This is a genomic window from Rhizobium sp. CCGE 510 (assembly GCF_000292525.1).
Taxonomy (GTDB): Bacteria; Pseudomonadota; Alphaproteobacteria; order Rhizobiales; family Rhizobiaceae; genus Rhizobium.
Genome location: NZ_AEYF01000035.1, coordinates 57,672 through 113,823, shown reverse-complemented (window position 1 = coordinate 113,823; position 56,152 = coordinate 57,672). Strand labels below are relative to the sequence as shown.

Annotated in this window: 51 protein-coding genes and 1 pseudogene (1 of these 52 running past the window's edge); 26 read left to right on the top strand and 26 right to left on the bottom strand. The window is 61.5% G+C overall.

All coding sequences use genetic code 11. The annotated features are described in order from the left end of the window. Positions 1-180 precede the first annotated feature (180 nt). Complete coding sequence (locus RCCGE510_RS16780) at positions 181-1,554, top strand: GH1 family beta-glucosidase (RefSeq protein ID WP_007631818.1); 1,374 nt, start codon at positions 181-183, stop codon at positions 1,552-1,554. A 231-nt stretch (positions 1,555-1,785) separates the two neighbouring features. Further along, positions 1,786-3,999 carry a bifunctional diguanylate cyclase/phosphodiesterase gene (locus RCCGE510_RS16775; protein WP_007631813.1) on the top strand — a complete coding sequence of 738 codons (2,214 nt, stop codon included), beginning with the start codon at positions 1,786-1,788 and terminating at the stop codon, positions 3,997-3,999. Between the two features lie 46 nt (positions 4,000-4,045). On the opposite strand, the gene RCCGE510_RS16770 is transcribed toward RCCGE510_RS16775, so the two are convergent. From RCCGE510_RS16770 to RCCGE510_RS16755, 4 genes are all read right to left on the bottom strand, one after another. Beyond that, positions 4,046-4,975, bottom strand: coding sequence for a rhodanese-related sulfurtransferase (locus RCCGE510_RS16770; protein ID WP_007631812.1), 930 nt, complete (start codon positions 4,973-4,975; stop codon positions 4,046-4,048). A gap of 71 nt (positions 4,976-5,046) precedes the next feature. Further along, positions 5,047-5,523, bottom strand: coding sequence for a VOC family protein (locus RCCGE510_RS16765; RefSeq protein ID WP_007631811.1), 477 nt, complete (start codon positions 5,521-5,523; stop codon positions 5,047-5,049). A gap of 114 nt (positions 5,524-5,637) precedes the next feature. Beyond that, positions 5,638-6,546 (bottom strand): CHAD domain-containing protein, encoded by a 909-nt coding sequence (locus tag RCCGE510_RS16760; protein ID WP_007631810.1) that lies wholly within the window; start codon positions 6,544-6,546, stop codon positions 5,638-5,640. Then, positions 6,524-7,012: a CYTH domain-containing protein gene (locus RCCGE510_RS16755; protein WP_007631809.1), complete on the bottom strand. Its 489-nt coding sequence runs from the start codon at positions 7,010-7,012 to the stop codon at positions 6,524-6,526. The genes RCCGE510_RS16760 and RCCGE510_RS16755 overlap by 23 nt, the downstream gene beginning before the upstream one ends. 153 nt (positions 7,013-7,165) lie before the next feature. Here RCCGE510_RS16755 and RCCGE510_RS16750 point away from each other — a divergent pair, with 153 nt between their 5' ends. The 4 genes from RCCGE510_RS16750 to RCCGE510_RS16735 all read left to right on the top strand — a co-directional run bounded on the left by RCCGE510_RS16750 (position 7,166) and on the right by RCCGE510_RS16735 (position 9,614). Then, a complete protein-coding gene (locus tag RCCGE510_RS16750; RefSeq protein WP_007631808.1) occupies positions 7,166-7,804 on the top strand; it encodes a 2-dehydro-3-deoxy-phosphogluconate aldolase in 639 nt (212 codons plus the stop codon). Between the two features lie 114 nt (positions 7,805-7,918). Beyond that, positions 7,919-8,638: a tellurite resistance TerB family protein gene (locus tag RCCGE510_RS16745; RefSeq protein ID WP_007631806.1), complete on the top strand. Its 720-nt coding sequence runs from the start codon at positions 7,919-7,921 to the stop codon at positions 8,636-8,638. A gap of 77 nt (positions 8,639-8,715) precedes the next feature. Continuing rightward, on the top strand, positions 8,716-9,411 hold the full coding sequence (locus RCCGE510_RS16740) for a GNAT family protein (RefSeq protein WP_007631804.1): 696 nt from the start codon (positions 8,716-8,718) through the stop codon (positions 9,409-9,411). After that, positions 9,408-9,614: a hypothetical protein gene (locus RCCGE510_RS16735; RefSeq protein ID WP_007631802.1), complete on the top strand. Its 207-nt coding sequence runs from the start codon at positions 9,408-9,410 to the stop codon at positions 9,612-9,614. Before RCCGE510_RS16740 ends, RCCGE510_RS16735 begins: the two co-directional genes overlap by 4 nt. Positions 9,615-9,616: 2 nt before the next feature. Here RCCGE510_RS16735 and RCCGE510_RS16730 read toward each other — a convergent pair whose 3' ends face one another. From RCCGE510_RS16730 to RCCGE510_RS16720, 3 genes are all read right to left on the bottom strand, one after another. Then, on the bottom strand, positions 9,617-10,693 hold the full coding sequence (locus tag RCCGE510_RS16730) for a nickel/cobalt transporter (RefSeq protein WP_007631798.1): 1,077 nt from the start codon (positions 10,691-10,693) through the stop codon (positions 9,617-9,619). Next, complete coding sequence (locus RCCGE510_RS16725) at positions 10,687-11,328, bottom strand: DUF1007 family protein (protein ID WP_037079001.1); 642 nt, start codon at positions 11,326-11,328, stop codon at positions 10,687-10,689. The genes RCCGE510_RS16730 and RCCGE510_RS16725 overlap by 7 nt, the downstream gene beginning before the upstream one ends. A gap of 132 nt (positions 11,329-11,460) precedes the next feature. Then, positions 11,461-12,354 carry a LysR family transcriptional regulator gene (locus RCCGE510_RS16720; protein WP_007631795.1) on the bottom strand — a complete coding sequence of 298 codons (894 nt, stop codon included), beginning with the start codon at positions 12,352-12,354 and terminating at the stop codon, positions 11,461-11,463. 529 nt (positions 12,355-12,883) lie between these two features. Here RCCGE510_RS16720 and odc2 point away from each other — a divergent pair. The 4 genes and pseudogenes from odc2 (at position 12,884) to RCCGE510_RS16705 (ending at position 16,322) form a co-directional block, all read left to right on the top strand. Further along, entirely contained in the window at positions 12,884-14,017 is a 1,134-nt protein-coding gene (odc2, locus tag RCCGE510_RS16715; protein WP_007631794.1) for an ornithine/lysine decarboxylase, read from the top strand. A 94-nt stretch (positions 14,018-14,111) separates the two neighbouring features. Then, positions 14,112-14,702, top strand: coding sequence for an N-acetyltransferase (locus RCCGE510_RS16710; protein ID WP_007631793.1), 591 nt, complete (start codon positions 14,112-14,114; stop codon positions 14,700-14,702). Between the two features lie 123 nt (positions 14,703-14,825). Continuing rightward, positions 14,826-15,064 (top strand): annotated as a pseudogene (locus RCCGE510_RS35610) (6-aminohexanoate hydrolase); the annotation flags it as partial. A 100-nt stretch (positions 15,065-15,164) separates the two neighbouring features. Continuing rightward, complete coding sequence (locus tag RCCGE510_RS16705) at positions 15,165-16,322, top strand: GGDEF domain-containing protein (RefSeq protein ID WP_007631792.1); 1,158 nt, start codon at positions 15,165-15,167, stop codon at positions 16,320-16,322. A gap of 33 nt (positions 16,323-16,355) precedes the next feature. Here the strand turns inward: RCCGE510_RS16705 and cysE are convergent, their stop codons facing one another. The 5 genes from cysE to RCCGE510_RS16680 all read right to left on the bottom strand — a co-directional run bounded on the left by cysE (position 16,356) and on the right by RCCGE510_RS16680 (position 20,801). Beyond that, positions 16,356-17,174, bottom strand: a complete 819-nt coding sequence (cysE, locus tag RCCGE510_RS16700) for a serine O-acetyltransferase (protein ID WP_007631791.1) — start codon at positions 17,172-17,174, stop codon at positions 16,356-16,358. An 86-nt stretch (positions 17,175-17,260) separates the two neighbouring features. Further along, a complete protein-coding gene (locus RCCGE510_RS16695; protein ID WP_007631790.1) occupies positions 17,261-17,758 on the bottom strand; it encodes a GNAT family N-acetyltransferase in 498 nt (165 codons plus the stop codon). A 15-nt stretch (positions 17,759-17,773) separates the two neighbouring features. Further along, positions 17,774-18,763: a WD40 repeat domain-containing protein gene (locus RCCGE510_RS16690; RefSeq protein WP_007631788.1), complete on the bottom strand. Its 990-nt coding sequence runs from the start codon at positions 18,761-18,763 to the stop codon at positions 17,774-17,776. Then, positions 18,763-19,866: a GTP-binding protein gene (locus RCCGE510_RS16685; protein WP_007631786.1), complete on the bottom strand. Its 1,104-nt coding sequence runs from the start codon at positions 19,864-19,866 to the stop codon at positions 18,763-18,765. The genes RCCGE510_RS16690 and RCCGE510_RS16685 overlap by 1 nt, the downstream gene beginning before the upstream one ends. Before the next feature lie 146 nt (positions 19,867-20,012). Continuing rightward, a complete protein-coding gene (locus RCCGE510_RS16680) occupies positions 20,013-20,801 on the bottom strand; it encodes a creatininase family protein (protein ID WP_007631784.1) in 789 nt (262 codons plus the stop codon). An 85-nt stretch (positions 20,802-20,886) separates the two neighbouring features. Here RCCGE510_RS16680 and RCCGE510_RS16675 point away from each other — a divergent pair, with 85 nt between their 5' ends. The 3 genes from RCCGE510_RS16675 (at position 20,887) to RCCGE510_RS16665 (ending at position 23,524) form a co-directional block, all read left to right on the top strand. Then, positions 20,887-21,399 carry a MarR family transcriptional regulator gene (locus tag RCCGE510_RS16675; protein WP_037079015.1) on the top strand — a complete coding sequence of 171 codons (513 nt, stop codon included), beginning with the start codon at positions 20,887-20,889 and terminating at the stop codon, positions 21,397-21,399. Between the two features lie 116 nt (positions 21,400-21,515). Next, positions 21,516-22,538, top strand: coding sequence for a LacI family DNA-binding transcriptional regulator (locus RCCGE510_RS16670; protein ID WP_007631775.1), 1,023 nt, complete (start codon positions 21,516-21,518; stop codon positions 22,536-22,538). 29 nt (positions 22,539-22,567) lie between these two features. Beyond that, a complete protein-coding gene (locus tag RCCGE510_RS16665) occupies positions 22,568-23,524 on the top strand; it encodes a 2-hydroxyacid dehydrogenase (RefSeq protein ID WP_007631773.1) in 957 nt (318 codons plus the stop codon). A gap of 35 nt (positions 23,525-23,559) precedes the next feature. Here RCCGE510_RS16665 and RCCGE510_RS16660 read toward each other — a convergent pair whose 3' ends face one another. Further along, positions 23,560-24,339: a gamma-glutamyl-gamma-aminobutyrate hydrolase family protein gene (locus tag RCCGE510_RS16660; RefSeq protein WP_037079013.1), complete on the bottom strand. Its 780-nt coding sequence runs from the start codon at positions 24,337-24,339 to the stop codon at positions 23,560-23,562. A 289-nt stretch (positions 24,340-24,628) separates the two neighbouring features. On the opposite strand from RCCGE510_RS16660, the gene RCCGE510_RS16655 reads away from it, so the two are divergent. After that, on the top strand, positions 24,629-25,735 hold the full coding sequence (locus tag RCCGE510_RS16655; RefSeq protein WP_007631767.1) for a TRAP transporter substrate-binding protein: 1,107 nt from the start codon (positions 24,629-24,631) through the stop codon (positions 25,733-25,735). A 78-nt stretch (positions 25,736-25,813) separates the two neighbouring features. Here RCCGE510_RS16655 and RCCGE510_RS16650 read toward each other — a convergent pair whose 3' ends face one another. Then, the gene (locus RCCGE510_RS16650; RefSeq protein WP_007631765.1) at positions 25,814-27,301 is read right to left on the bottom strand and encodes a TRAP transporter large permease subunit; all 1,488 of its coding nucleotides are present in this window, start codon (positions 27,299-27,301) and stop codon (positions 25,814-25,816) included. A 21-nt stretch (positions 27,302-27,322) separates the two neighbouring features. After that, the gene (locus RCCGE510_RS16645; RefSeq protein WP_007631763.1) at positions 27,323-27,862 is read right to left on the bottom strand and encodes a TRAP transporter small permease subunit; all 540 of its coding nucleotides are present in this window, start codon (positions 27,860-27,862) and stop codon (positions 27,323-27,325) included. Positions 27,863-28,188: 326 nt separating this feature from the next. Here RCCGE510_RS16645 and RCCGE510_RS16640 point away from each other — a divergent pair, with 326 nt between their 5' ends. The 6 genes from RCCGE510_RS16640 to RCCGE510_RS16615 all read left to right on the top strand — a co-directional run bounded on the left by RCCGE510_RS16640 (position 28,189) and on the right by RCCGE510_RS16615 (position 35,117). Further along, the gene (locus RCCGE510_RS16640; RefSeq protein ID WP_037078998.1) at positions 28,189-30,492 is read left to right on the top strand and encodes an EAL domain-containing protein; all 2,304 of its coding nucleotides are present in this window, start codon (positions 28,189-28,191) and stop codon (positions 30,490-30,492) included. Positions 30,493-30,637: 145 nt separating this feature from the next. Then, positions 30,638-31,390 carry a hypothetical protein gene (locus RCCGE510_RS16635; RefSeq protein ID WP_007631761.1) on the top strand — a complete coding sequence of 251 codons (753 nt, stop codon included), beginning with the start codon at positions 30,638-30,640 and terminating at the stop codon, positions 31,388-31,390. 341 nt (positions 31,391-31,731) lie between these two features. Further along, on the top strand, positions 31,732-31,956 hold the full coding sequence (locus RCCGE510_RS16630) for an aa3-type cytochrome c oxidase subunit IV (RefSeq protein ID WP_007631760.1): 225 nt from the start codon (positions 31,732-31,734) through the stop codon (positions 31,954-31,956). Positions 31,957-32,165: 209 nt separating this feature from the next. Continuing rightward, entirely contained in the window at positions 32,166-33,314 is a 1,149-nt protein-coding gene (locus RCCGE510_RS16625; RefSeq protein WP_007631759.1) for a Re/Si-specific NAD(P)(+) transhydrogenase subunit alpha, read from the top strand. Continuing rightward, positions 33,314-33,712, top strand: a complete 399-nt coding sequence (locus tag RCCGE510_RS16620; protein WP_007631757.1) for a proton-translocating transhydrogenase family protein — start codon at positions 33,314-33,316, stop codon at positions 33,710-33,712. Before RCCGE510_RS16625 ends, RCCGE510_RS16620 begins: the two co-directional genes overlap by 1 nt. Positions 33,713-33,719: 7 nt before the next feature. Then, entirely contained in the window at positions 33,720-35,117 is a 1,398-nt protein-coding gene (locus RCCGE510_RS16615) for an NAD(P)(+) transhydrogenase (Re/Si-specific) subunit beta (protein WP_007631756.1), read from the top strand. A 39-nt stretch (positions 35,118-35,156) separates the two neighbouring features. On the opposite strand, the gene RCCGE510_RS16610 is transcribed toward RCCGE510_RS16615, so the two are convergent. The 4 genes from RCCGE510_RS16610 to rpsU form a co-directional block, all read right to left on the bottom strand. Continuing rightward, positions 35,157-35,639 carry a DUF992 domain-containing protein gene (locus RCCGE510_RS16610; protein WP_007631755.1) on the bottom strand — a complete coding sequence of 161 codons (483 nt, stop codon included), beginning with the start codon at positions 35,637-35,639 and terminating at the stop codon, positions 35,157-35,159. Positions 35,640-35,700: 61 nt separating this feature from the next. Beyond that, entirely contained in the window at positions 35,701-37,353 is a 1,653-nt protein-coding gene (locus RCCGE510_RS16605) for a sensor histidine kinase (RefSeq protein ID WP_007631754.1), read from the bottom strand. A 348-nt stretch (positions 37,354-37,701) separates the two neighbouring features. Then, complete coding sequence (locus RCCGE510_RS16600; protein ID WP_007631753.1) at positions 37,702-38,568, bottom strand: tetratricopeptide repeat protein; 867 nt, start codon at positions 38,566-38,568, stop codon at positions 37,702-37,704. Positions 38,569-38,702: 134 nt separating this feature from the next. Continuing rightward, positions 38,703-38,915 (bottom strand): 30S ribosomal protein S21, encoded by a 213-nt coding sequence (gene rpsU / locus RCCGE510_RS16595; RefSeq protein ID WP_007631752.1) that lies wholly within the window; start codon positions 38,913-38,915, stop codon positions 38,703-38,705. Positions 38,916-39,255: 340 nt separating this feature from the next. Between rpsU and RCCGE510_RS16590 the strand changes: the two genes are divergently transcribed. Beyond that, positions 39,256-41,427, top strand: coding sequence for an adenylate/guanylate cyclase domain-containing protein (locus RCCGE510_RS16590; RefSeq protein WP_007631751.1), 2,172 nt, complete (start codon positions 39,256-39,258; stop codon positions 41,425-41,427). A 4-nt stretch (positions 41,428-41,431) separates the two neighbouring features. On the opposite strand, the gene RCCGE510_RS16585 is transcribed toward RCCGE510_RS16590, so the two are convergent. Further along, complete coding sequence (locus tag RCCGE510_RS16585; RefSeq protein ID WP_037078994.1) at positions 41,432-42,460, bottom strand: FecR domain-containing protein; 1,029 nt, start codon at positions 42,458-42,460, stop codon at positions 41,432-41,434. A gap of 302 nt (positions 42,461-42,762) precedes the next feature. On the opposite strand from RCCGE510_RS16585, the gene RCCGE510_RS16580 reads away from it, so the two are divergent. From RCCGE510_RS16580 to RCCGE510_RS16560, 5 genes are all read left to right on the top strand, one after another. Beyond that, positions 42,763-44,016, top strand: coding sequence for a sarcosine oxidase subunit beta family protein (locus tag RCCGE510_RS16580; protein ID WP_007631748.1), 1,254 nt, complete (start codon positions 42,763-42,765; stop codon positions 44,014-44,016). 118 nt (positions 44,017-44,134) lie between these two features. Next, the gene (locus RCCGE510_RS16575; RefSeq protein ID WP_007631746.1) at positions 44,135-44,476 is read left to right on the top strand and encodes a sarcosine oxidase subunit delta; all 342 of its coding nucleotides are present in this window, start codon (positions 44,135-44,137) and stop codon (positions 44,474-44,476) included. Continuing rightward, positions 44,473-47,466: a sarcosine oxidase subunit alpha gene (locus RCCGE510_RS16570; RefSeq protein ID WP_007631744.1), complete on the top strand. Its 2,994-nt coding sequence runs from the start codon at positions 44,473-44,475 to the stop codon at positions 47,464-47,466. The genes RCCGE510_RS16575 and RCCGE510_RS16570 overlap by 4 nt, the downstream gene beginning before the upstream one ends. Next, positions 47,459-48,007 (top strand): sarcosine oxidase subunit gamma, encoded by a 549-nt coding sequence (locus tag RCCGE510_RS16565; RefSeq protein ID WP_007631743.1) that lies wholly within the window; start codon positions 47,459-47,461, stop codon positions 48,005-48,007. Before RCCGE510_RS16570 ends, RCCGE510_RS16565 begins: the two co-directional genes overlap by 8 nt. Positions 48,008-48,052: 45 nt before the next feature. Then, the gene (locus RCCGE510_RS16560) at positions 48,053-48,451 is read left to right on the top strand and encodes a VOC family protein (RefSeq protein WP_007631740.1); all 399 of its coding nucleotides are present in this window, start codon (positions 48,053-48,055) and stop codon (positions 48,449-48,451) included. Between the two features lie 17 nt (positions 48,452-48,468). Here the strand turns inward: RCCGE510_RS16560 and RCCGE510_RS16555 are convergent, their stop codons facing one another. From RCCGE510_RS16555 to glgB, 6 genes are all read right to left on the bottom strand, one after another. Further along, on the bottom strand, positions 48,469-48,957 hold the full coding sequence (locus tag RCCGE510_RS16555) for a MaoC family dehydratase (RefSeq protein WP_007631738.1): 489 nt from the start codon (positions 48,955-48,957) through the stop codon (positions 48,469-48,471). A 90-nt stretch (positions 48,958-49,047) separates the two neighbouring features. Continuing rightward, complete coding sequence (gene glgX, locus RCCGE510_RS16550; protein ID WP_007631733.1) at positions 49,048-51,027, bottom strand: glycogen debranching protein GlgX; 1,980 nt, start codon at positions 51,025-51,027, stop codon at positions 49,048-49,050. A gap of 12 nt (positions 51,028-51,039) precedes the next feature. Beyond that, entirely contained in the window at positions 51,040-52,671 is a 1,632-nt protein-coding gene (locus RCCGE510_RS16545; RefSeq protein ID WP_007631731.1) for an alpha-D-glucose phosphate-specific phosphoglucomutase, read from the bottom strand. Between the two features lie 6 nt (positions 52,672-52,677). Further along, a complete protein-coding gene (glgA, locus tag RCCGE510_RS16540) occupies positions 52,678-54,120 on the bottom strand; it encodes a glycogen synthase GlgA (RefSeq protein WP_007631730.1) in 1,443 nt (480 codons plus the stop codon). Positions 54,121-54,123: 3 nt separating this feature from the next. Further along, on the bottom strand, positions 54,124-55,386 hold the full coding sequence (gene glgC, locus RCCGE510_RS16535) for a glucose-1-phosphate adenylyltransferase (RefSeq protein WP_007631729.1): 1,263 nt from the start codon (positions 55,384-55,386) through the stop codon (positions 54,124-54,126). A gap of 19 nt (positions 55,387-55,405) precedes the next feature. Then, a protein-coding gene (glgB, locus tag RCCGE510_RS16530; RefSeq protein ID WP_007631728.1) for a 1,4-alpha-glucan branching protein GlgB crosses the window boundary here: on the bottom strand, positions 55,406-56,152 show its final stretch. It continues 1,461 nt past the right edge of the window; only the last 747 of its 2,208 coding nucleotides appear in the window; its start codon lies off the right edge, out of view — the gene reads right to left on this strand; it ends in the stop codon at positions 55,406-55,408.

Sequence of the window (56,152 nt, the reverse complement as noted above, 5' to 3'; positions counted from 1 at the left end):
TGTAAGGATCGTGGCCTCAACAGCAAATCACGCCTGCTGACATTGCCGTTATGAGTGCGGGCAGGCGGGGAGAGGGTACTTCCTGCAACGTTGCAGTTTTTCTCGCCGCCAGCCTGTACTTTGCCGTCACGCTTGGCTAAATCCCGCGCAAACGGCCAACCTAGAGATAGGATTTTATTGATGATCGATCCGAAAAAACTCGCAGCGCGCTTTCCTGGCGACTTCACTTTCGGCGTCGCCACCGCCGCTTTCCAGATCGAAGGCGCCAGCAACGCCGATGGCCGCAAGCCATCGATCTGGGATGCTTTCTGCAACATGCCCGGCCGCGTCTACAATCGCGACAATGGCGACGTCGCCTGCGACCACTATAACCGGCTGGAGCAGGACCTCGATCTCATCAAGGAGATGGGCGTCGAAGCCTATCGCTTCTCCATTGCCTGGCCGCGCATCATCCCCGACGGCACGGGGCCGGTGAACGAGACCGGCCTCGATTTCTACGATCGGCTGGTCGACGGCTGCAAGGCTCGGGGCATCAAGACTTTCGCGACGCTCTACCACTGGGATCTGCCTTTGCTGCTTGCCGGCGACGGCGGCTGGACGGCGCGCTCGACTGCCTATGCTTTTCAGCGCTACGCCAAGACGGTGATGAATCGCCTTGGCGATCGCCTCGATAAGGTCGCGACCTTCAACGAGCCCTGGTGCATCGTCTGGCTCAGCCATCTCTACGGGATCCACGCTCCGGGCGAGCGCAATATGCAGGCCGCCCTTCACGCCATGCATTACATGAACCTTGCCCATGGCCTCGGCGTCGAGGCGATCCGCTCGGAAGCCCCCGATGTGCCCGTCGGGCTTGTGCTCAACGCTGCCTCGATCATCCCGGGCTCCGACAGCCCGGCCGATCTTGCCGCCGCCGAGCGTGCGCACCAGTTCCACAACGGCGCCTTCTTTGATCCGGTCTTCAAGGGCGAATATCCGAAGGAATTCGTCGAGGCGCTCGGCGACCGCATGCCGGTCATCGAGGATGGCGACCTAAAAATCATCAGCCAGAAACTCGACTGGTGGGGGCTGAATTACTATACGCCCGAGCGCGTCGCCGAGGATGCCGAACGCAAGGGCGATTTCCCGTGGACGGTGAAGGCGCCGCCGGCAAGCGACGTCAAGACCGATATCGGCTGGGAAATCTATGCGCCGGCATTGAAGCTCCTGGTCGAGGACCTTTACCGTCGCTACGAACTGCCGGAATGCTACATCACCGAGAACGGCGCTTGCGACAACACCGATGTCGTTGACGGCGAAGTCGACGATAAGATGCGTCTGGATTATCTCGGCGACCATCTCGATGTGGTGGCCGGTCTCATCAAGGACGGCTATCCCATGCGCGGTTATTTCGCCTGGAGCCTGATGGACAATTTCGAATGGGCCGAAGGCTACCGCATGCGCTTCGGTCTCATCCATGTCGACTATCAGACCCAGCTTCGCACAGTGAAGAAAAGCGGCAAGTGGTATCGCGAACTTGCGGCGCAGTTCCCGAAAGGGAATTATAAGGTGCTTTAGGCCGTTGCTGTCAGGCCGTCGGGCGGTTGATGCAGTCGCCTGACGAATGTCTGTTCCACGTCTATTCAGGGTTTCGATATTCTGGCTGGCACGGAGCGGGCTGATGCCGCGTACTCTCCATTTTGCCACGGCCGGCCGCATTCACAGAAATGGAATCGTCAAGAATCTGCTGCGGTTGCTTAAACGTTTTTGAACCCTTGACTGGCAGAGTCCGGCGATCGGGGAACCAGAATGCAGGCAGTCGGAAAGTCGCAGCGCAAGGGATCGGGAATAGGGCGTCACATCACGGTCACTGGTGTGCTTTTTTCCTTCGCAGTCATCGTCGCCGTCGTCACCTTCATGGTGCTGACGGCGCTCGAACGCGTGGCCGAAAATGCCAATCTCCTCGATGACGAGCGCTCGCGCGAAACGACGATCGGGGCGTTGAAGACTTTCGAGGATCAGCTCGGCGCGACACTCGACGATTACGCTGCCTGGGATGACGCCGCCGCCAATGTTTACGCGCCTGACGGTATGGCCTGGACAGTCAGCAACTACGGCGAAATGTCGCTTAACAGCTCGCTCTTCGACGTGGCGATCGTCATCGATGACGAGAAGAAGGCGATCATGGCCTATCGCGACGGCACGCCGATGGAGGAGCCGCTCGCGAACTTCTTCGCGCCGTCGCTCTGGTCTCTGTTCGACACGGTGAAAGCGGCCGGCCCGGCCGAACGTCCTCAGGCGATCGGTTTCGTCACGACCACAAGGGGTATCGCGGCTGTCGGCGTGGCATTGGTGCGGACAAAATCCGGTGCGCTTGATGTGCCCGCCGGCCAGCACCGCTATCTCGTTTTCGCGCGCCATCTCGATGATGCCCGAGTGGCGGCGCTCGGCCAGACCTATGTCATCGGCGGGCTGAAGCTGGCGCCGCCAAGCTTCGAGGCCGATTATCTCGTACCGATTGTCGATCCGACGGGGGCAACGCTCGGCAAGCTCGTCTGGACTTCGCGTTCACCCGGCGATATCGGCTATGCCCAGGTGCGGCCGATGGTCATTCAGGCGCTCGGCCTCGTCGGTCTGTTCTTCGTGGTGCTGCTGGTCATCGGCTGGCTTGCCGGCTGCCGCCTGAAGGCCGAGGAAAGCAGCGCCCGCGAGGAGGCGTTGCGCGACAGGCTGAGCGGTCTTTCCAACCGCGACGGTCTCGGACTTGCCGTCGACCGTTTTGTCGTCGAGGCGCGCCAGACCAAGCGCAACGTGCTGCTCCTCTATCTCGACCTCGATGGCTTCAAGGAAGTCAATGACAGTTATGGCCACGGCACCGGCGACCAGTTGATCCGCGCGGTTGCGGCGGGGCTCGACGTGCTCATTCCGCAAGGTGCCGTTCTCGCTCGCATTGGTGGCGATGAATTTGCCATCGCCTTTCTCTCCGACAGCGAGAATGCCGCCGCACTGCAACTTGCCGAGCAGATCCTCGATTTTCTTGTCGAGCCGCTGGAGATCGGTCGCCGCGTCGTCGTCGTCGGCGCAAGCATCGGCATTGCGATGTCGCCTTGCGGCACGGTTGAGCGCGAAGAACTGGTGCGCCGTTCCGATCTCGCCATGTACAAGGCGAAGGAGGCCGGCCGCGCGCGCATGATGCTCTACGATCCGTCGATGGATGCGGATCGAGAGCAGCGCAATGCGCTGGAACTCGATCTCCGCATCGCCATCGAGAGCGGCGACCTGACGCTCGCCTACCAGCCACTGATCGATGCGGCCACACATGCGCCGACCGGTGTCGAGGCACTGGTGCGCTGGAACCGTCCGGGCCACGGGCCTGTTTCACCCGAGGTCTTCATCCCGATCGCCGAGACCAGCGGTCTCATCGAATCGCTCGGCCTGTTCGTGCTGCGCAAGGCCTGCGAGACAGCCAAGCTATGGCCGGAACTCAACGTCTCGGTCAATGTCTCGCCCGGCCAGTTCCGCAATCCTGCCTTCGCCGATTATGTGCGCTACGTGCTGAAACAAACGGAAATCGAGGCCGGCCGTATTACGCTTGAGATCACCGAAGGCTACATGATCCAGAATCCGCAGCGTACCCGCCAGTCGATCGAGCGGCTGAAGGCGCTGGGGGTAAAGGTGGCACTCGACGACTTCGGTTCGGGTTTCTCTTCGATCGGCTATCTCAGGCAGTTCGGCTTTGACCGCATCAAGATCGACCGCTCGCTGGTCATGGGTGTCAACGAGGACAAACGCCAGCGCGAGATGCTGCAAGCGACGGTGGCGCTCGCCCGCTCGCTTGATATTCCGGTGACGGCCGAAGGCATCGAGACCGAACAGCAGGCAGTCGCCATGCGCCTCTTCGGCTGCGATTGCCTGCAGGGCTATCTGTTCGGAAAGCCGGTAACGGCCGACCTCATCACCGAGATGCTGAACGAGCGACGCGCAGCGGGGCCAGCGGCCCGGCGCCGCATCGGCGCAGCCTGACGGGCGGCCTGATCCTCAGACAGCGAGGCTGATCACTGATCCCGGCTCAGCTGCCGATATGCCGCTGGCCGCGCTTTTTTGCGAGGGCGATCTGGTGCTGCCGCTGTCGATAACGCAGCCGGTCTTCTTCCGTCCGCGTGTGGTAACAGTGGCTGCAGGAAACGCCTTCCTCGTAGTGCGGCGAGGTGATTTCCTCTGAAGTGATCGGGTTGCGGCAGGCGTGGCATAGCCTGTGTTCGCCTTGCTGTAGCCCATGCTCGACGGAGACGCGCTCGTCGAAGACGAAGCAGGCGCCATCCCAGAGACTTTCTTCCTGTGGCACTTCCTCGAGATATTTCAGGATTCCGCCCTTCAGGTGATAGACCTCGTCGAAGCCCTCAGCCTTCATGAAGGCGGTGGCCTTCTCGCAGCGTATGCCGCCGGTGCAGTACATGGCGACTTTCGGCTTGTTGTGCAGGCCTGGATTGCCGCGCACCCAATCGGGAAATTCGCGGAAAGTCTTGGTTTTCGGGTCCAGTGCGCCGCGAAAGGTGCCGATCGCCGTTTCGTAATCGTTGCGGGTGTCGATGACGATCGTATCGGGATCGGAAATCAGCGCGTTCCAATCTTGAGGCGCCACATAGGTGCCGACCACCTTGTTGGGGTCGATGTCCTCGACGCCCATGGTGACAATTTCCTTTTTCAGCTTCACCTTCATGCGCAGGAAGGGCATTTTCGAGGCGCGGCTTTCCTTATGCTCCAGGCTTGAAAACTCCGGCTGGGCGCGCAGGAAGGAAAGCACGGCGTAAATCCCGGCATCCGGGCCGGCGATCGTGCCGTTGATGCCCTCGTGCGCCACAAGTAGCGTCCCCTTGACGCCGTTCTCCTCGCAAAGCGTCTGCAACGGGCCCTGCAGGCTGGCAAAGCGCGGCACGGAAACGAAATGGTAGAGTGCGGCCACGAGGAACGGGCTGGTGCGTGTGAGGCTGTCGGTCATGGGGCGGAAATACAGAAAATCGGCGGCTCGCGCAATTGCCTTCGCCCGTGACGGCCTTGGCGGTCGAATGACTATGCTCGCGCCTGCCAGTCCGAAAACGGCCGGACGCCGAAGCTCCGGTCGGGGGTGTCGTCGAGAAGGCTGATGAACTCGATCGAGTGTCCGTCCGGATCGTTGAAGTAGATCGACAGCGCCGGCATCCACCCGAGAACCACCGGCTCCGTCACCGGTTCACCAGTAAAGCCGAGCGGCTCAACACCTTTTGCCCTGAGTACGGCGGGCGCCTGCAGCAGGTCGTCGGTGGTCATGCGGAAGGCGATATGCAGCCGCATCTTCAGGGGTCGGGTTCCGGTTTCCCAGAGGCCAAGCATACCGGTCTTCCTGTCGTCCACCCAGAGGAAAGCCACTTTGCGCTCCTCGAATGAGGCCGCCGGTTTGAGCCCGACGACATCGCGGTAGAAATCGGTGGAGGTCTTGAGATCGGCAACGGTCAGATGGGTTTCGTAGAGTCCGAGCACCATTGGCATCGCGGCGTTTTCGGCGGTCATTTCTTCCTCACGGGTCAGGGCTCTGCTTGTTTGACCACCGGACGCTAGGACCTCAAGATTGGTTGAGGTCAATAGATGTCCCTTGAGAAATTTCAGATGCGCTGGCGTAGCCTCTCAACTCCCGGCCGTAAGCCAGAGAAGCTCGATGCGCTGCGCCTCCTCGTCGGGCTCGTCGGCGAAGACGGTTTTGGCTTTGACAAGCGCTTGCCGCCTGTCTTCCTGCTGGCGGAAGATGATGGCGTCGAGCAGATGGGCGAGGTCGTCATTGCGGGGGAAGAGCTGCGGCTCGGCCTCGACCAGTTCGGAGAGCACGGCAAGATCGTGAATGTGGCCGAGATCCTCGGCGAGTTCCTTGGCCGCATCACGCTTGGCCTTCATCGCGCCGGGCCAGACGTCGCGCAAGAGGCTGTGGTAAAGCTGATAGTCGTAGGTGCGTTTGCGCAGATCATGGAAATCGTCGGCCGATGCCTCGCCGTGACAAGCTGCAAGTGCTGCCTTGGCCTTCCCAGCGGTGCGGCGCCAGCTTCTTGCCAGCATGCGGGCATTCTTGCGGTGGCCGCCACCAAAGGAGACCGCATCCAGGGCGGCGATCGCCTCCTTCAGAACGTCGGAGGTTTCCTTCAGCCGCCGTTCCAGACCGCTTTCGGCTTCCACCATCCAGTCACGGCGGCCTTGGAGAATCGTGACGATACGGGCGAGTGCCTCGCTTTCCTCGTTCCCGCGGGCTGCACGCTGCAGATATTGCGCCGTGCCGATGAGGGCGGCCGCGTCGCGGATCGCTGACAGCGCGCGTGCGGCATCGCGCAGCCTGGCATTTTCGCGGCCCTGGAAATCCGGCACCTCGCGGGCCACAAGGCGGTAAAGCGAGCGCAATCGCTTCAGGTTCTTGCGGAAGGAATGGATCGCCTTATGCGCGCCGTCCGGCTGCTCGTCGAGAACTATGACGGCGCGTTCCAGCTGATGCGTCGCGACGCTGCGGAACGCCTTGGTGAAATCGGCGTCAGGCCGAATGCGATAGCCCATGCCTGTCGTGCTCGTATTCTGTGGCAAGGGCTTGGTTGGAATAGCGGAAATCGCCGGTCACTTCACGGCCAAGCCAACGGGGCAGGGCGGGATTATCGGTTTCGGACCTCATCTCCACCTCGGCAATCACCAATCCGCGATGCTCTCCGGCAAAGACATCGACCTCCCAGACGAAGCCCTCATACGGGACGCGGTAGCGGGTCTTCTCGATGACGATGCCGATGGCGTTCTGCAGAAGCTCTTTGGCATCGGCGATCGGGATATCGTATTCGAATTCGTCGCGGGTGATGGTGCTGCGGCCGATCTTGATCGTCAGCCTTGCCTTCCTGTCGTCGAGGATGCGCACGCGGACGGAACGATCGTCCATCGAGGCGATGTAACCCTGCCTCAGGGCAGACGTCGTCTCGACGGCTGAACGCCATCCATCGCTGCGTACGAGAAACTTCCGCTCGATCTCTTTCGCCATACGGTGAACCTTTGGTGACGATGACGGCACGGTAGTCCAATTTCCGCGCATTTCCTACCCATCTTGACATATCGCCCGGTTTTATCTCGACAAGGCTCCGCGAGGGCGTTATTCGGGAGCCGAATTCAATCGTTTCAAGGAAGTCGCGCGACCATGGGCGAGAAAACAGATAAGCTCCTTTCCATTCTGAAACTCCAGCCGGTCGTTCCGGTCCTGATCGTCGACGATGTGAAGTCGTCTGTACTGCTGGCCCGCGCGCTCGTTGCGGGCGGCTTGAGGGCGATCGAGATCACCATGCGCACGCCGGCCGCACTCGAGGCCGTGCGCGCCGTCGCCGCCGAGGTCGAGGGCGCCGAAGTCGGTGCCGGCACGATCCTCAATGCCGCTCATTGGGAAGCCGCTGTCGAGGCCGGTTCGAGGTTCATCGTCAGCCCGGGCACGACCCAGGAACTGCTCGATGCCGCCGCTGATTCGGAGGTGCCGCTGCTTCCTGGTGCTGCGACTGCCAGCGAAGTCATGGCGCTGCGCGAAGAAGGCTACCCGGTGCTGAAATTCTTCCCGGCTGAACAAGCCGGTGGCGCCGCTTATCTCAAGGCGCTCTCCTCGCCACTTGCCGGCACGCTGTTCTGCCCGACCGGCGGCATTTCGTTGAAGAACGCCCATGAGTATCTCTCGCTGCCGAACGTCATCTGCGTCGGCGGCTCCTGGGTGGCACCGAAGGAGCTGGTCGCAGCCGGCGACTGGGCGGGGATCACCAAGCTCGCGGCAGAGGCGGCGGCGCTGAAGGCCTGACGTTCGATAGGCGGCGGGGAGCCTCGCGCTGCAATCCCGCTCACCTCAGATTTGTATTCCAGCCGCCGCAAACCTATGTACGCCTCCCAGCTTCAAACAGGGAGATGACGAGGAATGTTCGACGCAAAGAAGCTTCTCGACCAGTTTTTGGGTTCGCAGGTGCCGGGTCTCGGCGGTTCGGTCCGCGACAGGGCGGGCGATGCCGTTCAGACGGCAAAGAACAATCCGATGAAGACCGGTGCGATCGCCGCCGCGCTTCTCGGCACCAAGACCGGCCGGGGTATTGCCGGCAATGCACTGGCGATCGGCGGTCTTGCCGCCATTGCCGGCCTTGGCTATCAGGCCTATAAAAATTATCAGGCGGGGCAAGCGCCCGCAGCCCCCTCGGATGCCCCCTCGGCAAACAATCCGGTTCTGCTGCCGCCGCCTGTCGAATCCGGTTTCGGGCCGGCGTCGCCTGCCGGCAGCAACGAATTCGTTCTGGTGCTGATCCGCGCAATGATCGCCGCCGCCAAGGCCGACGGCCATATCGACGATGCCGAACGCGCCCTGATCATGGACAAGGTCAAGGCTGCCGATGTCAGCGGCGAAGCTGCGGCCTTCATCGAGCATGAACTTGCTTCGCCGACCGATATCGATGCGCTGGTGGCCGCCGCGACGACGGAAGAACAGCGGGTCGAGCTCTATACCGCCTCGCGGCTCACCATCGAACCGGATTCGCGCGCCGAGCGCGGTTATCTCGATCTGCTTGCCGGCAGGCTCGGCCTTGCCGACCAGCTGGTCGATCATATCGAGGCGACGGTCTCCTCCGCGAAAGTGACCTTGTCCCAGTGATTGGGTCACAGTAACATCTAGGCCGGTTGCCTTTGTCGGGCGGCTGGCCTATCCACTCTTCGAACAGGGGAGTGAAGATGCGCGATCTTGCAAATTTCAAGGGCTGCCCGGCGCCGAAGCCGGTCACACTGAAGGGCCGTTTCGTCACCGTCGAACCCTATCGGCGCGCCGAACATCTCGAAGCGCTGTGGGACGGGCTTGGCGGCATGGGCATCAACCCGCTGCTTCTCTATTTCGCGCAGGACGATTTTTCCGGTATCGAGGATTTCGCCAACTGGCTTGAAACCGTCTATACCAAGTCCGGCTGGCTCACCCATATCTTCCGCGACAATGCCACCGGCAAGATTGTCGGCATGGCGAATTACATGCGCGCCGACCCGGCAAACGGCGTCGTCGAGATCGGCGGGGTAGCGCACGGGCCTGAGATGAAGCGTTCGCCGCTGTCGACGGAAGTGCATTACCTGATGGCCAAGCATGTCTTCGAGGATCTCGGCTACCGCCGCTACGAATGGAAATGCGACAATAACAACGAGGCGAGCAAGACGACTGCCGCCCGTTACGGCTTCAGCTTCGAAGGGGTCTTCCGCCAGCACATGATCTCCAAGCGTCGCAACCGCGACACAGCCTGGTTTTCGATGATCGATACGGAATGGCCGCTGATCAACGATGCCTTCGAAACCTGGCTTTCGCCGGAAAACTTCGACGCCGCCGGCAACCAGATCCGCCGCCTGCAGGATATTCGTGCCGATCTGGAAAAGGAAAGGCTCGCGTGAGCCCGGAGAGCCGTTCGCAGGCCATCGCCGCCGCCGTCATCCTCTTCGGCGCCGGCCTGGTCATCTATTTCCTGCCAAGCATCGTGCTGTGGATCGGCAATTTCTCGCCGACGCTCGGCATCGCAGTCGGCGCCTGCCTGATCCTGGCGTTTTTCGCGGTCTTCTGGCTACGGGCGCGCTATCAGCGCGGCCGGGGGAAATAGTTCTATCCCTGCAGCGAAGCCGCGAGCAGCAGGGCGCCCATCAGCATGACGAGCACGGCGCCGAGGATTTCGATGGCGTTGCCGATCCAGATCGAGGCGGTCGAGCCGCGCCCGGAAAGGCGTACGGCAGCACTCTTGGCGGTGACGGCAAGCGTGGCAAGCAGCGAAACGGTAATCGCCGTGCCGAGCGACATGGCGGCGACCGACAGCACGCCGCCGAGATAGAGCCCGTTCAGCAGCGAGAAGGTCATCACCAGCAATGCGCCGGAGCAGGGGCGAAGACCGACGGCGACGATCGCCGACCATGCCTCACGGGCGCTGAACCTGTCGCCGGCGAGCAGGGACGGATCGGGGACATGGGCATTGCCGCAGGTCTCGCAGGCCATGCCGGGAACGAAGGTATGGCCGGCATCGACAGGCTGCGCCTTGCCGTTGAAGGCATAGGCCTGACGGTCGGCGGCATTGTCCTTCCAATCGAGCATCATGCTGACCGGACCGGCAGATGTCGCCACCAGACGGCGGTGAGGAATGTTGCCTGCCATCGAGCGGAGTTTGCGGAACAGCAGCCAGCCGCCGAAGAGGATGACCATGACGAAGCTTGCGATCTCCATCGCATGGGTCGCCGCCGTCAATGTGATACCGGTGCCGCGCAGCACCAGCCATGCGCCGCCGACCAGCGCCACTGCCACTACTCCCTGGACGAAGGCCGAAATGAAGGAGATCACCACGCCGCGCTTCAGCTCGATCTCGTTGGCGATCATGTAAGAGGAGATGACCGCCTTGCCATGGCCAGGCCCTGCGGCATGAAAGACGCCATAGGCGAAAGAGAGGCCGATCAGCGAGGTCAACTGCCATGGGTCTTGGCGCATGCCCTTTAACGCACCGGTCAAGGCCCGATAGAAGGCCTGCTGTTCATAGTTCACATAGAGCAAAAGCGGTGCGAGCGGCCCGCCGGTCGGCTGGAAACTCGGTTCCGCCGTGCCGATGCCAAGTGGCGATTGCGCATGGACAAGGCTTGCCGCCGTCAGGAGCGCCAAGGCCGCTGCGGAAAAGATGAAGGACAGGCGTCTTGTCAGCATGTGACCTCCAGCCGGGTGGCGAAGAGTTTGGTCATGTTGGTGCCAGTGGGGTCATTGAAGAAGGCGTCGGTCAGCGATTGCTTGTTCTGCGAGATCACCTGGTCGGCATCCGGTCGCACCACCTGATGTTTGCAGGCCTTGAAGCCGTCGCCGACGATTGCCAGTTCGTTGTCTGTGGGAAAGTCGATCGAGGTATAGAGCGTCGGGTCGTAGACGCCGAAGGTGAGCCTGCCCTTAAGCGGCATCTTCTCCATCGGCTTGACCGCGAAAAACATCAGCAGCTGGCCGTCCTTATAGTCGACATGGATGATGTCGGGCTTCTGAACGGTAATGTTCTTTCCGTTGATCGTCAGGTTCATGTAATAATCATATTCGGCGAGCGACTGCTTCACCGTTTTCCCGACCTCCGCGAGCTCGTTCGGCTCCAGCTTCAAATCGGTGTTCTTATCGAAATCCATGACCACTGAGGAAGAGAAGACTTCGTCGAAGCGCCAGACGTTGCGCAGTTCCTCGACGTTGCCATCCTTGTCGGCGACGACCTCGAGGCGGGCCTCCACGAAAATATGCGGATGGGCAAGGGCAGCAGCCGGCGCCAGCGAAACAAGCACCGCCATCAATATCGTCGAATATCTCATCTATTCCGCTGCCCTGTTCGGTGACCCTGACTTCTTGCCAGAAATTGGGACGGAATTGGGACCGGATTCCGTACTGGATTCAGATAGCCGCGGGTTTGAGCAGGGCGCGATGTCGCAGCCGCAGGGGTGGCGCTACGGGTGTTTCTTGAACCAGTTGTTGAGGTAGTCGACGAAGATCCTCACCTTGGCCGGCAGGTAGCGCCGGTGCGGATAAACGGCATAGATGCCGCGGTCGGTCGGAAGGTAATCGTTGAACAGCGTCACCAATTCACCGCTCTCGATCGGCTTGCGGGCGATGAAGTCAGGGATGAGGGCGATACCGATGCCGGTGAGTGCCGCGCGCAATGTCGCATGCGGGCTGTTGACCTCTATCGGGCCAGAGACTGCGACGGCGAATGAGGTGTTGTCAGGATTGTGAAAACGGATGCTGGCCTGGGTGCGCGCATTGGTATCGACGATGAACGGAACTTTGGAAATGTCGCTCGGATGCGCAAGATCGGGATGGCGCTCGAGAAAATCGGGGGTGGCGCAGAGATGGACGCGGAAATCGGAGATCTTGCGGGCGATCATGCCGGAATCCTCGAGCTTGCTGATGCGGATCGCCACGTCGAAGCCTTCCTCGATCAGATCGACGAAACGGTCGTCGGCGGCAATCTCCAGCGAAAGGTCCGGATTCTCCTTGGCAAAATCGATCAGCGACTGGCCGACATCGGCGTCGACGAAGGTGCGCGGCACGGAGATGCGCAGCCGGCCTTTGAGTTGCGCATTGTTTTCGCGCACGAGATCGGCGAGGTTATCTATCTCCTTCAAAATATCCGAGGCGCTGCGGTAATAGGTATGACCGGCCTCGGTCATCGAGAACTGCCGGGTGGTGCGGTTGAGGAGCAGCGCGCCGAGCTCATCCTCCAGCTCGCGCACATATTTGGAGAGCAGCGCCTTCGAGCGGCCGGTGCGCCGGGCGGCGGCGGAAAAGCCCTCGGCTTCGACGACATCGATGAAAGCACGTATGCGGGTCAAGGTATCCATGGACATCCCTTACGCTGTTTCGGAATGTTGAACAAATCGGCTCATTTTGTTCAATTATTTTTTTAGCCCCGCGTTCAAAAAAACGCTTGATTATGAAGGCGAATATTCTTATTTCCCAATCAGCCCAAAGTCGCACGTGCCCATGGGTGTCCGCCGAACCCTCGAATTGGTGAGGAAATCGGTAAGGTACCTGGAATTAACCCCTCCAGTCGCTATTCCGGCCAACCGGAAAATGCGAGGACGCCTGAAGCAACGACGGTGCGGGCCTTTTTGTTCTCTCCCTGCTTTCCATCAGCGGGGGTTACTGAAGAGGCACACCATCATTGCCGGAAGTGCGGTTGGGATTCTCCCTCCAATCCATGGCAGACAAAGCCGAACTTACACCGCATCGCGGCGTTGGTTCACTATCTGCGCATCGAGCGCTTGCTATGGTTCCGGGGTCTCCACCGGCTGGTTCCAATGCGGGTTCTCGTATGCCCTTTGTCCTCCGGTTCATGCCGGAGCTCTGGAATTGGAAGAGGGAATCGATATGACCACCCAGCGCATCCGCGACTTTCTCGCAACCCGACGTCCCGACGGTCCCTGCCTCGTGGTTGACCTCGACGTCATCAGCGACAATTTCCACGCCTTCCGTCACGCAATGCCGGACAGCGCCATCTACTACGCCGTCAAGGCCAACCCGGCCCCGGAAGTGCTGAAGCTGCTTGCAGGCCTCGGCTCCAATTTCGATTGCGCATCCGTTGCCGAAATCGAAATGGCGCTCGAAGCCGGTGCGACCGCTGCTCGCATCTCCTTTGGCAATACGATCAAGAAGGAACGCGACGTTGCCCGCGCGCATGCGCTCGGCGTCAGCCTCTTTGCAGTCGACAGCCACGAGGAAGTCGAGAAGATCTCGCGCGCCGCTCCCGGCGCCCGCGTCTTCTGCCGTGTGCTGACGGATGGCGAAGGTGCTGAATGGCCGCTGTCGCGCAAGTTCGGCTGCGTTCCGCAGATGGCTGTCGACGTCCTCGTCTACGCCCATCAGCTTGGCCTGCAGTCCTACGGCGTCTCGTTCCATGTCGGTTCGCAGATGACCAAGGTCGATGCCTGGGATTTGGCGCTTGCCGATGCCAAGCGCGTCTTCGTATCGCTTGCCAAGCAGGGCATCCACCTGCAGATGGTCAATATGGGCGGCGGCTTCCCGACCAAGTACCTGCGCGACGTTCCGTCCGCAGAAGCTTACGGAAAGTCTATCTACCAGGCACTGCGCACGCATTTCGGCAACCAGATCCCGCAGACGATCATCGAGCCGGGCCGCGGCATGGTCGGCAATGCCGGCGTCATCAAGGCAGAAGTCGTGCTGATTTCGAAGAAGTCGGACAATGACGATGCCCGCTGGGTATTCCTCGACATCGGCAAGTTCGGCGGTCTCGCCGAGACGATGGACGAAGCCATCCGCTATCCGATCCGCACGGATCACGACGGCGACGAGATGGAACCTTGCGTCATCGCCGGCCCGACCTGCGATTCGGCCGACGTGCTCTACGAGAAGAACCTCTATCCGTTGCCGATCTCCCTTTCGATCGGCGACGAGGTCCTGATCGAAGGCACGGGCGCCTATACGACGACCTATTCGGCGGTCGCTTTTAACGGTTTCGAACCGCTGAAGGCCTACGTCATCTAAGATCGTTTCCGCCGGCCCCGTAACCAGCCGGGGCGGCAATTTCACAATTCTCCTTCATCGCCGCTGATAACGGTATTGGGTACGGGAGGCCAAGATGGCCGCTGTTCTTGATTCTGTCCGCGCATTCTTTGCGCCTACTACTTTCGCCATCGACGCCGAAAATCCTTCGGATGTCGTTGCCCGCGAGACCTTGCTCGACCGCGTCATGGGCGCGAGCCGCCGCAAGAAGTCGTCGGAAAAGATCCGCCGCAACCGTGTTCCGGCCGAGGGCCTGGCGCTTGTCGCGCGCGATCGCGACGGCCATGTCATCGGCTCGGTGCGGCTCTGGAACATTGAGGCCGGCGTCAATGACGAGGGCACGCCGATCAATGCGCTGCTGCTCGGTCCGCTCGCCGTTGCGCCCCATCAGGGCGGCAAGGGCATTGGCTCGGCGCTGATGCGCGCGGCGATCCTCGAAGCCAAGAAGCGCGGCCATGGTGCCGTCCTGCTCGTCGGCGATGCTGCTTATTACGAGCGTTTCGGCTTTTTTGCCGAAAAGGCTCGCCATCTTGTCATGCCGGGTCCGTTCGAACGCTCGCGCTTTCTGGCGCTCGAACTGACGGAAGGCTGGCTCGACGGCGCGGCCGGCATGATCGTCCCCTCGGGGCGCATGCTGACTGGCGCGCCGGTTCGCCGCGCAGCCTAAAGCAACGGCCGGTCGGGTCGGGCTTGCTCCGCCTGGCCGGCAATATCCGCGCCACTTGACCATGGAGGCAGGCGGGCCTGCCGTGGTTGCGGCGCGGATTGTTTCCTGGCGGTTGCCGCGTGGACGAATTCGCATTTTTCCGGCGATGAATATGGCTATGGCGGGTTCACCCGGCAGATCGGCGGCGTGCCTTGCGCCTGGGGGTATGGCGGGCAGATGCTCGACATCGTGCCTTCGCTCGATCTCACCGTCGTCATGACTTCGGAAGAGAGCGGCCCGTCTGGCCGAAGCGGCTATATAGGGACTTGCTGCACGGTGGTCTGCTGGCTAACATCATCGGCACTGGATGGGGAGCCGCCTGACTGCAGCAAGAAAACCCCTAATCGTTAAACTTTTAGCCAAGCCCCCAATCAAACCGCAAAACGCTTCCTGTAAGTTCCGAGAGAATTTCGAGAAAGCGTCATGCTGCTGGATCTCAGGACAATCTATTTCATTGTGGCCGTGAGCTGCTTCGTGCTGGGTATTCTCCAGCTTGCAGCCTATGCGACCGGCCGCTTCGAGAGGTGGCCGCTGTGGTGGGGCCTGAGCAATATTCTTGTCGGCGTCGGTTCCTTTCTCGTCGCCTTGCGCAATCTCGTTCCCTACTCCGTCTCGATCGACGGCGGCAATGTGGTGACCATCGCCGGCTACATGCTGATGTTCTTTGCCGTGCGTGTCTTTTCGGGACGGGCGCTCGAGCAGCGCTATTTCTGGCTTGCCATCTTTCTCGTCAGTGTGCCGGTCGGAATTATTGTCAGAGATCCCTCGGCAGTGTCGGCGAGGCTTCTCTATGTCTCCGTGATCTGCTGCCTCTGCGATCTTGCCGTCGCAAGGGAGGCAATCGGTATTGCCCGGCGTGAGAGGCTGTATTCGGCAGCCCTGCTTGTCGGCCTCTATGTTTGCACTGCCACGATCTTTGCGGTTCGCAGTCTTCTTGCGGCGACCGGCGAAATCGGCGGGCCGGATCCTTTCGGCAGCAGTGTGGTCCATAGCTGGATGGCGGTATCGGCGGTTGCTTTCATCATGCTTCGCAGCATGGCCATGGTGCTGATGGCCGCCGAGCGCAGCCGAAATCAGCTGACTGAACTCGCCCACCACGACCCGCTGACCGGCGCGCTCAATCGCGGTGGCCTTGCCCAGCATCTGCCCGCTCTCGGTTCGCAGCCGGTATCGCTGCTCATTATCGACATCGACCATTTCAAGCAGTTGAACGACCGGCATGGCCACGCCGCCGGCGACGATATCCTGCGGCTTTTCGCCAGTGTTTCGAGAGGCATCATGCGCTCGGACGATCTGCTCGCCCGTCAAGGCGGCGATGAGTTTCTTGCCGTGCTGAAAAATGTCTCCCTCGAAGATGCTGTGGTGATTGCCGATCGCATCCGTCTCGCCTTCGCCGCCGCCGTCATACAGTGGCCCGATCTGGCCGTCTTTCCGACGTTGAGTATCGGCGTTGCCGCGTGTGGGCAAAACGGCGGAAATTTTGAAAGGCTGATGCAGAAGGCGGACGAGGCACTCTATCGTTCGAAGCGCGAAGGCCGCAACCGGGTCGAAGCCTTCGGAGAAACTCACCAAGCCGCGTAGGAACGGCGCGAACTTGCCGATCTCAAAGGGGGTCTAAATATTCTGGTCCATCGTCTCGGCCGGGATTTCGTCGGCGCGGTGGACGCGTACGAGCGTTGCCGGCACGCCGGCGACCGTGCAATGCTCGGGAACGGGCTTCAGCACGACGCTGCCGGCGGCGATCTTGCTGAAGGCGCCGATTTCGATATTGCCGAGGATCTTGGCGCCGGCGCCGATCATCACGCCGTGGCGTATCTTCGGGTGGCGATCGCCGGTCTCCTTGCCGGTGCCGCCGAGCGTGACGTTCTGCAGGATCGATACCTCATCCTCGATCACCGCCGTTTCGCCGATGACGATGCCCGAGCCGTGATCAAGCATGATGGAAGCGCCGATCCGCGCGGCCGGATGGATATCCGGGCCGAAGACCAGCGAGGCGAGATTGGCGAGCCAGCTGGCGATCTCCGGCCGGCCGGCGTTCCAGAGTGCGTGAGCAATGCGGTGGGTCTGCAGCGCATGGAACCCCTTGAGGTTCAGGAGCGCGTGCAGAAATGTCGCGCAGGCCGGATCGCGTTCGCGCACGGCAACGAGATCGGCCTCGATCTTGCGCATAATATCGTCGTTGAGTGTGGACAGGATCAGATCGAACAGATCGCCGGTTTCTACCTGCGTCGCAGCGAGCCGCGCGGCGAGCACGCGAGCGATGATCTCATTGCTGCCGGAGGTGGCCGTTATCTGAGCGGCAAGCAGCCGCTGCAGGATCGGTTCGCGCGCGGCAAGATCGAGTGCCTCGGCGCGGATCACCAGCCAGACGAACGCGTTGTCCAAGGACTGCGGCGGTTGCGCGGCCAGACCAAGGCCAGTCGGTTTCGGCATTCCTGTTTCCTCTGCCTGCGACTGCGCAGGCAATGCCTGCTCCGATTCATGTTTCGCCCGGGCAAGGCATTTGGCAAGCCCTGATTTTAGTTGCCAGACGGTCGTAGGTCAGGCGTCAGCTCTGGAAGGCGACGCCAATGATAGCGCACATCCGGCTCTCTTTCCTCATTATCGGCACCATCGGTCTCCTCCTCGGCGGCAAAACCGTGCCGTTCGTAGAAAGTTCGCGCGCCCGCATTGCGTTGAAACGTCCAGAGCCTGATCTCGTCCATCTCCTGCTTGGCGCAGCCGAGGAGCAGGGAGCCGATGCCCAAACCCTGGAAATCCGGGAGAACGTAGAGTTGCTCTATCCGGCCGTCGCCATAGGCGATGACACCGACGAGCCGGTTTTCCAAGGCGGCGCCAAGGATTGTGCAGTTCGCCAGCAAATGCATGCGCCAGTACTGCTCTTCCTCTTCGGGCGTATGCAGATCCGGCAGCCAGGGCAGCCGCTGCCACAGGGAAACACGTCTGATTCCGGCTGCGGCCTGCATGTGGTCGGCCGTGAGCACCACGATTTCCGGCTCGATCGGGATGTCGTCCATATTAGGCAAGGTGGCTCATGCCGAAATATCGATGACGCCGCAATCGCCGGCTTCGGAGGCAAAGGCGAGCAGCTTGCCGTTCTTGCTCCAGCTCATGGCGGTGACCGCGCCCTTGCCGGGGCGACGCAGCAACGCCTCCTTGTTGTCGGAGACACGCACGGCCAGGATCATGCCGTCGATGAAGCCGATGGCGAGGATATCTTCGAGCGGATGGAATTTTACCGCGGTCGCCATGATATTGGCGCGGGTGCCGAGCTCGAGCGGCGCCTTGCCCATCGGCCCGTCCTTGCCCTGGAAGGGCCAGACGATGGCGGCCGGCGCGCCTGACGAGGCGAGCCATTTGCCCTTGACCGACCAGGAGAGCGATTTCACCTTAGCGGGGTAGCCGGTCATCCGCATGTGGCGGGCTTCGGAGCCCGGCTTGCTGTCGAGTTTCCAGCCGTGCAGCGCGTTTTCCTGCATCGAAGTGACGAGGAAATTACCATCCGGCGAGAAAGTGACGCCGGTATGTGCACCCTTCCATTCGAGATCGACCGGTTTGGCGGTCATGCCGATCCAGTGCAGCGACACGCCGTTATACCGCGCGGCCGCGATGCGCAGGCCCTTCGGCGCGAAGGCAAGGCCCTCGACCGTGCGCTCCTCGGCAAATTCCTTGGTCGTCCCATCGGCAAGGCGCACGAGCGAACTCTTGCCGTAGGAGTAGGCAACGGACCCTTGCGGGCCGGCTGCGACCTGCGAAATCCACTTGCGCGGCGCGGTGGCGATCTCGCTGATGCTGCCGTCGGCCGAAATGCGCAGTACCTTGCCGTCCTCGCCGCCGGAGATCAGGCTCTCGCTGTAGGGATCGCGGATTGCGGTGAGCATGCCTTGGTGGGCTTCAGAAACCCTGTCGCCGCCGTCCAGCCGGTGAAACGCGCCGTTGGCGCTGGCGAAGAAGGGGACATCACCTAAAAATTCGACGGCCAGAACGTGGCCGTCGAGATCAAGCGGTGCAACTGTCGGCATCAGGCGGCTGCCTCGCATGCCTTGAAGGAAGCTTCGAGCTTCTCACGGTCGAGATCGCGGCCGATGAAGACGAGGCGGCTTTCGTGTTTTTCGCCTTCCTTCCACGGCCGCTGGTGATCACCTTCGATGATCATGTGCACGCCCTGGACGACGTAACGCTCGGGATCATCCCTGAAGGCGATGATGCCCTTGAGGCGGAGAATGTTCGGTCCCTGCGTCTGGGTGATCTTCTGGATCCAGGGGAAAAAGCGCTCCGCGTTCATCTCGCCGCCACGCAGCGACACCGACTGCACCGTCACATCATGGATCGCCGACATCGCACCTTGTTGATGGGCGCCATGGTGATGATGGTCGTGCCCGTGATGATCATGATGGTGATGGTCGTGATCATGGTGATGATCGTGATCGCAATCCGGGCCGCAGACATGGTCGTCATGGCCCTGTTCCAGGAAATGCGGATCGTTTTCCAGTGCGCGCTCCAGGTTGAAGGCGCCCTGATCGAGCACGCGAGCGAGGTCGACGCCGGAGCGGCTGGGCTTGTAGACTCGAGCGGCCGGGTTGATGGCGCGGACGATGTCCTCAATCACATCGAGCTCTTCCGGGGTCACCAGGTCGGTCTTGTTGATGATGACGACGTCGGCGAAGGCGATCTGGTCTTCGGCCTCGCGGCTGTCCTTCAGGCGCAGCGGCAGGTGCTTGGCGTCGACGAGGGCGATGACGGCGTCGAGCTCGGTCTTGGCGCGCACATCATCGTCCATGAAGAAGGTCTGGGCGACCGGCACCGGATCGGCAAGGCCGGTCGTTTCAACGATGATGCCGTCGAAGCGGCCGGGACGGCGCATCAGCCCTTCGACGACGCGGATCAAGTCGCCGCGCACCGTGCAACAGACGCAACCATTGTTCATCTCGTAGATTTCTTCGTCCGACTCGACGATCAGGTCGTTGTCAATGCCGATTTCGCCGAATTCGTTGACGATGACCGCATACTTCTTGCCGTGATTTTCGGAAAGGATGCGGTTGAGCAATGTCGTCTTGCCGGCACCGAGATAACCGGTGAGCACGGTAACGGGAATGGGCTTCTGGGTGGGGATCGCGTCGGTCATGAGAACCTCTAGGATTAGGCGTGCGGCCGAGTAGCTTCAGATCGGCTGCTTCAAACGGTTGGTCTCATATAATGGCATGGGCGCGGCAGTTCAAAGGGTTTTATAATGTTATAAGATCACATCATTCGTCCGGCGCAGATGACCATTCACCGGAGCTGCGTGACATCGAAGGCATCGACATCCTCCAGCAATTCCACCAGTCCCTTGACCGCATGGGCGATCAGCGCCTCGCCCTTTTCAGCCGTCGCCGCCGCAGCGTTGCCTGCCACGCCTTGCGGATTGAGATCGGACATCTTCCAGCCGAAGGCGTGCGGCCCATAGGCGCGCAGATGTTTGAAGCGTCGGGTAAATTCCGTCTGCCGCGAGGGGAAATCCACCGCTTTCGCCATGTCAACCCGGCCCGGATGAAGCGCCAGCATCACCGAGGTCTCGATATCGCCGCCGTGGATGCCGATTGCCTTTTCCTCGGGCGGGATGACGCCATCGGGCAGGCCGAAGCGGGTCCAGCTCGTCGCCACCGCCAGCATGGCAAAGCGGACCCGCGCCTCGGTCGCGACGATTGATATGACGGGCGAATTGCCGCCATGTGCATTCAGCATCACCAATTTGCGGATGCCTTGGTTCGCCAAGCCTTCGGCGATGCCGAGCCAGCGGTCCACCGCTTCGTCGAAGGCAAGCGTCTTCGTTCCTTCAACATCCATATGCTCTACGGAATAGCCGACGGATTCGGCGGGCAGGAATGTAATGGGGAGACCAGCCGGTAGGGCCATCCTCAATCGCGCGGCGATGCCTTCGGCAATCAGCGTGTCGGTTTCGAAGGGCAGGTGAGGGCCGTGCTGCTCATGCGCGCCGAGCGGTAACACGGCGATCGGGCGGCGCCGGTCGGAGGCGAAGACCGGGTCGCTGTCTTCGAAGCGGGGCGAAGGCGTCATCATCCGGTTGTTGCCTCTTGTTTATGACGAGATCCTGGGCAATGTCATATCGCAGCAGCGCCAGGGCTTAAAGATCAAAGGGATGGCTATGGGAAAGAAGCACAAGGACGGCAAAAAGAATAAGCCCAAGAAGAAGGACAAGACCGAGTATACGCTTGTCGATCTCTCTCCAGCGCTCACCCAGGCGGCTCGCTCCATGCGCACGGTGCTTTCGCGCAACCTTCTCGAAAGCGGCCTCTATGCCGGCCAGGACGGCGTCATCCTCTCGCTTGCCGAGAGCGATGGCATGACGGCCGGCGGCCTTGCCCAGAAACTCGGCGTCAAAGCGCCGACGATGACGCGCACGATCGGCCGCATGGAGGCGCAGGGCTTTCTCGAGCGCAAGCCCGATGCCGAGGATGCGCGCCTCACCAAAGTCTATCTTACCGAGCTCGGCCGTGGCAGCGTGCAGGGGATCGAGATGGCGGCCGCAGCCTGCGACAGGCTGGCGACGCTGGAATTTTCCGAAAAGGAAATCCGCAATCTCGTCCGCCTGCTGAAGGCGATCGACGGCAATCTGCAGGCCGAAGCTCTTCATATCGAAGATCCGGATGAAGACTGAAATTTTGCGGAAAGACGAATTGCTTCCACCGATTAAATCTTTTAATTAAACATTTTAAGGGCCATGCCGGGTTTCCTGCGGCTCTTGCTGCTTGCGTGCTGCCTGGAGGAGGACACGTGGTCCAGAAGATCAAGCTTTCGACAATCGCCGAAACGCTCGGCATTTCAACAGCGACCGTATCGCTTGCCTTACGCGACAGTCCGCTCGTCGCCAGCAATACGCGGGACAAGATCAAGGAACAGGCGCGCGCGCTCGGCTATATCTACAATCGCCGCGCCGCCAGCCTTCGCACCTCGCGCTCCGGCATCATCGGCGTCGTCGTGCACGACATCATGAACCCGTTCTACGGGGAAATCTTGAAGGCAATCGAAAGCGAGCTCGATCGCAGCCGCCACACTTTCATCCTTTCCAATCATTACGACAATGTCGAGAAGCAGCGCACCTTCATCGAAACGCTTCTGCAACTCGGCGGCGACGGCGTCATCATGTCACCGGCGATCGGCACGCCGCCTGAGGACGTGCAACTGGCGGAAGACAACGGCATGCCGGCGATCCTGGTCGCGCGCTCGATGGAGGGACAAGACCTGCCGACCTACCGCGGCGACGACAGCTATGGCATCTCGCTCGCCACCAACCACCTGATCGGCCTCGGCCATCGCTCGATTGCGATGATCGGCGGTACGGACCAGACATCCACCGGCCGCGACCGCTACCAGGGTTACGTCAATGCGCTGCGCAAGGCCGGCATCGAGGTCGATCCGAACCTGCGCATTCCCGGCCCGCGCTCGAAGCAGGGCGGTTTCGAGGCCGCCGTGCATTTCCTCTCGTTGCCGCAGAAGCCGACGGCGGCGGTCTGCTGGAACGATCTCGTGGCGATCGGGCTGATGAATGGCATTGCGCGTGCCGGCCTGGTGCCGGGACGCGATATTTCCGTCACCGGCTACGATGATCTCGAGGAGGCCTCGATCGCCACCCCGGCGCTGACAACCGTCTGGAACGGCCAGACCGAGGTCGGCCGCCTGGCCGCCCGGGCGCTTCTCGATCGCCTTGCCGGCAGCCACGAACCTGACGGCATGCATCTGATCAAACCGGAAATGCGCATCCGCCAGTCCACCAGCCCCCACCGGCCCCGCGCCTGAACCAAGACGGTCATCCAAGAGGAAAAGCCATGTCCCGCATCGTCATTCTCGTTCCTGGGAAGATACACGAGCGTGTTCTCGAAAGACTGAAGGATCGTTTTGAGATCATCGCTGTGGCCCGCGAGGAGAGGCTTGCCCTTGACGGCGAGACCGCCGGCCGCATCCGCGGTGTCGCTGTTTCCGGCCCGTTCCCCGGCGCCTGGATGGACCAGCTGCCGCATGTCGAGGTGGTCGCCAACTTCGGTGTCGGCTACGACGGCGTCGATGTGAAACATGCCGCCGAGAAAGGCATCGTCGTCACCAATACGCCGGATGTGCTGAACGACGAGGTCGCCGATACGGCAATCGGCCTACTGCTGAACACCGTCCGCGAGTTGCCGCGGGCCGAAGCCTGGTTGCGTGCAGGCAACTGGAAGCCGGGCGCGACCTATCCGCTGTCGCGCTTCTCGCTCAAGGGCCGTCATGTCGGGCTTTATGGCCTTGGCCGCATCGGGCTTGAGATCGCCAAGCGGCTGGAGCCGTTCAAGGTGAAGATCAGTTACCACACACGGTCGCGCCATGCCGATGCACCTTACGATTATCACCCGACGCTGAAGGGGTTGGCGGAAGCGGTGGATACGCTGATCGCCATCGTTCCGAAGACGCCGCAGACGCATAAGACGATCGACGCCGACATTCTGGCAGCACTCGGCCCGAACGGCATTCTCGTCAATGTCGGACGCGGCTGGACGGTGGACGAGGCAGCGCTGAGCGCCGCCCTTGCCTCCGGCGCGCTGGGAGCCGCCGGGCTCGACGTCTTTTATGAAGAGCCCACCGTGCCGGGCGATTTGCTGGAGCCGACCAATGCCGTGCTGCTGCCGCATGTCGCTTCCGCGTCGGTGCCGACGCGCAATGCGATGGCCGATCTCGTCGCCGACAATCTCATCGCCTGGTTCGAGAAAGGCGCGGCGCTGACACCAGTGCCGGAGACGCCGCAGAAGCGTTAAAACGGCAGGATTTCAGTTTCGCCGGCGCCTCGCCGTCAAACGGTCGTCCGCGCCGGGATGACTGCCAATTTGCCGGCGGCATACCTCCGGGCGGCGTCGCCGAAGGCGGCAAACAGCTTGTTGGAAGGCTTGTCGGTTTCGGCCCAATATTCCGGATGCCATTGTACGCCGACGGCGAAGGCCTTGGCATCGATGACGGAGACGGCCTCCACCGTGCCGTCCTCGGCGGTGGCTTCCACCCGCAGGCGGGGAGCGGTCCTGGCGATTGCCTGCCGGTGCAACGAATTCACGCGGACCTCGCCCGGGCCGAGAATGCCGGCGATGCAGGAACCTTCCTTGACGTGGACGCTCTGGCGAATGGCATACATGCCGTCGCGGTCGACGCCTTCCGGCCGGCGGTGGTCTGAGATGCCCGGCTGCTCCTGGATCTCGCTTGCCAGCGAGCCACCCAGAGCGACATTCAGCTCCTGGATGCCACGGCAGATGGCGAGCAGCGGGATGGCGCGGTCGATGGCGCGGCGGATGAGCGGCAGGCTGGTGGCGTCGCGGGCGGGGTCGAAGGGGCCGTCCTTATCCTTGGCCTCGGCACCGTAGAGAGAAGGATGCACGTTGCTGGCCGAGCCGGAAACCAAGAGGCCGTCGACGCGGTCGAGGATCGCATCGGTATCGTAGCCCTCCTCGAAGGCGGGAATGATGAGGGCCATGACACCGGCCGCATTCAACGCGGCACGGAGATATTGATGTTGTACGGCGTGCCAGGTCGCGCCGTCGAAGCTGCGAATATCTGCAGGAATGGCAACGATCGGTTTCGTCATATCAGCCCCGATAAAAAATTTCTGCATATCGTTTTGCCGTCAGAACGATGGTCAAGTCAACGCTTGGCTGCATCAGGTGAGCAAAATGCGGCGGAAGCGATGCGGTGGCTCCGGGTTCGCTGCTAAGCCGCTGATTTTGATGGACGCGTGCGTTGTCTTATTGCCGTCTTGATGCCAAAGGCTAATAGACTAAAGCTTGAATCGCGGCTCTCGCCATGCTTAGCTTCGCCCTTGCCGCGGGTAGGGGTGAAGATTGCCCGCGCAGTGCCATCTATACGGGAGGTTTTTGATGGATCGTCGTTCGTTTTTCAAGAAAGCGGGAACCGCCAGCGCCGGCGCGGTAGCTGCGACGGCATTGGCCGCGCCTGCGATCGCGCAGGAGAATCCGAAGATCGCGTGGCGCATGACGTCGTCGTTTCCGAAGAGCTTGGATACAATTTATGGCGGCGCCGAGGATATTGCCAAGCATGTTGCCGCCGCCACCGACGGCAATTTCACGATCCAGCCTTTCGCGGCCGGTGAAATCGTGCCCGGCCTGCAGGCCGTTGATGCGGTGGCTGCCGGTACGGTCGAGGCAGCCCATACGACCTCCTATTATTTCGTCGGCAAGGATCCGACCTACGCCATCGGAACGGCCATTCCGTTTGGCCTGAACAGCCGCCTGACCAATGCCTGGTATTATGAGGGCAACGGCAATAAGCTAATGAATGAATTTTATGCCACACAGGGCATGTATGCGCTGCCGGCCGGCAATACCGGTGCGCAGATGGGCGGCTGGTTCCGCAAGGAAATCAATACCCTCGATGACCTCAAGGGCGTCAAGATGCGCATTGCCGGCCTTGCCGGCCGCGTCATGGAGAAGGTTGGCGTCATCCCGCAGCAGATTGCCGGCGGCGACATCTATCCGGCGCTGGAAAAAGGCACGATCGATGCGGCGGAATTCGTCGGCCCCTATGACGATCTGAAGCTCGGCTTCCACAAGGTGGCGAAGTATTATTATTATCCCGGCTGGTGGGAAGGTGGCCCGACGGTGCATGGTTTCTTCAACCTCGAGAAATGGAGCAACCTGCCGAAGCATTATCAGGCTGCGCTGACGGATGCCTGCGCTTTTGCCAACACCAACATGCTGGCGAAGTACGATACGAAGAACCCGACCGCGCTGAAGCAGCTTGTTGCCGAAGGTGCGACGCTGCGCCCGTTCAGCCAGGAGATCATGGAAGCCTGCTTTCAGGCGGCAACCGGCATCTATAGCGAAATCTCGGGCACCAACCAGTATTTCAAGAAAATCTACGACGACCAGACCGCCTTCAAACGCGACGCCTATCTCTGGATGCAGCTTTCGGAATACACTTTCGATACGTTCATGATGATCCAGCAGCGGGCCGGAAAGCTCTGAGGGCTTCCATCGGCGCATAACACGAACGCATAACCAAACCCCGGATCACACTTGGTCCGGGGTTTTGTTTTGACTCTGTTATCTGGCGGGTGGCGGCGGTGCTCCCGGCAGGCCGAGTGGCGGCAGGGTCAGGCCGGGGATCTGCGGCGAGCCATTGCCGCCGCCCAGCGGCGGCAGGCCGAGCTGGCCGCCGAAGCCCGGGACTTCGATCTTGATCGAGTTCGGGTCGACCTTTGGACCATGATCCAGCCAATAGGTTACCGATTGCGGCCAGAAGATCACGATCGCCACCAGGATCAGCTGCATGCCGACCCAGGGAAGGGCTCCCATGTAGATATCGGAGGTCTTGACGTCCTTGCCGGCGATCGAGCGCAGGTAGAAGAGCGCGAAGCCGAAGGGCGGATGCATGAAGCTTGTCTGCATATTGACGCAGATCAGGACGCCGAACCAGATCAGGTCGATGCCGAGACTGGAAGCGACGGGGGCGAGCATCGGGATGACAATGAAGGCGATCTCGAAGAAATCGAGAAAGAAGGCGAGCACGAAGATGAAGATGTTGACGAAGATCAGAAAACCGACCGGGCCGCCGGGAATGCCCGACAGCATATGCTCGATCCAGCGCGAGCCGTCCATGCCCTGGAACACCAGGCTGAAACAGGTGGAGCCGATCAGGATCATCACCACCATCGATGTGATGTGCGTGGTCGATGCCATCGCCTCGCGGATCAACGGCCAGGTGAGGCGGCGATGCATGGCGGCGAGCGCCATGGCACCGACGACGCCGAGCGCGCCTGCTTCCGTCGGTGTCGCAAGGCCCATGAAGATCGTGCCGAGCACCAGGAAGATCAGCACGATCGACGGCACCATGCCCATCAGCACCTTGGTGAGCAGTGCCCAGTTGAAATCGCCGCGCACCTCTTTCGGCAGCGGCGGCATCGATTTCGGCCGGATGATCGACATCACCAGGATGAAGAGCACGAAGATCGTCACCTGCAGGATCGAAGGGCCGATCGCGCCGAGATACATGTCGCCGACCGACCTGCCGAGCTGGTCGGCAAGAACGACGAGCACGAGCGAAGGCGGGATTACCTGGGTGATCGTGCCCGAGGCGGCGATGACGCCGGTGGCAAGGCGCGGGTTGTAGCCGTAGCGCAGCATGATCGGCAGCGAGATCACCCCCATGGTGATGACGGAGGCGGCCACCGTGCCGGTGATCGCGCCGAGGACCGCGCCAACGAGGATGACGGCGTAGGCCAGGCCGCCCGGTATGCCACCGAAGAGCTTGCCGGTGCCCTCGAGCAGGTCTTCGGCCAGCCCGCAGCGCTCCAGCACCGCACCCATGAAGGTGAAGAACGGGATGGCGAGCAGCAGGTCATTGGAAAGGATGCCGAAGAAGCGCAGCGGCAGCGCCTGCAGAAAGACTTCGCCAAAATGGCCGGTGACGATGCCGATGATGCCGAACAACAGGCCGACGGCGGCGAGCGAAAAAGCGACCGGGAAGCCGTAGAGCATGAAGATAACCATGCCCAGGAACATCGCCGGCGGGATGATACCGAAATCAAACAAATGTGTTTCTCCCAGCCCGCGTTACTGCAGCGGCTTTTCGTATGTCGTGTCGATGCTGATATGGCCGGTGAGGGCTGCGATCCGCTTGATCAGTTCGGAAACGCCCTGAAGGGAAAGCAGCGCGAAACCGGCGACGAGCACCAGCTTGACAGGCCAGCGGATCAGCCCGCCGGCGTTGCCCGAGATTTCTCCCTGTTGGTAGGAAAGCGCGAAGAAGGGCCAGCAGACCCAGGTGAGGAAGACGCAGACGGGGATGAGGAAGAGGATGAGGCCGACGATGTCGATCCAGATCTTCGCCTTGTCGGAAACCGAACCATAGATCAGATCGACGCGGACATGTTCGTTGTTGCGCAGCGCATGCGAGGCGCCGAGCATGACGACGAAGGCGAAGAGATACCATTGGATCTCGAGCCAGCCGTTCGAACTGTAGTTGAAGGCATAGCGGACGACGGCGTTGCCGGCGCTGATCAGACAGCAGAGTAGCACCATATATTCGGAAATTTTGCCCATGACGCGGCTGACCCAGTCGATCAGCCGACTGGCGGCCAGGAATACCGACATTCGCCTCCCCTTGTTCTTGTCCTGCCGTTTTCCGGCAGCTTTCCCTCTTGCAATCGATGTAGACCACAGCCTTTGAAATTGGAAGGATAAATGCCTGACGTTGGAGTATAGTCTTAGATGCGCCGGTCGGCCCATACGACCGCCGAATATTTTAACAACCCAGGCGTGGATAAAATATTTCAATAATCTCGCCGTAAGGCTGCAATACGCGCGTAGGCTGTGCTGTTCATCCTGTGGTTTTAGAAAATTTGACCAAATGTTTGATTCCATTGAAATCAATTTTTAAAGGGTTGGGCTTAGAATTCCGGCGCACAGGGAAAGTGTGGATGAAGCCAGATAACCCGAACAGGGTCCCTTTAGATGTTTATCTGTCGTTTGTGAGTTCCCTTTCCGGGAACCGCATGACGCTTCTTGCCGGCGTGATCGTGCATGTCGCGACGTGCCTTGCCGTTGCCGCCAAGACCCAGTCCTTCGTCTATATCCTGCTGTCGGCCGCCTTCCTCCTGGTCTTCATCGTCCGCATGGTCGTCTTCCGACAGTTCGATCGCGTCGACAAGGACAGCCTGTCGCACGCCGGAATCGAGCGGTGGGAGCGGATCCTGGTTGCCGGTGCGGCCTGCACCACTGCCCTGCTTGGCATCGCCAGCGGCTACGCCATCTTCGTCGTGCACGATTCCTTTGCCGAGCTTGCCTGCATTGCCGTCACCATGGCGACCATGGTTTCCGTCGTCGGCCGCAATTACGGTTCGCGTCTGGCGGTCGATCTCCAGACGTTCTCCTGCTGTCTGCCGATGATCGTCTGCAGCCTGATGGCGCTGGATTTCTATCGCGGCCTGCTGTCGATCTTCCTCATTCCCTTCTGGCTGACGACGCGGGCCATGGCGAACGGCGTGCGCGAATTCCTCTATGAGAATGTCATCGCGCGCCGGGAAATCACCATCATTGCCGACCGCTTCGATACGGCGCTCAACAACATGCCGCACGGCCTGGTCATGGTCGATGCCGAAAACCGTATCCAGGTGGTCAATCGCAAGGCCTGCGAGCTTCTGAAGATCGGTGCGCCGGAACGGCTGAAGGACCGTGACCTCGGCGCCGTGTTGCGCTATGGCGCTCGCTACAGCTTCATGGACGCCTCGCAGCCGGAGCTTATCCTGCGCCAACTCACCCAGGTCGCCGAAGGCAACCTGTCGCGCACGCTCATTCATTTTCCCGAGGGCCTGTCGCTCGAATTCTCCGCCAGCCGAAGGGCCGATGGCGGCGCCGTGCTGATCTTCGAGGACGTTTCGAGCCGGGTGAAGGCGGAGCAGAAGATCATGCACATGGTCCGCTTCGATGCGCTGACCGGCCTGCCGAACCGAGAATATTTCGGGCAGCTGGTGCAGGACTATCTCGCCAAACACCAGAGGAAGTCCGGGCCGCTCGGCTTCATGGTTCTCGATATCGACGAGTTCAAACACGTCAACGACATGCGCGGCCATGTCACCGGCGATCATCTGCTCTGCGCGATCGCCGCCCGTATCAAGCAAGCCTCCGGCAACGCCATTCTCGGCCGGCTGATGGGCGACCAGTTCATTCTGTTCTTCCCACATGCGAAGGAGCAGGCCCTGCTCGACGTCGAGATCCGCCGGGTGCACGCCGCGATCCAGGGGCACTACCAGGTCGACGAGTTGACCTTCCTCGTTTCGCTCAGTGCCGGCTACGCGATCCTCGAAAGTACCGCGTTCGCGATGGACGAATGGAGCGTCAAGGCAGACCTTGCCCTGTTCGAAAGCAAGTCGCGCTTCCGGGGCGGCATATCAGGCTTCGAGCGGGAGATGGATGGCCGCTATATCGAGCAGCAGAAGCTGAAGGCGGATCTGCGCGATGCGGTTTCAGCGCAGGCGCTGCATCTCGTCTTCCAACCGATGTTCCGGGCCGACGGTTCGCGAATCGAATGTGCCGAGGCGTTGGCGCGCTGGGTGCATCCGGAGAAGGGCTCGATCCCGCCCGATGTCTTCATCCGGCTCGCCGAGGATATGGGCATCATCTCCGACATCACCCGCTTCGTCCTGTTCAAGGCATGCAGCGAATGCATGAACTGGCCGGATCATATCGCCGTCTCGGTCAACCTATCGGCGCGGGACCTCAGGGATGCCGACATTCTCCAGGTCGTCGCCGATGCGCTTGCTCATTCCGGCCTCGACGCGGCGCGGCTGCATCTCGAAGTCACGGAAAGCTGCCTGATCGACGAGCCGGCCGCCGTGCGCGCCATCCTGGCGGAGCTCAGGGCACGCGGCATCACCATCGCCATCGACGATTTCGGCACCGGCTTCTCCAGCCTCAGCTATCTCGACACGCTGCCGCTTGACATCGTCAAGATCGATCGCTCGTTCGTGCGCAACATCGTCGAGGATAGCCGCCGCCTCAAGCTCTTGCGCGGCACGGTCCATCTCGCTCGAGAACTCGGGCTGAAGATCGTCATCGAGGGCGTCGAGACCGAAGAGCAGCTCGCACTGCTCAACAAGCACCGCAGCGCCGATCTTGTGCAGGGCTACGTTTTCTCGCAGCCGGTGCCTTCCCAGAACATCACGCTATTACAGCAGGGCATCGGCCGCCGCGTCGTGCAACGCCGTCGCAACAAGGTCGCTTGAGCGTCCTGCGACAGGCCGATTTTCCCTTCGAACTTTCCGCGCCGCGTTAACCTTAATGATTTAAAAACAACGGAAATTATCGGATTTCCTTGCCTAAATGTTGCTGCCATATGATTAATGAACCGTTAACGAACGGATCGAGAGTATGTCAGAGACACTGTTCAAGCGTAGCGATTTCAGCGCAAAAATTTTGGAAGTTTTGGATCATGTCGAGTATCGCCGCGTCGAAAGCAGCGAAGACATGGAGCAGGTGGAGCGCCTGCGCTACAAGGCCTACAAGGCCCATGACGTGCTCGCGCTCGCCCCGAAAGGGCTGCTTGATGACAGCGATTTCGACAGCCATGCCTATATCTTCGGGCTGTACTATTATGGCGAACTGGTCAGCACGATCCGGGTTCATTATGTGACACCGGAGCATCGCCTCAGTCAGTCCGGCGGCGCCTTTCCCGAGGCGATGGATGAACTTCTGGATGCGGGGCTGACCCTGATCGATCCGGCCCGCTTCGCGGCCGACCCCGAGCTCACCGCCGATCTGCCCTGGGTTCCCTATCTGACGCTGAGGCCGACCATTGTGGCGGCGGCGTATTTCCGCGCGGACCGCGTTCTTCAGTTTGTCCGGCCGCCGCATGCGGCTTTCTACAAGCGGGTTTTCTATGCCGACACGGTCGTTCCCGGCCGCCTGGCGAAGAATTACGGGATCGACATGACGCTGATGGCGACGAACGTGATCGAGGTCGGGCGAAAGCTTTTGACGCGCTACCCCTTCTTCATCTCCAGCGCCAGCGAGCAACGGATGATGTTCTCTCGCAATCCCAACGACACATTGCCGCCGCTCACCATCATTCCGACGGCGCGCTTCGTGCCGCAAGGCGAACTCGGCACCGACCTGCCGCTCTGATTTCTTCTTCTCTCACGGGCGAGCATCTGGGTGAGAACAATGAGGGGCGATGACAATAGCCGCAGTCGTCGCCCCTTATGCTTTTTCCCGCTTGGGAATAGCTGGTTTTGAAGCCCAAAGCGCGTCGCATCAAATTTGATTCATGCGACGCGCTTTGGCCACTTGTTTCATGCATGTCGTTGTCCCGGAACCGCTGCACATTTCCGGGCGAACACGCATTGGCTGCGGCATTCTCATGCATTGCGCTTTCGCCTGTCATTGTGTAATTCCTGCAGGCAGGGACTTCCCTCGCGGGGCGGGGGAATCAGGCAGCGCAGAGGCATTTCAGGGAGACGATATTTATGGCCGAACATCATACCGGACCGGTCGAGACCGGCGCGCCGATGGATTACAAGGAACATGAAAACACCTACGACATGTTCATTGCCGCCGCGAAATACGGTTCAATGCTTCTCATCTGCCTCCTGCTTGCGATGACCGCCGGTTTCTTCGGCGGCGCCGGCCTTCTCGGCGGCCTCTTCGTATTCATCATTCTTCTCGCCATCGGCATCTTCCTGTTCCGCTGATCGCGGCAAAGGGAGGAGGGGCTTTCCCGAAGCTTTGTGACTAAAGCGCGTCGCGATCTTCCAGATTCGCTCCTCGCGCTTCAGGTCTTTATTTTCTCGCATGTCGTTGTCGCAAAGCCGCCGTTCACTTTTGCGCGACGACATGCTTTAGGTGCTTGGCCCGCGCAGGGAAGCCTGCGGCGGTCCGGCTGACCCGGAGGAGGGGGCAGTTGGGCAATATCGTTTTCGTTGCAAAGGAAATTGCGGGCGAGGAGACGCGTGTCGCGGCCTCAGCCGAGACCGTGAAGAAAATGAAGAGTTTTGGCTTCGACGTTGTCGTCGAAGCCGGTGCAGGGGCGGCTTCGCGCATTCCGGACGGAGAGTTCGAGGCTGCGGGCGCCAGGATCGGCAGTTTTGCTGATGCAGCCTCCGCCGACGTCGTGCTGAAGGTGCGCCGACCCAACGAACAGGAAATCTCAGGCTATAAAAGCGGCGCCGTGCTGATCGCCATCATGGATCCCTATGGCAATGACGAAGCCATCGCGACTCTGGCAAGTGCCGGACTTTCGGCTTTTGCGATGGAACTGATGCCGCGCATTACCCGCGCCCAGTCCATGGATGTGCTTTCATCCCAGGCCAATCTCGCCGGCTACCAGGCCGTCATCGAGGCGGCGGCGGTCTATGACCGCGCCATGCCGATGATGATGACCGCTGCCGGCACCGTACCGGCCGCCAAGGTCTTCGTCATGGGCGCCGGCGTTGCGGGTCTGCAGGCGATTGCGACGGCGCGGCGCCTGGGTGCTGCGGTCTCGGCCACCGACGTCCGCCCCGCGGCCAAAGAGCAGGTTGCCTCGCTTGGCGCCAAGTTCATCGCCGTCGAGGACGAGGAGTTCAAGGCGGCGGAAACGGCCGGCGGCTATGCCAAGGAAATGTCCGCCGATTATCAGGCAAAGCAGGCCGCACTTGTGGCCGAACATATCGCCAAGCAGGATATCGTCATCGCCACCGCGTTGATCCCCGGTCGCCCGGCGCCCCGGCTCGTTTCGCGCGCCATGCTCGCAGCGATGAAACCGGGCGCGATCGCCGTCGACCTCGCCGTCGAGCGCGGCGGCAATATCGAGGGCGTCGTTGCCGGCGAGATTGCCGAAGTCGACGGCGTCAGGGTGATCGGTTTCGCCAACATGCCGGGCCGCGTTGCGGCCAGCGCCTCGGCGCTCTATGCCAAGAACCTGGTGACCTTCCTCGAGACCATGGTCAACAAGGAAAGCCGGAGCGTCGTCGTTAACCTCGACGATGAACTCGTCAAGGCGACGATGCTGACCTATGCCGGCGACGTGGTTCATCCCGCCTTCGGCGGCGCGAAGAAGGGAGATAGCTGATGGCCAGTGAAGCAATGGACAGAGCACTGGAGCAGCTCGACCAGGCAGTGACCGCGGTCGTCACGGCAGCCGCCCACGCACCGGAAGCGGCAAGTGCTGCGACCGGCGGGGCGATCGATCCGTTCGTCTTCCAACTGGCGATCTTCGTCTTGTCGATCTTCGTCGGTTATTACGTCGTCTGGTCGGTGACGCCGGCGCTGCATACGCCGCTGATGGCCGTTACCAACGCGATCTCCTCCGTCATCGTCGTCGGCGCGCTTCTGGCGGTCGGCATCTCCACAAGCGGGCTTGCGACCGGCTTCGGTTTCGTCGCCCTCGTGCTCGTCTCGGTAAACATCTTCGGCGGCTTCCTGGTGACGCAGCGGATGCTTTCGATGTACCGCAAGAAGGACCGGTGAGGATCTGATGACCAATATCGCAGCTTTCCTCTACCTTGTCTCCGGCGTTCTCTTCATCCTGGCGCTGCGCGGCCTGTCGCATCCGGCCACCAGCCGCAAGGGCAATCTCTACGGCATGATCGGCATGGGGATCGCCATCCTGACGACGCTAGTGCTGGCCACCCCGAATTTCGGCGGTTTCGTGCTGATCGTTCTTGGCCTTGCCATCGGCGGCAGCGTCGGCGCCTATGTCGCCCGCACCATCCCCATGACCTCGATGCCGCAGCTCGTCGCCGGTTTCCATTCGCTGGTCGGCCTTGCTGCCGTGCTGGTCGCGGCTTCGGCGCTCTATACACCCGCCTCCTTCGGCATCGGCGATATCGGCCAGATCCACATCGAAGCGCGGGTCGAAATGGCGCTCGGCGTGGCGATCGGCGCGCTGACCTTCACCGGCTCGATCATCGCCTTTTTGAAGCTCGACGGACGCATGTCCGGCAAGCCGATCATGCTGCCTTACCGGCACGTGATCAATGCCAGCCTGCTGGTGCTGATCGTGCTCTTCATCATCGGGCTTGCCGTCACCGAAAGCCATTTCGACTTCTGGGCTGTCGTAGCGCTGTCGCTGGTGCTCGGCGTTCTCTTGATCGTGCCGATCGGCGGCGCCGATATGCCCGTCGTCGTTTCGATGCTGAATTCCTATTCGGGCTGGGCTGCCGCCGGTATCGGCTTCACCCTCGGCAATCTGGCGCTGATCATCACCGGCGCGCTCGTCGGTTCTTCCGGGGCGATCCTCTCCTACATCATGTGCAAGGGCATGAACCGCTCCTTCGTTTCTGTCATCCTCGGCGGTTTCGGCGGTGAGACGGCGTCCGGCGGGGCCGACACATCGGACAAGACGGTCAAGCTCGGCTCGGCCGAGGATGCCGCCTATCTGATGGCCAATGCATCGAAGGTCATCATTGTGCCGGGTTATGGCATGGCGGTCGCCCAGGCCCAGCATGCTCTACGAGAACTCGCCGACAACCTCAAGAAGAACGGCGTCGAGGTCAAATATGCGATCCACCCGGTCGCGGGCCGCATGCCCGGCCATATGAACGTGCTGCTTGCCGAGGCGAATGTTCCTTACGACGAGGTCTTCGAGCTCGAGGACATCAATTCGGAATTCGCCCAGGCCGACGTCGCCTACGTCATCGGCGCCAACGACGTCACCAATCCGGCGGCGCGCGACGACAAGACCTCTCCGATCTACGGCATGCCGATCCTCGATGTCGACCGGGCAAAAACCTGCCTGTTCGTCAAGCGCTCGCTCGGTTCGGGCTATGCCGGCATCGACAATACGCTGTTCTATAAAGACGGCACGATGATGCTGCTCGGTGACGCGAAGAAGATGACCGAGGATATCAACAAGGCGATCGCGCATGGGTGACGCAGATGCAGCCGCTCAGCTCGGGCGCGGCCGCTTCGCTCAGGTTTCACCCGGCACCAGCGTCATCTTCTCAACGCCGATCGCGAGGTTCAGCCCTTCCTGGGCCTGAACATTCAGCGGCTGCAGCATGAAGGCCTTGTTCGTGCCGCCGGCGATCACCTTGGCGCCGGCCCCGGCCCCGACGCTCGCATCGGCACCGATGCCGTAATATTCGCCGGCCAGCGCGAATTGCGGCACATCCGTTCCGGTTTTTGCCAGTACCTGCCAGATCATCACGCTCTTGCCGGTCTGGCCGATATCGATGCCGAATTTCTCGATTTTGCCTGCATAGACCGCCTTGGCACCGCCCGATGCCGGCGTATAGGTGCAGATGAGGTTCTTCTGCGAGGTGACGATCAGACCTTGGCCGCCATCCGATCCGCAGATTAGACGGCCAAGCGTGACAAAATTTTCCGCGCCCGCCTGATTTGCCCAGGCAGCGACCGCCAGAGCCGCCGCGGCGATCATGGTTTGCTTGAACATGGTCTTTCTCCTTTGAAACGACCTGTTCGAAACGGGTAGAGGTGGCGATTGTTCCTGGGGGTTATTCCCGTTGCAGCGTCGCGCGCTGCGCCGTCAGCACCCACAACAGGCCTTCGGGCCGAAAATCGACCTGCACCGTGCCGCGGAAGGCGGAGGCGGCATGGGCCTTGATAACAGTGGTGCCGAAGCCCGAGCGCGATGGCTCTACGACCGGCGGACCGCCGCGCTCCTCCCAGGTGAAGCGGAGCAGGGCGTCCGGCTTGTCTTCTTCCGTGACATCGCGCCATTCGAAGCGGACACGGCCTTGCGGGACGGACAGCGCACCGTATTTCACCGAATTGGTGGCGAGTTCATGCAGCGCAAGACCGAGATTCTGTACGGCATCCGGCTTCAGGACGAAATCTTCACCGGTGATGTCGATCTGTTCGCGCGATTGTGGGAAGGCCTGCAGGTGGATGTCGACCACCCGCCTGAGCGACACGCCTCCCCATTGCTCGCTGGTCAGAAGCTCGATCGAACGCACCAGCCCCTCCAGGCGGTCGGCGACGGCGGCCTGGAAGGTCTCGACGCTGTCGGCTTGTTTGGCGAGCTGCCGCATCATCGCCTGGGCTAGCGTCAGAAGATTTTTAGTGCGGTGGACGAGTTCATGCATGACGAAGCGCAGCCGGTCCTCGGTCTGACTGCGATCGAAGGAGGCGTTCGACAGGGCGATCGCCACCTGGTTGGCCTCGATGACGCTGGTTTCGACCGGCGAGACGATATGGCCTTCGCCCATGCGGTTGGCCATCTCGGCAATATCGCGGATGGTGGTGCGCACTTGCCTTGCGACGGCATAGGCGGCGAGCACGGCGACGAGTACAAGGGCCACGCCGCCGATGATGAGGAAACGCCAGGTGCTGAGGATCGACGCCTGAGCGATTGGTCCCCAGATCACCGTTTTCCACGACCAGCCGGGAATCCTGGCATAACCAAGCAGCATGTGCGGCAGGATCGCCTCGTCCTGAAAGACGCCGCGTGGAGCGGTGAACGCCGGCAGGATGCGCGGATCGAAGGGTGTGCCAGGTTCGAGATTTGCAGGGCCGGTCGCGGCGACCACGTGGCCGCTCTGATCGATGACGGCAGCCGACCAGCCAGGGGCAAGGCCCTCGGTTGTCACGAGCTTGCTCAGATCCTTGGCATCCTGGGTGATGATGAGGGCTGCGACGGGATCGTTCGTCCGCGGCAGGGTGACGTTATAGACCCAGTCGCCACTGATGCGGCCGCGAAAGACGTCGGAAGCCTCGATTCGACCGGAGGTCATGACCGACTGGAGGGCGGTGATGTTTGCTATCTTGCCCAGCGGCGTGTCGAACGCCCGGCGCGTGTTCAGCAGTTGCTGGCCATTGCGGTCGACGGCGATGACGAACAGCGTATTGTCTCGGAGGGCGGTTTCCGTGCGCTCGTGGAAGGCGGCGAGATTGCCGTTTTCGAGCTCCGGCGAGCTCGAAAGCAACCGCAGCGTCGTCGCCATGTCCTGAAGCTGGCGGTCGATGATCCGCGAAAGGGCGAGCGCATCCTGGGCCGTCTCGCGCCGCAGCGTCGAACGCTGGTTGTCTTCCAGCTGCAGCAGAAGCAGCGTCACGAAGGCGAAGATCGGCAGTGCGATCGCCACCGCCATGGCGACGAGGTAGGTGCCGATTGAGGCCTTGGGAAAGAACAGTGCGAGGATCTTCATTTGTCGCGCCACGTCCAACGCGCTGGCGACAGGTAACGGAGGTCGCGAGCGGTCAGGAAAGCAAAGATCCGCATCTCTCGCAAGCCGCCCCCAAGATGTTTCCAACGCCCGATAGCAGGCTATCGAAGCAGCGCCATGTTAGGGGGAGCAAGAGCAGGTTGCAACATACTATGATATGTCATCCAGGACGACGAGCCGTGCGGCGGCCGATCTTGCGGCCGCCCAACTGATGTCCTCAGACCAGGATGATTTTAGGCCCGGTTGGCCTAAAATCTGAACTACTGTCCTAAATTAAAGAGTCAGAGCGTGGTGTCAGAGAAAACCGCTCACACTTTTCGGCATCATGCTCTAGCCGGCTGACGCGCCGACGCGGGCGAGACCGTCGCGAGCCGGCTGGTACTTCGGATCGAGGCCGACGGCGTGGCGATACGACCGGACGGCCTTCGCCTTGTCGCCGCGGCGTTCGTAGATGAGCGCCTGGTTGGCCCAGGATTCGGCAATATTGCCGTTGAGTTCGATCGCGTGGTTGAAATCTGCAAAGGCGTTGTCGTTGTCGTTCAGCGCGATATAGGAAATGCCGCGGCCATTATAGGGCTCGGGCGAATTCGGCGCGAGTGAGATCGCCTTCGAGAAATCGTCGATCGCCTTGTCCTGCTGATTGCGCTTCTGATAGATCAGGCCACGATTGTGATAGGCGCGGCCATCGGTGGTGCCGAGCTGGATCGCCTTGTCGAAATCGTTGAAGGCCTGATCGTCCTGGCCGGCCATGCGATAGACATTGCCGCGGCCGATGTAGGCGACGTCGTAGCTCGGATTGATCTGCAAGGCGGCATTGTAATCGCCGATCGCCTGGGACTGCTGACCCATGTTGCGATAGACCAGGGCACGATTGGCGTAGGCCTGGAAAAACCGTGGATTGATCTGCAGCGCCGTGTTGAAATCGTTCAGAGCCTGACGAAACTGGCCGGCGCGGCCATAAGCGGAGCCACGGACATTGTAGCCTTCGGGATCCTTGGGATTGGCGTTGATGACCGCCGTCAGCGAGGCGATATTCTCTTCCGAGCCCTGCGCCTTGTCGATGCGGATCACGGCATCCGTGGTATTGGTCGTTTCGCAGCCGGCGAGGCCGAACATTGCGGCCAGCGCCATAGCCGGCAGGAATGCGGTTTTCTGCAAGCGCAAAGCGCGGGACGGATTGAAGGTGTTGACAGCCATTCGGGCTCGCTTTCCCCATGCGGCATACCCGGTGCGCGGATATGCGATCCTCAGCGGCAAACTAAAAAAGGCGGCGGCGAACCCATCGCCCCCGCCACAATGCATCTGAAAACGTCGAAAAAACGACGGAACGCTCAGTGTGCGACCAGACCTTCGCGCTGGGCGCGCTTGCGGGCCAGCTTGCGAACGCGACGAACAGCCTCGGCCTTTTCGCGAGCACGCTTCTGCGACGGCTTCTCGTAGTAGTCACGCATCTTCATTTCGCGGAAAATGCCCTCGCGCTGCATCTTCTTCTTGAGAGCGCGGAGAGCCTGATCAACATTGTTATCGCGGACAAGTACCTGCACGAGAATCACGTTCCTTTGGTTGGTTGATGCCGGCGGCGGCGCAGCGCCAGGGGCAAAAAAATAACGTTCGCGCGGCCGCAGCCTTGCGATTGGTGATGCGAGATAGCAGATCGGATATCGGAAGTCCAGATGGATATCGGGAGCGGGCAAAAAATCGCGATTGCCCCTATCCGCCCACGATCCGGCACCTTGGCGGCGACTTCGTCGAGCGCGGCGATCATCTCCTTGGGGGCCATCCTGACCCGGAGGCGATCGGCACCCGGAATGCATGTGCGAATGGCGTTTGGATCGAAAGCGGCGTAGCCTGCCGACAGGTGCGGAGGGGACACCCGGTGAGATCATGACGCGCGTCCAGCAAATCGGTGTCGCTATCGGCCTGGCGATCGTGGCTATGCTGACGATCCTGCGGGCAGACGATCCGGGGATTTTCAAGCTGATCCGCGGCGTGACTTTCGACGAATATCAGCGCCTGGTTCCCCGGACCTTCGAGCCGATGCCGGTCCGCGTCATCGACATTGATGAGGCCTCGTTGCGCGAATTCGGTCAATGGCCATGGCCGCGGGATCGGATGGCCCTGCTGGTGGACCGGCTTTCCGCGATGGGCGCTTCGGCCATTGCCTTCGATATTCTTTTCGCCGAGCCGGACCGGCTGTCGCCGCGCAATGTTGTCAGCGAGGTTGCAGGCGTCGATCCTTCCCTTGCCGAGAAACTGCCTGATAATGACGAAATATTCGCCCGCTCGATTGCCGAGAAGCCTGTCGTACTCGGCTTCGGCCTTTCCAATGAGGGCCATTACCGGCCGCCTGTGAAGGCGGGTTTCGCCTTCACAGGCGAAAGCCCCGTCTCGGCTCCTCCCTATCTCGGCGCCTCGACGCCGCTCAGGCCGCAATTGGAGGCCAATGCGGCGGGGCTCGGCCATATCAGCCTCAACCCCGGCAACCCTTCGCCGGTGGTGCGGGCGGTTCCACTGTTCCTGACCGACGGCGAGCAGCTCTATCCAAATCTCGCGATCGAGGCCCTGCGCGTTGCGCAGGGGGCGTCGACCTATGTGCTGTCAGGTGCGCCCGATCGCGCCGGCATCATGACATCGGCGAAGATCGGGGATTTCGTCGTGCCGCTGACAGCGGTGGGCGAACTCTGGCTCTATGTCAGCCCCGACCGGGCTGAGCGGTACATATCCGCTCGGCAGGTGCTTGCGGCCGAGGGGGCTTCTCCCGAGGTCGCGGCTGCCGTTAACGGCAGCATCGTCTTCGTCGGCACATCGGCGGCCGGGCTCCAGGACATCCGTGTCACCGCGCTCGGCGAGAACGTTCCCGGCGTTTCGCTGCATGCGCAGGCCGTGGAGCAGATCCTCTCCGGCCATTTCCTGTCGCGGCCCGACTGGGCGGACGGGCTGGAAATCCTGGTCATCGCGGTGCTCGGATGCCTGCTCGTCGTGGTAACGACCTTCGTCAGCCCGGCCGTCGCGCTGATCTGCGGCCTGTTGGCTACGGCAATGGCGCTCTTGGCATCCTGGTTGTCGTTTCTTTATGCCGGGCTTCTTTTCGATCCGCTGGCGCCAATCGTCAGTGGATCGATCATCCATTTTGCCGCGACCTCATTCAAGATCCTGGTGATCGACCGGGAGCGACGGGCGGTGCGGCGCGCCTTCGGGCATTATCTTTCTCCATCGCTGCTTCACCGCATCGAGCATACCCGCGATGCATTGCGGCTCGGCGGCGACGACCGTGAACTGACGGTCATGTTCGTCGATGTCAGGAACTTCACGGAGATCAGCGAGCGGCTGGCACCGACCGATGTCGTCGCCTTCCTGAACACGTTGCTCGACGCGCTGAGCCGCCATGTGGTGGCCAATGAGGGCACGCTCGACAAGTTCATCGGCGATTCGATCATGGCGTTCTGGAATGCGCCCATCGATGTGGCCGATCATCAAACCAAGGCGGTCCGCGCAGCGCTTGCCATGCGTGAAACGCTCGCCGAATTGAACGCCGGCGACGCCTTCGGCTTCGGACCCGGACAGGAGGTAGGGATCGGCATCGGCATTCATACCGGCCTTGCCTGCGTCGGCAATATGGGCGCCAAGACGCGCTTCAACTATTCGGCGGTCGGTGATGCCGTCAACGTCGCGGCGCGGTTGGAATCATGCTGCAAGGAAGTCGGCTTCGATATTCTGATATCCGACAGCACGGCAAGGTCGGTGCGGGGGATGGCGCTGATCGAGGCTGGCGCCATTCCGCTCAAAGGAAAGAGCAGTCGAACGCAGATCCTTGCCGTCGTCGGCGACGAACGTGTCGCCGGATCGGCCGAGTTTTCAGCCCTTGTCGTTACCCACCAGCAGCTGATGCAGGCCCTGTTTGCGCATTCGAAGAACACCCGCAAGCTTATCGGCGCGGCAAAGCTCAGGGCGGCGGGGGTGATCGACGGCCTGGCGGAATTCTATCAGCGGTTATCCGGCAGGACCGATCATTTTCGCGAGCCGAATGATCGTTTCGAGAACAGCGCGGCCGATTGAAGGGTCAGCGGTTGTGATTGAAACCCCGGCCTCTGTCGTGGTGCCGATCCCTGTCGTGATCGCGATCGCCATCGTGGCCGCGGTTGTGCTCTTGATGATCCTGGTCATTCCGATGATGCTGGTCGTGGTTTGCGGGCCGGTCGTGATCATCATGCCCGTCATGCCTGTCGGGGCGATCAGGCCTGTCATGATGCGGCCTGTCGTGATCTGGTCGGTCGTGATCGGGCTTGTCGTGATGCGGCTTGTCCGGCTTGTTCGGCCGCTCCTTCTGCGGCTCGGCCTGCCTTTGCGGCGGGTCCTGCCTTCGCGGAACGGGCGCAATCGCGGGCGGAGGCGGTTTTCTGTCTTTTCTCTCCGGCGCGGCCGATGCCATATTGCAGCCGCCGAGCATGCCGATGCCGCCTGAAAGCCGCTGATTGCCGGAGAGGAAGGGGAGCGCGCGGGGATTTCCGAGCGTTTCGAGAATGCTGGGATCGACCCGGCCTGCTGCCGACATATTGCCGTTCGGTTTGGCCACCACGCAATCGCAGCGCTGCTGCAACTGCCGGCAGCCGCCGGGGCCGCAAAACCGGGCCGCACCATTCAACAGGACGATGGCGGTCGTGCCATCAGGGCCGACGTAGAAATCAAAAGCGGTGCCGCGCACGCCGATCGTGCCGGCGGGCGTCAGGATCTGGTAGGCCGAGGAGTTGGAACTGCCGCTCACCCAGCGAAACGTGCCCTTTGCCGCTCTGATGGTCAGTTTCTTGACTGATTGCGAATCATCGAAGACATATTTGTCGATCACGACCGACGAACCCCAGCCGACTGCGAGCTTCGTGCCGTCCCGGAACAGGAACTGGCCAAGCCCCGATGGGGATGTCTTGATGCGTTCGTTGCGATGGACGCTGGTGTCGACTTCGATGGGGCCGCTCTCTCCCGTTACCTCGGTCTTGATGACGACAGCCTGGCCGACCGGCTCGGCGGCGAATGCCGGTTGCGCGAGGGCAACCACAATGCAAAACGCCTGGAGTAATGAACGCCGACCCCACATGATACAGGAACCCCGGGAATACAGGGTGAATTAACATTTTAGTAACTGCTTGTCTTCTCGCCCACTTGGGCTAGGACCGGGCCAGCGGTTCCCGGCGAAAGGTCGGTTTTGCCTCATCCTGCCGAACAGCCTTCGGAAGCGGCACACTATGTCGTGCGAAAACCGCGCGGATTTTCGACATCATGTCGCTTAGTGTCAAAAGCAAAGCTCTTACGCGTCGCAAAACAACCGTTGTGCCGCATTTGGATTTGCGATTTGTATGGGCACGGAGAACAGCCCTTTCCCGAAGGAGAACAAGGCGGATGCGGAAATATTCGGTTTTTGCCGTGGCGAGGGAGGCCCTTCGTGGCCACAAGGGCTGGGACAAGCAGTGGACTTCGCCTGAGCCGCGCGCTGAATATGACGTCGTCATCATCGGCGCCGGCGGCCACGGGCTGGGTGCTGCCTACTATCTCGCTAAGGAGCACGGCATCACCAATGTGGCGGTGATCGAGAAAGGCTGGCTCGGCGGCGGCAATACCGGGCGCAACACCACCATTATCCGCTCGAATTATCTCTACGAAGAGAGCATGCACATCTACGAGCATTCGATGAAGCTCTGGGAAGGGCTTTCCCAGGAGCTCAACTACAATGTGATGTATTCGCCGCGGGGCGTGATGATGCTGTCGCACAATATTCACGACCAGCAGTCGTTCAAGCGGCATATCCATGCCAATAGGCTCTACGGCATCGACAATGAATGGCTGACACCGGAGCAGGCGAAGGCCTATTGTCCGCCGCTCGATATTTCGGCCAGCGCGCGTTATCCGATCAACGGCGCAGCACTGCAGCGGCGCGGCGGCACGGCGCGGCACGACGCGGTCGCCTGGGGTTATGCGCGCGCGGCCTCAGACCGCGGGGTGCATATCATCCAGAATTGCGAAGTGACCGGCATCCGACGCGGCCCCGATGGACGCGTGACCGGGGTCGAGACCTCGCGCGGCTTCATCGGCGCCAAGAAAGTCGCCGTTTCGGCGGCCGGCCATACGACGACGATCATGAAGATGGCTGATGTCCGCGTGCCGCTGCAATCGAGCCCGCTGCAGGCGCTGGTCTCCGAGCCGTTGAAGCCGATCTTTCCGTGTGTCGTCATGTCGAACACGGTGCATGCCTATATCTCCCAGTCCGACAAGGGAGAGCTCGTCATCGGCGCCGGCACCGACCAGTATAATTCCTATTCGCAGACCGGGGGTTTGCAGATCATCACCCACACGCTCGACGCCATCTGTGAGCTCTTCCCGATGTTCCGCCGTGTCAAGATGATGCGGCAATGGGGCGGCATCGTCGACAATACGCCGGATCGTTCGGCGATCCAGTCGAAGACGCCGGTTCCCGGGCTCTACGTCAATTGCGGCTGGGGCACCGGCGGCTTCAAGGCGACGCCGGGCTCGGCCAATCTCTTCGCGCATCTGATTGCCCGCGACGAGCCGCACAAATTCAATGCCGGGCTGACGCTGGAGCGTTTCCGCAGCGGCCGGCTGATCGACGAGGCGGCGGCGGCGGCGGTGGCGCACTGATGACGAATACCATCTCGCTTCCCGCTCGGATGCTCGCTTTTTTCGTCGCTCACCCCCTCATCTGCCTTTCAGGCGCCTTCTCCCCGCTGGGGAGAAGGGGAGGAGAAGGAAATCACACATGCTGCTGATCCATTGCCCCTACTGTCAGGAAGAGCGCTCCGAGCTTGAATTCCGCGGTGCCGGTGACGCGCATATCGTGCGGCCCGCCGATATCGCCTCGATCTCGGACGAGGAATTCGAGGCCTATTTCTTTCTGCGCGACAATCCGAAGGGGCTGATCTTCGAACGCTGGCGGCACATCCATGGCTGCGGGCGCTTCTTCAACGCGGCGCGCGATACGGTGAGCGACAAGTTCATAGTGACCTACAAGGCGGGTGAACCGAAGCCTGAGATCGGTGCGGCGGCGGCGCGGCATGCGCCTGTCGAGACATATGAAGCCGTGGAAGGAGAGGCGCAATGAGCGGCGTGAACCGTATCGTCGGCAAGGGCCGCCTGACACCGGCCAAAACAGCGCGCTTCAGCTTCGACGGCAAGACCTATACGGCGCTCGAAGGCGATACCGTCGCCTCGGCGCTGATTGCCAACGGTGTGCATCTTCTGGGACGTTCGTTCAAATACCATCGAGCCCGCGGCATTCTGTCGGCAGGGGCCGAGGAGCCGAATGCGCTGATCGACGTCGCCCGCGATACGGCGCGCAAGCAGCCGAACGTGCGCGCCACCGTGCAGGAAGTTTTCGACGGCATGATCGTCAGCTCGCAGAACCGTTGGCCGTCGCTTGCCTTCGACGTCGGCGCGGTCAACAACCTGATGTCGCCGTTCTTCGCTGCCGGTTTTTACTACAAGACCTTCATGTGGCCGCGTGCCGCCTGGAAACATGTCTACGAACCGATCATCCGTCGCGCCGCAGGCCTTGGCGTCGCGCCGACGGAGGAAGATCCCGATCATTATGCCAGCCGTTATGCCCATTGCGACGTGCTGGTGGTTGGCGCCGGCCTTGCCGGCCTTTCAGCGGCGCTGGCGGCTGCCGAGAGCGGCGCCAGGGTGATCCTGTGCGACGAGCAGGCGGAAGCGGGCGGGGCGTTGCGTTACGATACCGGCGTGACGATCGACGGACAGGACGGCAACAGCTGGGCGCAGCAGGCCGTGACTCGCCTGAAGGCGATGGACAACGTCGAAGTCCTCACCCGCACGACCGCCTTCGGCTACTACAACCACAATTTCGTCGGTCTTGCCGAGCGCGTCACCGATCATATCGCCAAGCCTTCCCGCGATCTGCCGCGCGAGCGGCTATGGCAGGTCCGGGCCAAGCGGGTGATTCTGGCCACCGGTGCGATCGAGCGGCACATGGTATTTCCGAACAACGACCGGCCGGGCATCATGCTGGCCTCGGCCGGGCGGATGTATCTTAATCACTACGGCGTCGCCGTCGGGGCCAAGGTCGGCATCTATACGGCGCATGATTCGGCCTATGAGGCGGCCTTCGATCTGAAACGATCCGGTGTGTCGATCGCCGCCATCGTCGATAGCAGGCAGGCGCCGGGAGCGGCGGTGCTGGAAGAGGCGCGTGCGCTCGGCATTGATGTTCTGGCCGGCCAGTCGGTCGTCAACACGTCGGGGCGGCTGCGCATCTCATCGATGACGGTGGCGCGCAACGGCGGCGGTTCGCCGCGCAAGATCGCGGTCGATGCGCTGCTGGTTTCGGCCGGCTGGACGCCGTCCGTGCATCTGTTCTCACAGTCGCGCGGCAAAGTGGCCTTTGACGCCGAAAGCCAGCGTTTCCTGCCTGGCTCCTATGCGCAGGACTGCCTCTCGGTCGGCGCCTGCAACGGCACCGACGATCTGCAGCGGACGATCGAGGAATCCCTTGCCGCTGGCGAGCTGATGGCGCAGGCGACCGTCGGAAGCAGCGGCGAGAAGATCGCAATTTCGGCCGAACAGGCCTATGACTGGACGGGCGGCATGATCGGCGCTTCCGAAGGCGCCGGGCCGAAGACCAACGCCAAGGCCTTCATCGATTTTCAGCACGACGTCTGCGCCAAGGATATCCGCCTTGCCGTGCGCGAAGGCATGCATTCGATCGAGCATATCAAGCGCTTCACGACCAATGGCATGGCTTCGGACCAGGGCAAGCTTTCCAACATGCATGGCTTGGCGATTGCCGCCGAAATGCTCGGCAAGGAAATCCCGCAGGTCGGTCTCACCACTTTCCGTGCGCCCTATACGCCGGTCACCTACGGTACGCTGATCGGCCATTCGCGCGGTCCCCTGTTCGATCCGACGCGCAAGACGCCGCTGCATGGTTGGGAGGAGGCCCACGGCGCGGTCTTCGAGGATGTCGGCAACTGGAAGCGTGCTTGGTTCTATCCGCGGGCGGGCGAGACCATGCATCAGGCGGTCAACCGCGAATGCCGGACGGCACGCGAGACGGCAGGCATCTTCGACGCCTCGACGCTCGGCAAGATCGAGGTGGTAGGGCCGGATGCGGCAAAGTTCCTGAACCTGATCTACACCAATGCCTGGGATACGCTGAAGCCCGGCAAGGCCCGCTACGGCATCATGACCCGCGAGGACGGCTTCGTTTATGACGATGGCGTTGTCGGACGGCTGGCGGACGACCGTTTCCATGTAACGACGACGACCGGCGGTGCGCCGCGCGTTCTCCATCACATGGAAGATTACCTGCAGACGGAATTTCCGGATCTGAAGGTATGGCTGACCTCGGTGACGGAGCAATGGGCTGTCATTGCCGTGCAGGGACCGAAGGCGCGCGACATCGTCGCGCCGCTGGTCGAAGGGCTCGATCTTTCGAACGAAGCCTTCCCGCATATGAGCGTTGCCGAGTGCATGGTCTGCGGCGTGCCGGCACGGCTCTTCCGCGTCTCCTTCACCGGTGAAACCGGCTTCGAAATCAATGTGCCGGCCGATTACGGCCAGTCGGTGCTCGAAGCGGTCTGGGCCAATGCCGAGCCGCTCGGCGCCTGCGTCTACGGTACCGAGACGATGCACGTACTGCGCGCCGAGAAGGGGTACATCATCGTCGGGCAGGATACCGATGGGACCGTGACTCCCGATGACGCCGGACTTTCCTGGGCGGTCTCGAAGAAAAAGACGGATTTCGTCGGCATTCGCGGGCTGAAGCGGCCGGACCTCGTCAAGGATGGACGCAAACAGCTCGTCGGCCTTATCACCAAAGACCCGAAGCTGGTACTCGAAGAAGGCGCACAGATTGTCGCGAGCCCGAACGAGCCGAAGCCGATGACCATGCTTGGTCACGTCACATCGGCTTACTGGTCGGAAAATTGCGGCAGGTCGATCGCCTTCGCGCTCGTCGCCGGCGGCCGGGCGCGCATGGGCGAGACACTCTATGTGCCGATGGCGGACCGAACGATCGCCGTCGAAGTGACGGATATGGTGTTCTTTGACAAGGAAGGAGGCCGCATCCATGGCTGATGTCGCAATTCGCAGGCCGGTGCTTGCCGGCCGTCTCGGCGGTTCCGCCACGGTGCGGCTGACGATGGCGCCGGCAGCGAGCCGTGTGGCGCTGCGCGCGCCAGCGGAATCGCTTGCAGCACTTTCCTCCGCGCTCGGTCTGTCCGTGCCGACCGCCCCGAAAACATCGGGCCGGGCCGGTGCCCGGTCGGTGCTCTGGATCGGGCCGGACGAATGGCTGCTGATCGACGAGGACGGCGCCGATCTGATGACGCTGCTTTCGGGCGTGGGCGCCGTGCATTCGGCGACCGACGTTTCTCACCGTAATCTGGCGATCATCGTCTCGGGACCGGGTGCGGAAAAGACGCTTGCCGCCGGCTGCCCGCAGGATCTGTCGTTGTCTTCTTTTCCGGTCGGAGCCGCGTCGCGCACCGTCTTCGGCAAGGCGGAAATCGTGCTTCTGCGCACGGATGAAAATACGTTCCGGGTGGAGTGCTGGCGGTCGTTTTCCGATTACGTCTTCGGGCTGCTGGCGGAAGCGGCAGAAGATGCGGGACATTAAGGCCGGGCTGATTCGGCTCGGTAGGCCTTATTCAAGGATAGGTGAATGCTGCACCATGCCTCCCTCGGCGTTTCCGATATCGAGCGATCGGCGGCATTTTACGACGCCGCCCTTGGCGCCCTCGGCTATGTCAGGGTCTGGGATGACATCAGGCCGGGGCAGACGGGACAGGCGGTTGGCTACGGTCTTCCCGGCGGCGGAGACAAACTGGCGATCAAACATCGGCCGGATGGCCAGCGTCCGGCCGGCCCGGGTTTTCATCTGGCGTTTGCCGCCCCGAGCCGCCAGGCGGTCGATCAGTTCCATGCTGCAGCTATCGCACATGGCGGCGGTGACAATGGTGGTCCAGGCTTACGCGCCCACTACGGTGAACATTATTATGCGGCGTTCGTCATGGATCCAGACGGACACGCACTCGAAACCGTCTTCAATTCAGCTATCTAACAAAAGCGCCGTTCTGCTTACACGTCTTCGGGACGGTCCTTCGGGTCGAATTGGATGATGGTGATCCATTTTGCCGTCAGCGCCGCCTTTTTCTCGTTTTCGATTTCGATCGAAACGTCATAGGTGGTCATCAGCATGCCGGCGCCGCGGAAGCGGGCGTCGGAGAGCAGGAAGCGGCCGCGGACCCGGGCGCCGCTTTTCACCGGCGTCATGAAGCGGACGCGATCGAAACCGTAATTGATGCCCATGGTCTGCTCGCGCACTTTCGGCAAGCAGTTGTAGTTCATCGTCGACAGCAGAGACAGTGTCAGGAAACCATGGGCGATGGTGCCTTCGAAGGGGCTCTCGGCGGCCGCGCGCTCGGGATCGACATGAATGAACTGATGGTCGTCGGTGGCCCCTGCGAAGGCGTCGATCATCGTCTGGTCGACGGTGATCCAATCCGAAAGGCCCGTTTCCATGCCGATCAATCCCCGCACGTCGGAGAGTGAAATTTCCGTGACCATAAAATCCTCGTGAAAACAAGCCGCCGGCCCAAGCCTTATCGTGCATTTGTGACGATTGCGACAAGGATTTGCGCAAGCGAGGGGAGGCGGTCAATTTTCTACGAAAAAGGCGACGGACCCCGGCTCGACGGTTGCGCGGGCGCCGGCTTTCTTCGCGCCCTCCGGTGTCAAATGGCGCCAGCCTGCTTCGGCCCCGGACGGCAGCGTGAAATATTGGCGGTCCCCCGAACGGTTGAAAAGCACGGCAAGCCGGGTCTGCCTGCCGGGCAAGGAGCGGTCCCCGGTCGACAGCAGCATGCCGAGAGTGGAAAGCGACGATGTCTCCCATTCGGCAACTGTCATCGGCTCGCCGGAGAGCGAAATCCATTCGACATCGCCGTTTCCTGACAGCAAGCCCGTTTCGGAGAAGACGGTAAAGCGGCGACGCAGGCCTGCGACGAAGGCGGTGTGGGCAACCAGACCCTCGTCCAGCGCCTTCCAATTCAGCCAGGTGATCTCGTTGTCCTGGCAATAGGCGTTGTTGTTGCCGTGCTGGCTACGGCCGCCCTCGTCACCCGCCGTCAGCATGATGCTGCCGCGGGTGGCAAAGAGCGTCGATATCAGCGCCATCACATCGTCCCGGCGACGCTTGCGGATTGTCGGATAGACGGTTTCTCCCTCGACGCCATTGTTCCAAGAATGGTTCTCGTTGTGGCCATCACGATTGTGTTCGCCGTTGGCGTCGTTGTGCTTGCCGGCGTAGGAGACGAGATCGGTCAGCGTGAAGCCGTCATGGGCGGCGAGGAAGTTGACGCTGCGCGTCTGCCTGCCGTCGTTGCGGGAGAAAATGTCGGAGGAGCCGGCGAGTGCGGTTGCCAGTGCACCGGTCTTCCAATCGTCGCCGCGCCAGTAGCAGCGCAGATCGTCACGAACACGATCGTTCCATTCGAGGAAGGGTGGCGGGAAATTGCCGAGCTGATAACCGCCCGGGCCGATATCCCAGGGTTCGGCAATCATGATGCGGTCGGCAAGCACATTGTCGGCGAGGATCGCGGCAAGCGTTCCGCCGTCGCGCTCGAAGCCTGTCGCGGTGCGGCCGAGAACCGGGGCAAGATCGAAGCGAAAGCCGTCGACGCCGGCGTTCAAGACGAAATGGCGCAGGCTATCGATGACGAGACGCCGGACCTCGGGATGGTCGCAGGCGAGTGTGTTGCCGGTGCCTGTGTCGTTGACGAGTTCGCCCGGCCAGTTCTGCGCATGGCGATAATAATGCAGATTGTCGAGGCCGCGCAACGACAGCGTCGCGCCGTAACGGTCGCTCTCGCCGGTATGGTTGAAGACGAGATCGAGGATGACGGCGATGCCTTCGGCATGGAGGGCCGCGACCGTCTGGCGCAACTCAGTCATGCCGCCGGGCGCGAGCCGCGGATCGAGCGCCATGAAGGCGACGGGATTGTAGCCCCAGCCATTGGTGAGGCCGAGCGGCGGCAGGTGGCGTTCGTCAATCCAGGCGGTGATCGGCATCAGCTCGACGGCATCGACACCGATCCGCTTCAGATGCGCGATGACGGAGGGATGGGCAAGGGCAGCGACCGTGCCGCGCTCGGCCTCCGGCACGTCGGGATGGAGAATGGTGAAGGGCCGCACCGCCACTTCGTAAATAAAGCCGCCCGGTTTGAAGAGTGGCTTGCGGGTTTCGGCCCGCGTATCGGTGGTGACGATCGCCTTCGGCATCAGATCCTGGCTATCCTCACCGTAGATGCCGAGGCGGGGATCGTAGCGGAAAGGCCTATCGATCTCCTTGGCATAGGGATCGACCAGCAGTTTGGAGGGATCGTACCAGAGGCCGTTGTCAGGGGCGAAGATACCGTCGGCACGATAGCCGTAGCGAGCCCCTGCCTTCAGCCCGTCGACAAACAGACGGTGAGTGTAATTGCTGTCGCGCGCCATGGGCAGGCGCGCGAATTCCTTGTTGCCGTCATCCTCGAAGAGGCAGAGTTCGATCTGTGCGGCGTGATGCGACCACACGGCAAATTCGACGCCGGTCTCGAAGACGATCGCGCCGTTTTGCGCCGAACTGTTCCCCCGCATGTTCCCCCCGGATCAGGTGATCACGGTTGGCGCATCGCGTCCCGTGCGTTCACGAATGCTGGCAATGCTTTCAGCGGCCGCAATCAGATCGGCGAGCGCTTCCTGCGTTTCGATGTTGTGGCGAGTCGAATCCGGCTCGTAGCGCTCGATATAGACACGCAAGGTTGCGCCAGACGTGCCAGTACCGGACAGGCGGAAGACGACGCGGGAGCCGCCTTCGAAGAGCACGCGGACACCCTGATGCTCGCTCACCGATTTGTCGATTGGGTCGTGATAGGCGAAGTCGTCAGCCTTTTCGACCTTCAGGCTGCCGAAGCTCTTGCCGGGCAGGGTGGAAAGCTGGTTGCGGAGATTGTCCACAAGGCCGTTCGCCGCATCGGTATCGAGGCCTTCGTAATCATGGCGCGAATAATAGTTGCGGCCGTAGGTCTGCCAGTGCTGGGTGACGATATCGGCGACGCTCTCGCCGCGCACGGCAAGAATGTTCAGCCACAGCAGCACGGCCCAGAGGCCGTCCTTTTCACGGACGTGACTGGAGCCGGTGCCGGAGCTTTCCTCACCGCAGATCGTCGCCATGCCGGCGTCGAGCAGGTTGCCGAAGAACTTCCATCCGGTCGGCGTTTCGTACATGCCGATGCCGCGCTTTTCAGCGACACGATCGGCTGCGCCCGATGTCGGCATCGAGCGGGCGATGCCGGCAAGGCCGCCGGAATAGCCGGGGGCGAGATTGGCGTTGGCGGCAAGGATCGCCAAGCTGTCGGACGGTGTGACGAAGATGCCGCGGCCGATAATCAGGTTGCGGTCGCCGTCACCATCGGACGCGGCGCCGAAATCGGGCGCGTCATCGCCCATCATCTCATCGAAGAGTTCTTTGCAGTGAACCGGGTTGGGGTCGGGATGATGGCCGCCGAAATCCGGCAGCGGCATGAAATTGCGCACCGATCCCAAGGGAGCGCCGAGACGATTTTCGAAGATTTCCTTGGCATAGGGGCCGGTGACGGCGCTCATCCCATCGAAGGCAATGCGGAAGCCGAGGCTGATCAGATTGCGGATGGCGCCGAAATCGAACAGCTCTTCCATCAGCGCGGCATAGTCCTCGACCGGGTCGATGACCGAGAGGATCATGCCGCCGGGAAGCTCATCCTTGCCGATGCGGTCGAGATTGACGTCGGCGAAATCGGCGATCTTGTAGCTGTCGATCGTCTTTGAGCGCGCATAGATGGCATCGGTGATTTTTTCCGGGGCCGGGCCGCCATTGTTGATGTTGTATTTGATGCCGAAATCTTCCGTCGGACCGCCGGGATTGTGGCTGGCGGAAAGAATGATGCCGCCGAAAGCCTTGTATTTGCGGATGATGTGGGAAGCGGCCGGCGTCGACAGAATGCCGCCCTTGCCGACCATGACCTTGCCGAAACCGTTGGCGGCGGCCATCTTGATCGCCTTCTGGATGGCTTCGCGATTGTAGTAGCGTCCGTCGCCGCCGATGACGAGGCACTTGCCCTGAAAGCCTTCCAGTGAATCGAAGATCGACTGGATGAAGTTCTCCGCATAGTTCGGCTGCTGGAACACCGGAACCTTCTTGCGCAGGCCCGACGTGCCGGGCTTCTGGTCCAGATAGGGCGTGGTGGGTACGGACTTGTTCATTTTAGTTCACATGCCTTTCGAGACGAGGCTTGAATAGAGGGCAGCGTAGCGTTCGGCGCTCTTCTCCCAAGAGACATCCGATTTCATGCCTTGCTTTTGCAATTGGGTCCAGAGTTTTCGGTCCGCGTAAAAATGCATCGCACGGCGGATTGCCTGTAGCATGCCCGTTTCTGTCACGGGTGAGAATTGTATGCCGGTTGCCACTTTCGCCGCAAGTGCGGCGTGATTGGCGTCGATCACCGTGTCGTTCAGTCCGCCGGTGCGGGCGACGATCGGCACGCAGCCATAACGCAGGCCGTAAAGCTGGGTCAGGCCGCAGGGTTCGAAGCGCGAAGGGATGATGATCGCATCGCAGCCGGCCTGCATCAGATGCGACATCGGCTCGTTGTAGCCGATCGAGACGCCGATGCGGCCGGGATGGCGGGCGGCGGCGGCCAGCAACGCGCCTTCAAGTGCCGCTTCGCCGGAGCCGAGCACGACGAGCTTGCCGCCCATGGCAACAATCTCGTCGGCGATGTTGGCGACGATATCCATGCCCTTCTGCCAGGTGAGACGGCTGATGACGCAGAAGATCGGGGCGTCGTCATTGTCGAGATGGAAGAATTCGGCGATCGAGCGACGGTTCTCTTCGCGGTTCTTCAGCGTCGTCGCGCCGTAATGAGTGTGGACGACGGGATCGGTGGCCGGGTTCCAGACGTCGGTGTCGATGCCGTTGACGATGCCGTGCAGATTGTCGATGCGGCTGGCAATGACGCCCTCGAGCCCCATGCCGAACTCCGGCGTCAGAATCTCGTCGGCATAGGTCGGGCTGACCGTCGTGATCGCATGGGCGGTTTGCAAGCCGCCCTTGAGGAAGCCGACCGTGCCGTAATATTCGATGCTGTCGGTGGCGAAGGCATGGGCGGGCAGGCGCAGGCCGGGAAAGATCTCGGAACCGAACTGGCCCTGGAAGGCGATGTTGTGGATGGTCAGCACGCTCGGCAATTCCGGCGTCGGATAATAGCGCATGTAGACCGAGGTCAGCGCCGCCTGCCAGTCGTGAGTGTGGACCAGATCCGGCCGCCAGCCGGGCAGCAGGCCGGCGGCGATCTCGGAGGCGGCGAGCGACAGAGCGGCGAAACGCCGCCAGTTGTCGGGATAGTCCTTGCCGAGCGGATCGACATAGGGTCCGCCCGGCCTGTCGTAATAGGCGGGCGCATCGAGGATGAGCAGATCGACACCCTCGTGCTGGACCTCGAGCACGGTCGCCGGCTCACCGAGCAGGTCGGGGAGTTCGAGCCTGACGACCGGGTCGCGAATGACCTTCATGACGGCGGGATAGCCGGGCAGAAGGGTCTTGGTTTCGACTCCGAAGGCTTGCAGTGCAATCGGCAGGGCGCCTGACACATCGGCTAGGCCCCCTGTCTTGATTAAAGGGAAGACTTCGGATGAAACCGAAAGAACTTTCATAAGTCAGATATCCAGCTTGTCGATCATCGGTTGGGTGATCAGGCAGATGCCGCTTTCCGTCCGCCGGAAGCGCTTGGCATCGAGTTTGGGATCCTCGCCGACGACCAAGCCTTCCGGAATGACGACCCCATGGTCGATCACCACATCCTTGAGCTGCGCCCGCCGGCCGATCTTCACGTTCGGCAGGATGACCGCACCTTCCAATTTGGAGAAGGAGTTGGCTCTGACACCGGTAAAGAGCAGGCTGTTGTTGAGGCTGGCGCCGGAGATGATGCAGTCGCCTGAGACGACGGAGGAGGTGGCCGAGCCGCGGCGATCCTCGTCGTCATGGACGAATTTCGCCGGCGGGGTGATCTCGGCATAGGTCCAGATCGGCCAGGACTTGTCGTAGATGTCAAGCTCCGGAACGATCGCCGTCAGGTCGATATTGGCCTGCCAATAGGCGTCGATCGTGCCGACGTCGCGCCAATAGGGCTCGTGCTCGAAATCGGAACGGACGCAGGACTTGGCGAAGCGGTGGGCAACCGCCTTACCATTCTTGACGATATAGGGAATGATGTCCTTGCCGAAATCGCGGCTCGAGGTCGGATCGGCTGCGTCGCGGCGCAGCGCATCGAGCAGGAACTTGGTGTGGAAGACGTAGATGCCCATCGAGGCAAGGGCGAAATCCGGCTTGTCGGGAATGGGCGGCGGATCGGCCGGCTTCTCGACGAAGGCGATGATCTCGTCCTTCTCGTCGACATGCATGACGCCGAAGCCGGTCGCTTCCATGCGCGGCACTTCCAGGCAGCCGATGGTGACGTCGGCGCCGGAATCGACGTGCTGCTGCAGCATCCATTCGTAGTCCATCTTGTAGACGTGGTCGCCGGCGAGAATGACCATGTATTCGACACCATAATCCTCGATGATGTCGATGTTCTGATAGACGGCATCGGCTGTGCCTTCATACCACTGCGTTTCCGAAACGCGCTGGCTGGCCGGCAGAATGTCGAAGCTTTCGTTGCGCTCGGGGCGGAAGAAGTTCCAGCCGCGCTGCATGTGGCGGATCAGCGAATGCGCCTTGTATTGCGTGGCAACCCCGATGCGGCGGATGCCGGAGTTCAGGGCGTTCGACAGGGCGAAATCGATGATGCGGGCCTTACCGCCGAAATAGACGGCCGGCTTGGCACGCCGGTCGGTGAGTTCCTTGAGACGGCTCCCCCTGCCGCCGGCCAGAACATAAGCCATTGCATCGCGAGCAAGTGGCTGAACGCGCTTTTCTACCATTTTCTCCTCCCACCAGTCACTAATTTTCAGGTTCAAGCATGATTGTCGCCAAGGGCGGCAAGGTGATCGAGCAGGTGATGGCGCCGCCAGCATCGACGGCCTGCACGCGCCCGCCATTGCCCTTGCCGCTGCCGCCATAGATGTCGGCATCGGTGTTCAGGATTTCCCGCCAGCGGCCTGCGGACGGCAGGCGGATCGTGTAGTTCTCGCGGTAGACGGGGGTAAAATTGGTAATGACGGCGACCGGCTTCTGGCCCGGCGCCTTGCGCAGCCAGGCAAAGACCGAATTCTGGTGGTCGTCGGCGACGAGCCATTCAAAACCTTCGCCCTCGCAGTCACGCTCATGCAACGCCGGCTTGCTGCGGTAGGTGAAATTGAGATCGCGCACCAGGCGCCGCATACCCTCGTGCATGCGATACTGAAGCAGGTTCCAATCGAGCGACTTCTCCTCGCTCCACTCGCTCCACTGGGCGAATTCCTGGCCCATGAACAACAGCTTCTTGCCGGGATAGCCCCACATATAGGCGTAGTAGGCGCGCAGATTGGCGAATTTCTGCCAGTCATCGCCCGGCATCTTGGCAATCAGCGAGCCTTTGCCATGGACGACCTCGTCATGCGAGAGCGGCAGGACGAAATTTTCGGAATAGGCGTAGAGCAGGCCGAAGGTGAGCTCGTTGTGATGGTGTCCGCGGTATATGGGATCGCGGCTCATGTAGCTCAGCGTGTCATGCATGAAGCCCATATTCCACTTGAAGCCGAAGCCGAG

What these genes read in the sequence shown, in the direction of transcription:
- RCCGE510_RS16730 (WP_007631798.1), bottom strand. Translation starts at nt 10,693, where the DNA reads ATGCTGACAAGACGCCTGTCCTTCATCTTTTCCGCAGCGGCCTTGGCG.
- RCCGE510_RS16680 (WP_007631784.1), bottom strand. Translation starts at nt 20,801, where the DNA reads ATGATGACGCCTTCGCCCCGCTTCGAAGACAGCGACCCGGTCTTCGCC.
- RCCGE510_RS16610 (WP_007631755.1), bottom strand. Translation starts at nt 35,639, where the DNA reads ATGTTCAAGCAAACCATGATCGCCGCGGCGGCTCTGGCGGTCGCTGCC.
- RCCGE510_RS16765 (WP_007631811.1), bottom strand. Translation starts at nt 5,523, where the DNA reads ATGACCGCCGAAAACGCCGCGATGCCAATGGTGCTCGGACTCTACGAA.
- RCCGE510_RS16560 (WP_007631740.1), top strand. Translation starts at nt 48,053, where the DNA reads ATGCTGCACCATGCCTCCCTCGGCGTTTCCGATATCGAGCGATCGGCG.
- RCCGE510_RS16750 (WP_007631808.1), top strand. Translation starts at nt 7,166, where the DNA reads ATGGGCGAGAAAACAGATAAGCTCCTTTCCATTCTGAAACTCCAGCCG.
- RCCGE510_RS16605 (WP_007631754.1), bottom strand. Translation starts at nt 37,353, where the DNA reads ATGAAGATCCTCGCACTGTTCTTTCCCAAGGCCTCAATCGGCACCTAC.
- RCCGE510_RS16660 (WP_037079013.1), bottom strand. Translation starts at nt 24,339, where the DNA reads ATGACGAAACCGATCGTTGCCATTCCTGCAGATATTCGCAGCTTCGAC.
- glgA (WP_007631730.1), bottom strand. Translation starts at nt 54,120, where the DNA reads ATGAAAGTTCTTTCGGTTTCATCCGAAGTCTTCCCTTTAATCAAGACA.
- RCCGE510_RS16710 (WP_007631793.1), top strand. Translation starts at nt 14,112, where the DNA reads ATGGCCGCTGTTCTTGATTCTGTCCGCGCATTCTTTGCGCCTACTACT.
- RCCGE510_RS16690 (WP_007631788.1), bottom strand. Translation starts at nt 18,763, where the DNA reads ATGCCGACAGTTGCACCGCTTGATCTCGACGGCCACGTTCTGGCCGTC.
- RCCGE510_RS16665 (WP_007631773.1), top strand. Translation starts at nt 22,568, where the DNA reads ATGTCCCGCATCGTCATTCTCGTTCCTGGGAAGATACACGAGCGTGTT.
- glgC (WP_007631729.1), bottom strand. Translation starts at nt 55,386, where the DNA reads ATGGTAGAAAAGCGCGTTCAGCCACTTGCTCGCGATGCAATGGCTTAT.
- cysE (WP_007631791.1), bottom strand. Translation starts at nt 17,174, where the DNA reads ATGCCGAAACCGACTGGCCTTGGTCTGGCCGCGCAACCGCCGCAGTCC.
- RCCGE510_RS16640 (WP_037078998.1), top strand. Translation starts at nt 28,189, where the DNA reads ATGAAGCCAGATAACCCGAACAGGGTCCCTTTAGATGTTTATCTGTCG.
- RCCGE510_RS16585 (WP_037078994.1), bottom strand. Translation starts at nt 42,460, where the DNA reads ATGTGGGGTCGGCGTTCATTACTCCAGGCGTTTTGCATTGTGGTTGCC.
- RCCGE510_RS16720 (WP_007631795.1), bottom strand. Translation starts at nt 12,354, where the DNA reads ATGGATACCTTGACCCGCATACGTGCTTTCATCGATGTCGTCGAAGCC.
- RCCGE510_RS16705 (WP_007631792.1), top strand. Translation starts at nt 15,165, where the DNA reads ATGCTGCTGGATCTCAGGACAATCTATTTCATTGTGGCCGTGAGCTGC.
- odc2 (WP_007631794.1), top strand. Translation starts at nt 12,884, where the DNA reads ATGACCACCCAGCGCATCCGCGACTTTCTCGCAACCCGACGTCCCGAC.
- RCCGE510_RS16645 (WP_007631763.1), bottom strand. Translation starts at nt 27,862, where the DNA reads ATGTCGGTATTCCTGGCCGCCAGTCGGCTGATCGACTGGGTCAGCCGC.
- RCCGE510_RS16755 (WP_007631809.1), bottom strand. Translation starts at nt 7,012, where the DNA reads ATGGCGAAAGAGATCGAGCGGAAGTTTCTCGTACGCAGCGATGGATGG.
- RCCGE510_RS16780 (WP_007631818.1), top strand. Translation starts at nt 181, where the DNA reads ATGATCGATCCGAAAAAACTCGCAGCGCGCTTTCCTGGCGACTTCACT.
- RCCGE510_RS16775 (WP_007631813.1), top strand. Translation starts at nt 1,786, where the DNA reads ATGCAGGCAGTCGGAAAGTCGCAGCGCAAGGGATCGGGAATAGGGCGT.
- RCCGE510_RS16545 (WP_007631731.1), bottom strand. Translation starts at nt 52,671, where the DNA reads ATGAACAAGTCCGTACCCACCACGCCCTATCTGGACCAGAAGCCCGGC.
- RCCGE510_RS16565 (WP_007631743.1), top strand. Translation starts at nt 47,459, where the DNA reads ATGGCTGATGTCGCAATTCGCAGGCCGGTGCTTGCCGGCCGTCTCGGC.
- RCCGE510_RS16685 (WP_007631786.1), bottom strand. Translation starts at nt 19,866, where the DNA reads ATGACCGACGCGATCCCCACCCAGAAGCCCATTCCCGTTACCGTGCTC.
- RCCGE510_RS16745 (WP_007631806.1), top strand. Translation starts at nt 7,919, where the DNA reads ATGTTCGACGCAAAGAAGCTTCTCGACCAGTTTTTGGGTTCGCAGGTG.
- RCCGE510_RS16635 (WP_007631761.1), top strand. Translation starts at nt 30,638, where the DNA reads ATGTCAGAGACACTGTTCAAGCGTAGCGATTTCAGCGCAAAAATTTTG.
- RCCGE510_RS16600 (WP_007631753.1), bottom strand. Translation starts at nt 38,568, where the DNA reads ATGGCTGTCAACACCTTCAATCCGTCCCGCGCTTTGCGCTTGCAGAAA.
- RCCGE510_RS16590 (WP_007631751.1), top strand. Translation starts at nt 39,256, where the DNA reads ATGACGCGCGTCCAGCAAATCGGTGTCGCTATCGGCCTGGCGATCGTG.
- RCCGE510_RS16675 (WP_037079015.1), top strand. Translation starts at nt 20,887, where the DNA reads ATGGGAAAGAAGCACAAGGACGGCAAAAAGAATAAGCCCAAGAAGAAG.
- RCCGE510_RS16555 (WP_007631738.1), bottom strand. Translation starts at nt 48,957, where the DNA reads ATGGTCACGGAAATTTCACTCTCCGACGTGCGGGGATTGATCGGCATG.
- RCCGE510_RS16575 (WP_007631746.1), top strand. Translation starts at nt 44,135, where the DNA reads ATGCTGCTGATCCATTGCCCCTACTGTCAGGAAGAGCGCTCCGAGCTT.
- RCCGE510_RS16570 (WP_007631744.1), top strand. Translation starts at nt 44,473, where the DNA reads ATGAGCGGCGTGAACCGTATCGTCGGCAAGGGCCGCCTGACACCGGCC.
- RCCGE510_RS16760 (WP_007631810.1), bottom strand. Translation starts at nt 6,546, where the DNA reads ATGGGCTATCGCATTCGGCCTGACGCCGATTTCACCAAGGCGTTCCGC.
- RCCGE510_RS16655 (WP_007631767.1), top strand. Translation starts at nt 24,629, where the DNA reads ATGGATCGTCGTTCGTTTTTCAAGAAAGCGGGAACCGCCAGCGCCGGC.
- RCCGE510_RS16580 (WP_007631748.1), top strand. Translation starts at nt 42,763, where the DNA reads ATGCGGAAATATTCGGTTTTTGCCGTGGCGAGGGAGGCCCTTCGTGGC.
- RCCGE510_RS16615 (WP_007631756.1), top strand. Translation starts at nt 33,720, where the DNA reads ATGACCAATATCGCAGCTTTCCTCTACCTTGTCTCCGGCGTTCTCTTC.
- RCCGE510_RS16725 (WP_037079001.1), bottom strand. Translation starts at nt 11,328, where the DNA reads ATGAGATATTCGACGATATTGATGGCGGTGCTTGTTTCGCTGGCGCCG.
- RCCGE510_RS16740 (WP_007631804.1), top strand. Translation starts at nt 8,716, where the DNA reads ATGCGCGATCTTGCAAATTTCAAGGGCTGCCCGGCGCCGAAGCCGGTC.
- RCCGE510_RS16630 (WP_007631760.1), top strand. Translation starts at nt 31,732, where the DNA reads ATGGCCGAACATCATACCGGACCGGTCGAGACCGGCGCGCCGATGGAT.
- RCCGE510_RS16695 (WP_007631790.1), bottom strand. Translation starts at nt 17,758, where the DNA reads ATGGACGACATCCCGATCGAGCCGGAAATCGTGGTGCTCACGGCCGAC.
- RCCGE510_RS16770 (WP_007631812.1), bottom strand. Translation starts at nt 4,975, where the DNA reads ATGACCGACAGCCTCACACGCACCAGCCCGTTCCTCGTGGCCGCACTC.
- glgX (WP_007631733.1), bottom strand. Translation starts at nt 51,027, where the DNA reads ATGCGGGGGAACAGTTCGGCGCAAAACGGCGCGATCGTCTTCGAGACC.
- RCCGE510_RS16620 (WP_007631757.1), top strand. Translation starts at nt 33,314, where the DNA reads ATGGCCAGTGAAGCAATGGACAGAGCACTGGAGCAGCTCGACCAGGCA.